This is a genomic window from Mycobacterium sp. E2733 (assembly GCF_001667585.1).
GTDB lineage: Bacteria > Actinomycetota > Actinomycetes > Mycobacteriales > Mycobacteriaceae > Mycobacterium.
The window spans coordinates 54,906-110,374 of the sequence record NZ_LZJZ01000122.1 but is presented as its reverse complement, the minus strand read 5'-3'; the positions used below and the strand labels follow the sequence as shown (position 1 = coordinate 110,374).

General features: G+C 69.1%; 57 protein-coding genes, 1 pseudogene and 1 riboswitch (2 of these 59 cut by a window edge). Of the genes and pseudogenes, 39 read left to right on the top strand and 19 right to left on the bottom strand.

The window, feature by feature from the left end; genetic code table 11:
• On the top strand, positions 1 to 1,933 hold the 3' portion of the coding sequence (locus tag A5678_RS22505; RefSeq protein ID WP_068047026.1) for a carboxyl transferase domain-containing protein. Its footprint begins 1,307 nt before the window's first position; 1,933 of the gene's 3,240 nt are visible here — the last part of the coding sequence; its start codon lies beyond the left edge, outside the window; it ends in the stop codon at positions 1,931 to 1,933.
• Here the strand turns inward: A5678_RS22505 and A5678_RS22500 are convergent, their stop codons facing one another.
• Entirely contained in the window at positions 1,934 to 2,281 is a 348-nt protein-coding gene (locus A5678_RS22500) for a PE-PGRS family protein (protein WP_068047024.1), read from the bottom strand.
• Between the two features lie 88 nt (positions 2,282 to 2,369).
• Between A5678_RS22500 and A5678_RS22495 the strand changes: the two genes are divergently transcribed.
• The 4 genes from A5678_RS22495 (at position 2,370) to A5678_RS22480 (ending at position 6,774) form a co-directional block, all read left to right on the top strand.
• A complete protein-coding gene (locus A5678_RS22495) occupies positions 2,370 to 3,146 on the top strand; it encodes an SDR family oxidoreductase (RefSeq protein ID WP_068047021.1) in 777 nt (258 codons plus the stop codon).
• A gap of 2 nt (positions 3,147 to 3,148) precedes the next feature.
• Entirely contained in the window at positions 3,149 to 4,342 is a 1,194-nt protein-coding gene (locus A5678_RS22490; protein WP_068047011.1) for an acyl-CoA dehydrogenase family protein, read from the top strand.
• Complete coding sequence (locus tag A5678_RS22485; protein ID WP_068047008.1) at positions 4,339 to 5,439, top strand: acyl-CoA dehydrogenase family protein; 1,101 nt, start codon at positions 4,339 to 4,341, stop codon at positions 5,437 to 5,439. The genes A5678_RS22490 and A5678_RS22485 overlap by 4 nt, the downstream gene beginning before the upstream one ends.
• 123 nt (positions 5,440 to 5,562) lie before the next feature.
• The gene (locus tag A5678_RS22480) at positions 5,563 to 6,774 is read left to right on the top strand and encodes a glycosyltransferase (protein WP_068047006.1); all 1,212 of its coding nucleotides are present in this window, start codon (positions 5,563 to 5,565) and stop codon (positions 6,772 to 6,774) included.
• Here A5678_RS22480 and A5678_RS22475 read toward each other — a convergent pair.
• Positions 6,763 to 7,503 (bottom strand): dienelactone hydrolase family protein, encoded by a 741-nt coding sequence (locus tag A5678_RS22475; protein WP_068047004.1) that lies wholly within the window; start codon positions 7,501 to 7,503, stop codon positions 6,763 to 6,765. The two genes, A5678_RS22480 and A5678_RS22475, sit on opposite strands and share 12 nt — an antisense overlap.
• A gap of 154 nt (positions 7,504 to 7,657) precedes the next feature.
• On the opposite strand from A5678_RS22475, the gene A5678_RS22470 reads away from it, so the two are divergent.
• The 9 genes from A5678_RS22470 (at position 7,658) to A5678_RS22430 (ending at position 16,955) form a co-directional block, all read left to right on the top strand.
• The gene (locus tag A5678_RS22470; protein WP_068047002.1) at positions 7,658 to 8,458 is read left to right on the top strand and encodes a thymidylate synthase; all 801 of its coding nucleotides are present in this window, start codon (positions 7,658 to 7,660) and stop codon (positions 8,456 to 8,458) included.
• 52 nt (positions 8,459 to 8,510) lie between these two features.
• Complete coding sequence (locus A5678_RS22465; RefSeq protein ID WP_068047000.1) at positions 8,511 to 9,008, top strand: dihydrofolate reductase; 498 nt, start codon at positions 8,511 to 8,513, stop codon at positions 9,006 to 9,008.
• An 86-nt stretch (positions 9,009 to 9,094) separates the two neighbouring features.
• On the top strand, positions 9,095 to 9,796 hold the full coding sequence (locus tag A5678_RS22460) for a DivIVA domain-containing protein (RefSeq protein ID WP_068046998.1): 702 nt from the start codon (positions 9,095 to 9,097) through the stop codon (positions 9,794 to 9,796).
• Positions 9,797 to 9,814: 18 nt separating this feature from the next.
• The gene (locus A5678_RS22455) at positions 9,815 to 11,059 is read left to right on the top strand and encodes a winged helix-turn-helix domain-containing protein (RefSeq protein WP_197502224.1); all 1,245 of its coding nucleotides are present in this window, start codon (positions 9,815 to 9,817) and stop codon (positions 11,057 to 11,059) included.
• Positions 11,059 to 12,426: a type I restriction-modification system subunit M gene (locus A5678_RS22450; protein ID WP_068046996.1), complete on the top strand. Its 1,368-nt coding sequence runs from the start codon at positions 11,059 to 11,061 to the stop codon at positions 12,424 to 12,426. The genes A5678_RS22455 and A5678_RS22450 overlap by 1 nt, the downstream gene beginning before the upstream one ends.
• Entirely contained in the window at positions 12,423 to 13,481 is a 1,059-nt protein-coding gene (locus tag A5678_RS22445) for a restriction endonuclease subunit S (protein ID WP_068046993.1), read from the top strand. Before A5678_RS22450 ends, A5678_RS22445 begins: the two co-directional genes overlap by 4 nt.
• A gap of 10 nt (positions 13,482 to 13,491) precedes the next feature.
• Positions 13,492 to 14,253 (top strand): FAD-dependent thymidylate synthase, encoded by a 762-nt coding sequence (gene thyX / locus A5678_RS22440; RefSeq protein ID WP_068047134.1) that lies wholly within the window; start codon positions 13,492 to 13,494, stop codon positions 14,251 to 14,253.
• A gap of 103 nt (positions 14,254 to 14,356) precedes the next feature.
• Positions 14,357 to 15,259, top strand: coding sequence for a 4-hydroxy-tetrahydrodipicolinate synthase (gene dapA / locus A5678_RS22435; protein WP_068047131.1), 903 nt, complete (start codon positions 14,357 to 14,359; stop codon positions 15,257 to 15,259).
• 19 nt (positions 15,260 to 15,278) lie between these two features.
• Complete coding sequence (locus A5678_RS22430) at positions 15,279 to 16,955, top strand: ribonuclease J (RefSeq protein WP_068046990.1); 1,677 nt, start codon at positions 15,279 to 15,281, stop codon at positions 16,953 to 16,955.
• Here A5678_RS22430 and A5678_RS22425 read toward each other — a convergent pair.
• From A5678_RS22425 to A5678_RS22415, 3 genes and pseudogenes are all read right to left on the bottom strand, one after another.
• Positions 16,942 to 17,834: pseudogene (locus A5678_RS22425) on the bottom strand (SAM-dependent methyltransferase). The gene A5678_RS22430 and the pseudogene A5678_RS22425 overlap by 14 nt on opposite strands.
• A gap of 6 nt (positions 17,835 to 17,840) precedes the next feature.
• Positions 17,841 to 18,662: a mycofactocin-coupled SDR family oxidoreductase gene (locus A5678_RS22420; RefSeq protein ID WP_068047126.1), complete on the bottom strand. Its 822-nt coding sequence runs from the start codon at positions 18,660 to 18,662 to the stop codon at positions 17,841 to 17,843.
• The gene (locus A5678_RS22415; RefSeq protein ID WP_065440787.1) at positions 18,659 to 18,973 is read right to left on the bottom strand and encodes a putative quinol monooxygenase; all 315 of its coding nucleotides are present in this window, start codon (positions 18,971 to 18,973) and stop codon (positions 18,659 to 18,661) included. The genes A5678_RS22420 and A5678_RS22415 overlap by 4 nt, the downstream gene beginning before the upstream one ends.
• Positions 18,974 to 19,152: 179 nt before the next feature.
• Between A5678_RS22415 and A5678_RS22410 the strand changes: the two genes are divergently transcribed.
• The gene (locus A5678_RS22410) at positions 19,153 to 21,639 is read left to right on the top strand and encodes a DNA translocase FtsK (protein ID WP_082945689.1); all 2,487 of its coding nucleotides are present in this window, start codon (positions 19,153 to 19,155) and stop codon (positions 21,637 to 21,639) included.
• A 62-nt stretch (positions 21,640 to 21,701) separates the two neighbouring features.
• Here the strand turns inward: A5678_RS22410 and A5678_RS22405 are convergent, their stop codons facing one another.
• Positions 21,702 to 22,217, bottom strand: coding sequence for an amino-acid N-acetyltransferase (locus A5678_RS22405; protein WP_197502219.1), 516 nt, complete (start codon positions 22,215 to 22,217; stop codon positions 21,702 to 21,704).
• 56 nt (positions 22,218 to 22,273) lie between these two features.
• On the opposite strand from A5678_RS22405, the gene pgsA reads away from it, so the two are divergent.
• From pgsA to A5678_RS22385, 4 genes are all read left to right on the top strand, one after another.
• The gene (gene pgsA / locus A5678_RS22400) at positions 22,274 to 22,873 is read left to right on the top strand and encodes a CDP-diacylglycerol--glycerol-3-phosphate 3-phosphatidyltransferase (RefSeq protein ID WP_082945688.1); all 600 of its coding nucleotides are present in this window, start codon (positions 22,274 to 22,276) and stop codon (positions 22,871 to 22,873) included.
• A 116-nt stretch (positions 22,874 to 22,989) separates the two neighbouring features.
• Positions 22,990 to 23,328: a transcriptional regulator ClgR gene (clgR, locus tag A5678_RS22395; protein WP_068046978.1), complete on the top strand. Its 339-nt coding sequence runs from the start codon at positions 22,990 to 22,992 to the stop codon at positions 23,326 to 23,328.
• 127 nt (positions 23,329 to 23,455) lie between these two features.
• Entirely contained in the window at positions 23,456 to 24,280 is an 825-nt protein-coding gene (pspA, locus tag A5678_RS22390) for a phage shock protein PspA (protein WP_068046974.1), read from the top strand.
• A 10-nt stretch (positions 24,281 to 24,290) separates the two neighbouring features.
• Positions 24,291 to 25,100 (top strand): hypothetical protein, encoded by an 810-nt coding sequence (locus A5678_RS22385; RefSeq protein ID WP_068046970.1) that lies wholly within the window; start codon positions 24,291 to 24,293, stop codon positions 25,098 to 25,100.
• Between the two features lie 4 nt (positions 25,101 to 25,104).
• Here the strand turns inward: A5678_RS22385 and A5678_RS22380 are convergent, their stop codons facing one another.
• Positions 25,105 to 25,536: a limonene-1,2-epoxide hydrolase family protein gene (locus tag A5678_RS22380; protein WP_068046965.1), complete on the bottom strand. Its 432-nt coding sequence runs from the start codon at positions 25,534 to 25,536 to the stop codon at positions 25,105 to 25,107.
• Positions 25,537 to 25,589: 53 nt separating this feature from the next.
• On the opposite strand from A5678_RS22380, the gene A5678_RS22375 reads away from it, so the two are divergent.
• The 3 genes from A5678_RS22375 to A5678_RS22365 are packed head-to-tail and all read left to right on the top strand — an operon-like array spanning position 25,590 to position 27,290.
• Positions 25,590 to 26,756, top strand: coding sequence for a glycosyltransferase (locus A5678_RS22375; protein WP_068046962.1), 1,167 nt, complete (start codon positions 25,590 to 25,592; stop codon positions 26,754 to 26,756).
• Between the two features lie 32 nt (positions 26,757 to 26,788).
• Positions 26,789 to 27,052 (top strand): hypothetical protein, encoded by a 264-nt coding sequence (locus A5678_RS22370; protein WP_068046959.1) that lies wholly within the window; start codon positions 26,789 to 26,791, stop codon positions 27,050 to 27,052.
• Between the two features lie 43 nt (positions 27,053 to 27,095).
• On the top strand, positions 27,096 to 27,290 hold the full coding sequence (locus A5678_RS22365) for a DUF3046 domain-containing protein (protein WP_067199382.1): 195 nt from the start codon (positions 27,096 to 27,098) through the stop codon (positions 27,288 to 27,290).
• 17 nt (positions 27,291 to 27,307) lie between these two features.
• Here the strand turns inward: A5678_RS22365 and A5678_RS22360 are convergent, their stop codons facing one another.
• Positions 27,308 to 27,934, bottom strand: coding sequence for a flavodoxin family protein (locus A5678_RS22360; protein ID WP_068046956.1), 627 nt, complete (start codon positions 27,932 to 27,934; stop codon positions 27,308 to 27,310).
• Between the two features lie 44 nt (positions 27,935 to 27,978).
• Positions 27,979 to 28,644, bottom strand: a complete 666-nt coding sequence (locus A5678_RS22355) for a (2Fe-2S)-binding protein (protein ID WP_068046953.1) — start codon at positions 28,642 to 28,644, stop codon at positions 27,979 to 27,981.
• A gap of 43 nt (positions 28,645 to 28,687) precedes the next feature.
• Positions 28,688 to 28,822, bottom strand: a riboswitch (cobalamin riboswitch).
• A gap of 169 nt (positions 28,823 to 28,991) precedes the next feature.
• On the opposite strand from A5678_RS22355, the gene recA reads away from it, so the two are divergent.
• From recA to A5678_RS22335, 4 genes are all read left to right on the top strand, one after another.
• Positions 28,992 to 30,032 carry a recombinase RecA gene (gene recA / locus A5678_RS22350; RefSeq protein ID WP_068046950.1) on the top strand — a complete coding sequence of 347 codons (1,041 nt, stop codon included), beginning with the start codon at positions 28,992 to 28,994 and terminating at the stop codon, positions 30,030 to 30,032.
• A complete protein-coding gene (gene recX / locus A5678_RS22345; protein ID WP_068046947.1) occupies positions 29,998 to 30,510 on the top strand; it encodes a recombination regulator RecX in 513 nt (170 codons plus the stop codon). Before recA ends, recX begins: the two co-directional genes overlap by 35 nt.
• A gap of 61 nt (positions 30,511 to 30,571) precedes the next feature.
• Positions 30,572 to 32,065, top strand: a complete 1,494-nt coding sequence (gene miaB / locus A5678_RS22340; protein WP_197502223.1) for a tRNA (N6-isopentenyl adenosine(37)-C2)-methylthiotransferase MiaB — start codon at positions 30,572 to 30,574, stop codon at positions 32,063 to 32,065.
• Complete coding sequence (locus tag A5678_RS22335) at positions 32,062 to 32,682, top strand: hypothetical protein (protein WP_068046944.1); 621 nt, start codon at positions 32,062 to 32,064, stop codon at positions 32,680 to 32,682. Before miaB ends, A5678_RS22335 begins: the two co-directional genes overlap by 4 nt.
• On the opposite strand, the gene A5678_RS22330 is transcribed toward A5678_RS22335, so the two are convergent.
• The gene (locus A5678_RS22330) at positions 32,679 to 34,040 is read right to left on the bottom strand and encodes a DUF349 domain-containing protein (protein WP_068046941.1); all 1,362 of its coding nucleotides are present in this window, start codon (positions 34,038 to 34,040) and stop codon (positions 32,679 to 32,681) included. The two genes, A5678_RS22335 and A5678_RS22330, sit on opposite strands and share 4 nt — an antisense overlap.
• 460 nt (positions 34,041 to 34,500) lie before the next feature.
• Between A5678_RS22330 and A5678_RS22325 the strand changes: the two genes are divergently transcribed.
• From A5678_RS22325 to A5678_RS22295, 7 genes are all read left to right on the top strand, one after another.
• On the top strand, positions 34,501 to 35,469 hold the full coding sequence (locus tag A5678_RS22325; protein WP_068046939.1) for a DMT family transporter: 969 nt from the start codon (positions 34,501 to 34,503) through the stop codon (positions 35,467 to 35,469).
• 28 nt (positions 35,470 to 35,497) lie between these two features.
• Complete coding sequence (locus A5678_RS22320; protein ID WP_068046936.1) at positions 35,498 to 36,187, top strand: hypothetical protein; 690 nt, start codon at positions 35,498 to 35,500, stop codon at positions 36,185 to 36,187.
• A 7-nt stretch (positions 36,188 to 36,194) separates the two neighbouring features.
• The gene (gene miaA, locus A5678_RS22315; RefSeq protein WP_068047120.1) at positions 36,195 to 37,118 is read left to right on the top strand and encodes a tRNA (adenosine(37)-N6)-dimethylallyltransferase MiaA; all 924 of its coding nucleotides are present in this window, start codon (positions 36,195 to 36,197) and stop codon (positions 37,116 to 37,118) included.
• A gap of 22 nt (positions 37,119 to 37,140) precedes the next feature.
• Entirely contained in the window at positions 37,141 to 38,013 is an 873-nt protein-coding gene (dapF, locus tag A5678_RS22310) for a diaminopimelate epimerase (RefSeq protein ID WP_068047116.1), read from the top strand.
• Between the two features lie 46 nt (positions 38,014 to 38,059).
• Positions 38,060 to 39,499 carry a GTPase HflX gene (hflX, locus tag A5678_RS22305; RefSeq protein ID WP_068046933.1) on the top strand — a complete coding sequence of 480 codons (1,440 nt, stop codon included), beginning with the start codon at positions 38,060 to 38,062 and terminating at the stop codon, positions 39,497 to 39,499.
• A gap of 93 nt (positions 39,500 to 39,592) precedes the next feature.
• Positions 39,593 to 40,753: an acyl-CoA dehydrogenase family protein gene (locus tag A5678_RS22300; RefSeq protein WP_068046930.1), complete on the top strand. Its 1,161-nt coding sequence runs from the start codon at positions 39,593 to 39,595 to the stop codon at positions 40,751 to 40,753.
• A 594-nt stretch (positions 40,754 to 41,347) separates the two neighbouring features.
• The gene (locus A5678_RS22295) at positions 41,348 to 43,570 is read left to right on the top strand and encodes an LGFP repeat-containing protein (protein ID WP_068046926.1); all 2,223 of its coding nucleotides are present in this window, start codon (positions 41,348 to 41,350) and stop codon (positions 43,568 to 43,570) included.
• 22 nt (positions 43,571 to 43,592) lie between these two features.
• Here the strand turns inward: A5678_RS22295 and lexA are convergent, their stop codons facing one another.
• Positions 43,593 to 44,291 (bottom strand): transcriptional repressor LexA, encoded by a 699-nt coding sequence (gene lexA / locus A5678_RS22290; protein ID WP_068046923.1) that lies wholly within the window; start codon positions 44,289 to 44,291, stop codon positions 43,593 to 43,595.
• 289 nt (positions 44,292 to 44,580) lie between these two features.
• Between lexA and A5678_RS22285 the strand changes: the two genes are divergently transcribed.
• The 3 genes from A5678_RS22285 (at position 44,581) to A5678_RS22275 (ending at position 46,221) form a co-directional block, all read left to right on the top strand.
• The gene (locus tag A5678_RS22285) at positions 44,581 to 45,075 is read left to right on the top strand and encodes a LysM peptidoglycan-binding domain-containing protein (RefSeq protein WP_068046920.1); all 495 of its coding nucleotides are present in this window, start codon (positions 44,581 to 44,583) and stop codon (positions 45,073 to 45,075) included.
• A 104-nt stretch (positions 45,076 to 45,179) separates the two neighbouring features.
• Entirely contained in the window at positions 45,180 to 45,644 is a 465-nt protein-coding gene (gene nrdR, locus A5678_RS22280; RefSeq protein WP_068046917.1) for a transcriptional regulator NrdR, read from the top strand.
• A gap of 94 nt (positions 45,645 to 45,738) precedes the next feature.
• Positions 45,739 to 46,221 carry a peroxynitrite isomerase gene (locus tag A5678_RS22275; RefSeq protein ID WP_068046914.1) on the top strand — a complete coding sequence of 161 codons (483 nt, stop codon included), beginning with the start codon at positions 45,739 to 45,741 and terminating at the stop codon, positions 46,219 to 46,221.
• A gap of 11 nt (positions 46,222 to 46,232) precedes the next feature.
• Here the strand turns inward: A5678_RS22275 and A5678_RS22270 are convergent, their stop codons facing one another.
• The 3 genes from A5678_RS22270 to A5678_RS22260 are packed head-to-tail and all read right to left on the bottom strand — an operon-like array spanning position 46,233 to position 49,005.
• Positions 46,233 to 46,919 (bottom strand): PhzF family phenazine biosynthesis protein, encoded by a 687-nt coding sequence (locus A5678_RS22270; protein WP_068046911.1) that lies wholly within the window; start codon positions 46,917 to 46,919, stop codon positions 46,233 to 46,235.
• A gap of 36 nt (positions 46,920 to 46,955) precedes the next feature.
• Positions 46,956 to 47,987: an alpha/beta fold hydrolase gene (locus A5678_RS22265; protein ID WP_068046909.1), complete on the bottom strand. Its 1,032-nt coding sequence runs from the start codon at positions 47,985 to 47,987 to the stop codon at positions 46,956 to 46,958.
• A 43-nt stretch (positions 47,988 to 48,030) separates the two neighbouring features.
• Positions 48,031 to 49,005: a proteasome assembly chaperone family protein gene (locus A5678_RS22260; protein ID WP_068046906.1), complete on the bottom strand. Its 975-nt coding sequence runs from the start codon at positions 49,003 to 49,005 to the stop codon at positions 48,031 to 48,033.
• Positions 49,006 to 49,203: 198 nt separating this feature from the next.
• On the opposite strand from A5678_RS22260, the gene A5678_RS22255 reads away from it, so the two are divergent.
• Positions 49,204 to 50,043: a serine protease gene (locus tag A5678_RS22255; protein ID WP_068046902.1), complete on the top strand. Its 840-nt coding sequence runs from the start codon at positions 49,204 to 49,206 to the stop codon at positions 50,041 to 50,043.
• Here A5678_RS22255 and sthA read toward each other — a convergent pair.
• Positions 50,040 to 51,455 carry a Si-specific NAD(P)(+) transhydrogenase gene (gene sthA / locus A5678_RS22250; RefSeq protein WP_068046899.1) on the bottom strand — a complete coding sequence of 472 codons (1,416 nt, stop codon included), beginning with the start codon at positions 51,453 to 51,455 and terminating at the stop codon, positions 50,040 to 50,042. The two genes, A5678_RS22255 and sthA, sit on opposite strands and share 4 nt — an antisense overlap.
• A gap of 111 nt (positions 51,456 to 51,566) precedes the next feature.
• Here sthA and A5678_RS22245 point away from each other — a divergent pair, with 111 nt between their 5' ends.
• Positions 51,567 to 52,625, top strand: a complete 1,059-nt coding sequence (locus tag A5678_RS22245) for a DUF4192 domain-containing protein (RefSeq protein WP_068046896.1) — start codon at positions 51,567 to 51,569, stop codon at positions 52,623 to 52,625.
• An 8-nt stretch (positions 52,626 to 52,633) separates the two neighbouring features.
• Here the strand turns inward: A5678_RS22245 and A5678_RS22240 are convergent, their stop codons facing one another.
• The 3 genes from A5678_RS22240 to A5678_RS22230 form a co-directional block, all read right to left on the bottom strand.
• Positions 52,634 to 53,323 carry a metal-dependent transcriptional regulator gene (locus A5678_RS22240; protein ID WP_068046893.1) on the bottom strand — a complete coding sequence of 230 codons (690 nt, stop codon included), beginning with the start codon at positions 53,321 to 53,323 and terminating at the stop codon, positions 52,634 to 52,636.
• 126 nt (positions 53,324 to 53,449) lie between these two features.
• On the bottom strand, positions 53,450 to 54,442 hold the full coding sequence (sigB, locus tag A5678_RS22235) for a sigma-70 family RNA polymerase sigma factor SigB (RefSeq protein ID WP_255396935.1): 993 nt from the start codon (positions 54,440 to 54,442) through the stop codon (positions 53,450 to 53,452).
• 105 nt (positions 54,443 to 54,547) lie between these two features.
• Complete coding sequence (locus A5678_RS22230; protein ID WP_068046888.1) at positions 54,548 to 54,943, bottom strand: DUF3099 domain-containing protein; 396 nt, start codon at positions 54,941 to 54,943, stop codon at positions 54,548 to 54,550.
• A gap of 63 nt (positions 54,944 to 55,006) precedes the next feature.
• Between A5678_RS22230 and A5678_RS22225 the strand changes: the two genes are divergently transcribed.
• Positions 55,007 to 55,246 (top strand): DUF3039 domain-containing protein, encoded by a 240-nt coding sequence (locus tag A5678_RS22225; RefSeq protein ID WP_068046885.1) that lies wholly within the window; start codon positions 55,007 to 55,009, stop codon positions 55,244 to 55,246.
• Here the strand turns inward: A5678_RS22225 and A5678_RS22220 are convergent.
• On the bottom strand, positions 55,243 to 55,469 hold the 3' end of the coding sequence (locus A5678_RS22220) for a YihY/virulence factor BrkB family protein (RefSeq protein WP_068046882.1). Its footprint extends 769 nt past the window's final position; the window shows 227 of its 996 coding nt (coding positions 770-996); its start codon lies beyond the right edge, outside the window; the stop codon is at positions 55,243 to 55,245. The two genes, A5678_RS22225 and A5678_RS22220, sit on opposite strands and share 4 nt — an antisense overlap.

The window sequence follows — 55,469 nt, the reverse complement described above, 5'->3', positions numbered from 1 at the left end:
CATCGACTTCCTCCGGGAGCTGTTGAGCGATCCCGCCGTTCAATCCGGTTGGGTGAGCGCCGGTTTCCTCGACGAGAAGCTGCCCGAGCTCGTGGCCGCGGCGTCGTCGCACCAGCACGACGTCCGTGCGGCACCGGTGGAGCTCTATCCCGGCGAGGACGTGCTGCGCGCTCAGCTGGCCGGCACGGTGGTCGAGGTGGTGCCCGAGGGGGCCGAATACCCGGCGGACAGCCAGCTCGTCGTCCTCGAAGCGATGAAAATGCAGCATGTGCTCGCCGCGCCGGACGCGCTGCGGACCGTGCGCAATCTGGTGGCGCCCGGGCAGGTCGTCGGGACCGGCGACCCGCTGCTGGTGTTCGCCCGCACCGGCGCCGGCGCAGAGGGCGACTCGTTCACGGCCACAACGGATCTCGACCGCCCACGCGCCGACCTCGACGAGGTGCGCAGGCGACATCTGGTCACCCTCGACGAGGGACGCGAGGCCGCGGTTGCCAAGCGCCACAGGCAAGGTCGTCGCACCGCGCGGGAGAACATCGCCGATCTGATCGACCCTGGCAGCTTCGTCGAATACGGCGCGCTGGCCATCGCGGCGCAGCGCAGCCGGCGCTCGGAAGACGACCTCATCGCCAACACGCCGGCCGACGGCCTGGTCGCCGGCCTGGCCACGATCGGCGCGGACCGTTTCGGGCGAGCTGCGGCCGAGGCCGTCGTGGTCTCCTACGACTACACCGTGCTGGCGGGCACCCAAGGCATGCGCAACCACGCCAAGACCGACCGCGCGTTCGACCTGGCCGGCCGGAGACGGCTGCCGGTGGTGCTGTTCGCCGAGGGTGGCGGCGGCCGGCCCGGTGACACCGACGTCGGCGGCGCCGCCGGTCTGGACGTGCCTACGTTCCGAATGCTGGCCGCGTTGAGCGGGCGGGTGCCGCTGGTATCGATCGTCTCGGGCCGGTGCTTTGCCGGGAACGCCGCGCTGGCCGGCGTGTGCGATGTGATCATCGCGACCCCGGACGCCAACATCGGGATGGGCGGGCCGGCCATGATCGAGGGCGGCGGCCTGGGCGTCTACCCGCCGGAGGCGATCGGGCCGATCGGCGTGCAGCGCCGCAACGGCGTGGTCAGTCTGGTCGCCCGCGACGAGGCGCACGCCGTCTCGCTGGCCAAGCAGTATCTGTCGTATTTTCAAGGGCCCGTGGATGATTGGGCGGCGCCGGATCCGCGGTTGGCCCGGCATGTGGTGCCGCAGAACCGGTTACGCGCCTATGACGTGCACCGGGCGATCGAGGCCGTCGTTGACGCCGGCTCCGTGCTGGAACTGCGCCCCGACTACGGCGTCGGCATCGTCACCGCCCTGGTCCGCGTCGAAGGGGCGGCGTACGGGCTGATCGCCAACAGCACGCACCACCTGGGTGGAGCCATCGATGCGGAGGCGGCCGACAAAGCCGGCGACTTCCTCGCGCTGTGTGAATCGTTTCGGCTGCCGGTGATTTCGCTGTGCGACACCCCGGGCTTCATGGTCGGTCCCGACGCGGAGATCCAGGCGGCGGTCCGGCGGTTCGGACGGATGTTCGTTCTGGGTGCGCGCTTGACGGTGCCCGTCGGAATGATCATCCTGCGCAAGGGATACGGGCTCGGCGCGATGGCGATGGCCGGCGGCTCCTTCCGCGCCCCGCAGTTCACCGTCGCCTGGCCGACCGGCGAGATCGGCGGAATGGGACTCGAGGGCGCCGTGCGCCTCGGGTTCAGCAAAGAGCTCGCGGCCGAGGGCGACCCCGCCAAGCGCCAAGAGTTGTTCGACAAGCTGGTGGCGGCGGCCTACGAGCACGGCAAGGCGCTGCGGGCGGCCACCACCTTCGAACTCGACGACGTCATCGACCCCGCGGACTCCCGGGCCTGGATCGCCAGGCTCCGAGAGCCGCGAGGATCGAACTGATCAGGCGTGGCCGGAACCGCAGCCGACGCCCGGCAGGCAGCCCTGGCCGCCCGGAATTCCGCCGGGTCCGGCGTTTTGCCCGCCGGATCCGCAGCCGACGCCCGGCACGCAGCCCTGGCCGCCGGGACCGCCGCCCGGGCCGCTGTTCTGGCCGCCCGAACCGCAGTTGCCGTTGGCGTCACAGCCGCCGCCGCTGGGGTCGTCCTTGAACACCACATGCGTGGGCGCCGCCGACTGCCCGGGTGCGGTGCTGAGGTAATCGGTTACGGCGATCGGTGCGATCGCGAGTGCTGCGGCCGCAGCCCCGCCCACTACCAGTCTTTTCGTGAGGGTTAATTTCGTGGACATGCGGCTCGCATACCACGCAGACACACGTGTAAACACATCCATATAGCGAACGGTAAACCGTTGGCTTTCGCGACGGAAGGCATTCTCGATGACCTCACTGGACCTGACCGGCCGAACCGCGATCGTCACGGGCGCCTCGCGCGGGATCGGGCTCGCGATCGCCCAACAACTCGCAACCGCCGGGGCCAACGTGGTGCTCACCGCCCGCAAGCAGGAGGCCGCCGACGAGGCCGCGGCACAGGTGGACGGCAACGCCCTGGGTGTCGGGGCGCACGCCGTCGACGAGGAGGCGGCGCGCCGCTGCGTGGATCTCACATGCGAGCGTTTCGGCAGCGTGGACATCCTGATCAACAACGCGGGCACCAACCCGGCGTACGGTCCCCTGATCGACCAGGACCACGCCCGCTTCACCAAGATCTTCGACGTCAACCTCTGGGCCCCGCTGCTGTGGACCTCGCTCGTCGTCAAGTCGTGGATGGGCGAGCACGGCGGCGCGATCGTCAACACCGCCTCCATCGGCGGCCTGCACCAATCGCCGGCCATGGGCATGTACAACGCCACCAAGGCCGCGCTGATCCACGTCACCAAGCAGCTGGCGCTGGAATTGTCGCCCCGCGTCCGCGTCAACGCGATCGCGCCCGGGGTGGTGCGCACCCGGCTGGCCGAGGCGCTGTGGAAGGACAACGAGAATCCACTCGCATCCTCGATCGCGCTGGGGCGCATCGGCGAGCCCATCGACGTGGCCGCCGCCGTGGCCTTCCTGGTCTCCGACGCCGCGAGCTGGATCACCGGCGAGACGATGGTGATCGACGGCGGCCTGCTGCTCGGTGCCGCACAGGGCTTTCAGGCTCGGCCGCAGGGCTAGCCATGAGTGCTGAAGACCTGGCGACGGACCTGAAGGCGCGGGTGCAGGCGCTGCTGGACGAGCATGACCCGGCCACCAGCGACCCGCGCGAATTCCTTGGGGCGCAATACGACGCGGGCCTGGCCTGGGTGCACCTGCCGCACGGCTTCGGCGGCCTGGACCTGCCGCGCAAGGCCCAGGAAATCGTCAACGCCCAGCTGGCGGCCGCGGGCGCGCCGGTGGGCGGCACCGTTAAGAACTTCATCGGGATGGGGATGGCGGCGCCCACCATCGCGGCCTTCGGGACCGACGAGCAGAAACGAAAGTTCCTGCGCCCCTTGTTCACCGGTGAGCAAGTGTATTGCCAGTTGTTCAGCGAACCAGGCGCGGGTTCGGACCTGGCCGGGCTGGCCACCCGCGCGGTCCGCGACGGTGACGACTGGATTGTCAACGGGCAGAAGGTGTGGACGTCGATGGCGCAGCACGCGCAGATGGCCATCCTGGTCGCCCGCACCGACCCCACGGTGCCCAAACACTTCGGCCTGACGTACTTCCTATGCGACATGACGCAGCCCGGCGTCGAGGTGCGCCCGCTGCGCCAGATCACCGGCGAGGCGGAGTTCAACGAGGTGTTCCTCACCGACGTGCGAGTGCCCGACGCGAACCGGCTCGGCCCGGTCGGCGGCGGCTGGCGGGTCGCGACCACCACGCTCAACAACGAGCGCGTCGCCATCGGTACCCGGGCCGGAACGCCGCGGGAGGGCGGGATCATCGGGAAGGTCACCAAGGCATGGCGGGAGGAGCCCGGGCTGCGCAATCCCGCGATGCACGACGAGCTGATGAAGCTCTGGGTGGACGCGGAAGTCCTTCGTCTGGCCGGCGAGCGGCTGCGGCAGCAGGCGCAGGCGGGTCAGCCCGGACCGGAAGGCGCCGGCATGAAGGTAGCCTTCGCCAAACTGGCGCAAGCAATTTCGGGCTTCGACATCGAACTGCACGCCGAGGCGGGACTGCAGTACGACGACTGGACCATGCGCAGGACCGAAGTCGTCGATCTGGTCGGGCGCGAGCCCGGATACCGCTATCTGCGGGCTCGCGGCAACTCGATCGAGGGCGGCACCTCGGAGATTCTGCGCAACACCATTTCCGAGCGCATTCTCGGTCTGCCGGGTGAGCATCGCGTCGACAAGGACGTCGCCTGGAAGGATCTGGACCGGTGAGTGACCTGCTCTACTCGGACACCGAGGAGGCGCTGCGCGACAGCGTCCGGCACCTGTTCGCCGACCGCTGCCCGCCCGAGTCGGTGGCTCGCGCCTATGATCCCGAACCGCAAGGCTTCTCCGGCGTCTGGCGGACGCTGGCCGCCGAGCTCGGGGTGGCGGGCCTGCTGGTCCCGGAGTCCCTTGGCGGCGCTGGCGCGGGTGCCCGCGAGGCCGCGGTCGTCATGGAGGAGATCGGCCGGGCCGTCGCGCCGGTGCCGTTCCTGTCCAGCGCGGTGCTGGCCACCGTTGCGCTGCTGCGTGCCGGCGACACCGAAACGGTGTCCGCGCTGGCCCGGGGCGAGCTGACCGCGGCGCTGGCAGTGCCGCTCTCGACCGCGCCCGACGATCCGGTCGGGGCGGTGACGGGCGGCGCAGACGGGCTGAGCGGAGCGGTCACCAGCGTCGCCGGTGCCGCCCAGGCCGACGTGCTGGTGGTGCCGGTCGCCGGTCCCGACGGGCGCGAGCTGCACGTCGTATCGCGCACCGCGGCGGGTGTGGAGGTGTCGCCACTTCTGGCGCTGGATATGACGAGACCCCTTGCAAATGTGCGCTTTTCATCAGCTGCGTCGTCACCTATCGGGCCGGCCGACGGGCCGGTCACCGAGGCGCTGCGGACGGGCGCGGCCCTGCTCGCGTCCGAACAGCTCGGGATCGCCCAGTGGTGTTTCCAGACCACGCTGGACTATGCCAAGCAGCGCAAGCAGTTCGGCCGCGCGATCGGCTCGTACCAGGCGATCAAACACCGGTTGGCCGATCTGTGGTTCGAGGTCAGCGCCGCGACGGCGGCGGCCCGCTACGCCGCCGACACGTGCGCCCGCGGCGACGAAGACGCGGCCATCGCGGCGGCCATCGCCCAGGCGTATTGCAGCGGCGTCGCCGTGCACGCGGCCGAGGAGTGCGTACAGCTGCACGGCGGCATCGGCATGACGTGGGAGTATCCCGCGCACCTCTACCTCAAGCGATCCAAGAGCGACCAGTTGATCTTCGGCACCGCCTACCGTCACCGCGTGCGGCTGGCCGAATTGATAGACCTGCCCGGGTTGGGCTCGGATTGAATTTTTCCCCGCGGCCCGCCGCGGAGTGCGAACTTTGTTGTTGCGCCACGGTATTCGCGTCATCATGAGAATCTGCCTGCGGATCGACGCGGCGCGGGCCGCCGTTTCATGCGAAGGTGTCGGATGCGCGTGTTGCTGTCCACTCACGATTCGCGCGGGGCGGTCGAACCGCTTGCGGCACTCGGGGTTCAGTTGCGGGCGCTCGGCGCGGAGGTTCGGGTGTGCGCGCCACCGGATCGCGAATTCGCGGAATTGCTGACCGGTATCGGTCTGCCGCTGGTGCCATTCGGCGATTCGTGGCGTGTGATGGCTGCCGGCCCGACGCCGTCCGAAGACGGCCTCCGGCGGCACTTGGACGGGCTGGTGGCCGCGCAATTCGACACGGTCGCGGCCGCGGCCGACGGATGCGATCTGCTGGTGGCGACCGGCTTCCCGCCGGTCGCGGCCGGGGCGCGGTCCGTCGCAGAGCGCCTGGGCATTCCCTACGCCTACGTGAGCTACCAACCGACCATCCTGCCGTCAGCGCACCATCTGCCCCCGACGTATGCCGGCCGGCTTCCGCCGGGCGTGATCGACAACCGGGTGCTGTGGCGGATGGACGCCCAGCACATGAACACACTGTTCGGCGCGGCGCTCAACAATCACCGTGCGCCGCTGGGTCTGCCGCCGGTGGACGACGTCCGCCGTTACGCCCTTACCGAGCGCCCGTGGCTGGCGGCGGAAACCATGGGCCCGTGGCCGGAGCGAAACGGGCTCGACGTGGTCCAGACCGGTGCGTGGCTGCTGCCCGACGAACGTCCCCTCCCGGCCGACGTGGCGGAGTTCCTCGACGCCCGCCCGGCACCGGTGTACGTGGGCTTCGGCAGCATGCCCATGCGGGCCGCGACCGGCCTGTCCCGGGCGGTCGCCGAGGCCGTCCGCGCCCACGGCCGCCGGGCGATTCTCTACCGGGGCTGGTCCGGCCTGGCCCCGATAGACGACCGCGACGACTGCCTCGCCGTCGGTGAGCTCAACCACCAGGCGCTCTTCGCCCACGTCGCCGCCGTCATACACCACGGCGGCGCGGGCACCACGACCACCGCCGCGCGCGCCGGTGTGCCGCAGGTGGTGGTGCCGCAGGGGGCCGACCAGCCATATTGGGCCGGCCGGGTGGCGGACCTGGGCATCGGTGTCGCGCACGACGGCCCGGCGCCCACCGCCGAGTCCCTATCGGCCGCGCTCAAGACTGCCCTGTCCCCGGATATCCGTGCGACGGCGAGTGGGGCGGCCGCAACGATCCGCGCCGACGGCGCGACGGTGGCGGCAAGGTTGCTGCTGGACGGCCTAGCGCGGTAACGCGGAACCGAAGACCTCGGTCATGGCCTGCCAGTGCCGCTCGGCCGCGGCGGGGTCGTACGGCGCATTGTCCGGAACCGCGAACCCGTGGCCCGCCGGATACCACTCGATGGTGTGCTGCACACCGGCTGCGGTCAGCGCCTTGTCGAGTTGCTCGGCGTTGTCGCGCGTGAAGGAAGCGTCGTCCTTGGCGCCACCCACATACACCGTCGCGCTCATCCGGTCGGCCAGCAGATGCGGGCTGTCCGCCGTGTCGGTCACCAGACCGCCGCCGTGGAATGACGCCGCAGCGGCGACGCGCTCGGGCACCCGGCCGGCGACCACCAGCGACGTGCGCCCGCCCATGCAATAGCCACACACGCCGAAGCGCTCCCCGGACACCTCGGGGCGGCCCGACAGGTACTCGAACAAGGCGACCGCATCCCTGGCCATCTTGTCCGGGGTGACGCTGCCGATCATGCCGAACAGCCGCCTGCGTTCCCGGTCGTCGCCGAAAACGGTGGCCATGTCGAATGGGGCCCACTCGCCGCTGCGGTAGTACACGTCGGGAAGCAGCACCGCGTAACCGAATCCGGCCAGCTTGGCGGCCATCTGGTCGAACGTGTCGCGCACCCCGCCGGCGTCGCAGTACATCACGACACCGGGCCAGGGACCGGACCCTTCGGGGGTGAACAGGCCGACGGGGCAGGAGCCGTCGGGAGTGGTGACGCTGTCGGTGATTTTCGGCATGGCCTCCGTTTTACTCCCAGCGATCGCGGCGCGAAATATGGCGTCGACCCGCCGCGCCCGGCTTCGCCGCGCTTGCGATCGCCGCTGGGTAAAACTGGCGTCGACCCGCCGCGCCCGGCTTCGCCGCGCTTGCGATCGCCGCTAAGCTGGCCGCGTGCCGATACCCACCCCCTACGAGGACCTGCTGCGCCTGGTGCTCGAGCGGGGCACGGCCAAAGCCGACCGCACCGGCACCGGGACCCGCAGCCTGTTCGGCCAGCAGCTGCGCTATGACCTGTCGGCCGGCTTCCCGCTGCTCACCACCAAGAAGGTGCACCTGAAGTCGGTCGTCTACGAGTTGCTGTGGTTCCTGCGCGGAGACTCGAACGTAGCCTGGCTGCACGAGCACGGCGTCACTATCTGGGATGAATGGGCAAGCGACACAGGCGATCTGGGGCCGATATACGGCGTGCAGTGGCGATCCTGGCCGACGCCGACGGGTGAGCACGTCGACCAGATCACCGCGGCGCTGGACTTGCTGCGCACCGACCCGAACTCGCGGCGCATCATCGTGTCGGCATGGAACGTCGGGGAGATCCCGCAAATGGCGCTGCCGCCGTGCCACGCGTTCTTCCAGTTCTACGTGGCCGACGGTCGGCTCAGCTGCCAGCTGTATCAGCGCAGCGCCGACCTGTTTCTCGGTGTGCCGTTCAACATAGCCAGCTACGCGCTGCTCACCCACATGATGGCCGCCCAGGCCGGTCTGTCGGTGGGTGAGTTCGTCTGGACGGGCGGCGACTGCCACATTTACGACAACCACGTCGAGCAGGTGCGGACCCAGCTCGGTCGCGAGCCCCGGCCGTATCCCGAACTTGTATTGGCACAACGGGATTCGATCTTCGACTACACCTACGACGACGTCGTCGTGAAGAACTACGACCCGCACCCCGCGATCAAAGCCCCCGTCGCCGTATGACGCGCGCCGACGACGATGACGCCGGCATAGCCGGGGTCAGGGAGTGGCGCATATGACCGACGTCGGCCTGGTGTGGGCTCAGTCGACGTCGGGTGTCATCGGCCGCGGTGGCGACATCCCGTGGCGGGTGCCCGAAGACCTGGCCCGCTTCAAAGAGCTGACCATCGGCCACACCGTGGTCATGGGCCGGCGCACGTGGGAGTCGCTGCCGACGAAGGTCCGGCCGCTGCCCGGTCGCAGGAATGTCGTACTGTCGCGCCGGAAGGACTTCGTGGCCGACGGGGCGCGGGTCGTCGGGTCGCTCGAGGCGGCTCTTGCTGGTTCCGAGACCGAGCCCGAGACGTGGGTGATCGGTGGCGAGCAGGTCTATCTGCTCGCGCTGCCCCACGCCACCCGGTGCGAGGTCACCGAGGTCGAAGTCGACCTGCGTCGCGACGACGACGACGCGCTGGCGCCGGTGCTCGACGACGCCTGGCTCGGTGAGACGGGGGAGTGGCAGGTCAGCCGCACGGGGTTGCGGTACCGGCTGCACAGCTACCGTCGGGGATAGGCGTTGGTCTCCGCGTCCGTGACATACTCGGACACGGGGGTCGGTCTCTCTACGTCACCACACGTTGCCAGGAGGGGGTATTGGCAGTGATAACCGAACCCACGAAAGCGTTCACTCGCATGTTCAGGGGCTACGACCCTGCTGCGGTCGACGCCCACATCGAGATGTTGACCACCAAGCAGCAGCTGTTGATCGACGACGTCGAGAGCCTGAGATCCCGGCTGAAGGAAGCCGGCGACCAAACGGCCGCGCTGCGCAAGGAGGTCGCCGTCCTCACCGACACCTCACCCTCACCCCACGCGGTGCAGCGCCGGATGGCGAAGATGCTGCAACGCGCGGTCGAGGAGGTCTCCGAGATGCAGGCCGAGGCGCGGAGTGAAGCGGACGCGCTGATCGCAGCGACCGAGGCTGAGGTCGAGGCCGCGCAGCGAAAGCACGAAGAGGAGTTGGCGGAGATGGCCGAGCAGCGAAAAGCCATGGAAACCGATTACGAGGAAGCCAAGAAACAGCTCGAGGCCGAACTGGCCGAGATGCGCGCCGAGACGGAAACGGCGATCGACAAGGCGTGGCGCGACGCCCAGCGCGAGGCCGACCACTATCGCGAACAGGCCCGGCGCGCGGCGGACGAGGCGATCAAGCAACGGATCAATGTCCTCGAGCAGCTGATGGGCGTGTACCGGGACCTGGAAGCGGTTCCGGCCGCTCTCGAGTCGGCCTACCAAGAACAGAAGAATGCACCGGAGCCGAGCGTCGTGGTGCCGCTGGACGGGAAAGTCAGCACGGGCTAGCCGCGTCGCCGCCGGGCGCTGTCGCACCCGGGCGGTATTCTCGGCGCCGTGTCGATCCGGACCCAAAGGCTGTCGACCGCGCAAGCCCGGCGGATCGCCGTTGCGGCCCAAGGCTTTAGCGAGCCACGGCCCGCGGGCCCGATCACCCGCGCCCACCTGAAGCGGCTGATATCGAGAATCCAAGTGCTGCAGTTGGATTCGGTATCGGTCGCGGTGCGCGCCCACTACGCGCCGGTGTTCAGCCGGCTCGGGCCCTACGACCGCGACGTGCTGGACCGCGCCGCCTGGGGCCCCCGTTCGTCGCGGCTGCTGGCCGAGTACTGGGCGCACGAGGCGGCCCTGATGGCCGTCGACGACTGGCCGCTGCTGCGCTGGCGGATGCGCCAGTACCGCCACGGCCGTTGGGGCGTCCACATCGTCAAGGCCAATCCCCAGCTCGCCGAGGACATCGTCGCGGCCCTCGCCGAACTCGGCCCCAGCACCGCGGGGCAGATCGAAGCGCACCTGGCCGCCGAACCCCGGCGGAAGAAGGGCACCTGGTGGAACCGCAGCGACACCAAGTGGGTCGCCGAGGCGCTCTTTGCGGCCGGGGTGCTCACGACGGCCACCCGGGTGGGCTTCGCCCGGCACTACGACCTGGTGGAACGGGTGCTGCCGGCGAAGGTGCTGGCGCGCGAGGTCGACGACGAGCAGGCCGTCAGGGAACTCACGCTGCGGGCGGCGACAGCGCTCGGCGTGGGCACCGAAGCCGACATTCGCGACTACTTCCGGCTGTCGGCCCAGCAGGTCAAGCCGGCGGTCGCCGACTTGGTGGCCGCGGGTGAGATCGAGCGGGTCGACGTCGACGGCTGGCCCGCGCCGGCTTATCTGCGCACCGGCCGCGCGGTTCCGCGCGCCGACCGGGGCACCGCGCTGTTGTGCCCGTTCGACCCGCTGATCTTCTTTCGTCCCCGGGTTGAGCGGCTGTTCGGTTTCCACTACCGCATCGAGATCTACACCCCGGCCCACAAGCGCCGGTACGGCTACTACGTGTGGCCGCTGCTGATGGACGGGCAGTTGGTCGCGCGGGTCGACCTCAAGGCCGACCGCGCCGCCGACACGCTGCGCGTCATGGGCGCGTTCGGTGAACCCGGCGCACCTCGGCCGCGCGTGGTGGAGGCGCTGGCCGGCGAACTGCATTCCATGGCGTCGTGGCTGGGACTCGGCGGGTTCAGCGTCGCCACCCGGGGCGACCTGGCCGCCGGCCTGCGGGCGGCCAGCTGATGCGGGCAACGGACAAAGAACTCAAAGACACGCTCTGGAAGGCGGCCAACAAGCTGCGTGGCTCCCTTTCGGCCGGCCAGTACAAGGACGTGATCCTCGGATTGGTGTTCCTCAAGCACGCCTTCGATGCGCAATGGAAGTGCCTGGCGCACAACGCCGAATCGCCGGACATCGGTCGGCTCGTCGACGACGCGATGGAGGCCGCGACGCTCCCGCGGCTATACGAGAAGCTCGACCATCGCCGCCTCGGGGAGCTGCTGCGCCTGCTCGACGGCGCACGATTCGGTGGGGGTGGCCACGCCCGGGACGTGATGGGCGAGGTCTACGAATACTTCCTGGGCAAGTTCGCCCGCGCGGAAGGGCGCCGCGGGGGCGAATTCTTCACGCCGCCCAGCGTGGTCCGGGTGATCGTCGAGGTGCTCGAGCCGTCGAGCGGGCGGGTGTATGACCCATGCTGCGGCTCGGGAGGGATGTTCGTGCAGACCGAGCGGTTCATCGCCGAACATGACGGCAACCCCGCGGAGGTCACGATTTACGGGCAGGAAAGCGTCGAGCATACCTGGCAGATGGCGAAGATGAACCTCGCGGTGCACGGCATCGACAGCAGCGGCCTCGGCGCGCGGTGGGCCGACACGTTCGTCGACGACCAGCATGCCGGCGTGCAGATGGATTACGTGATGGCCAATCCGCCCTTCAACATCAGGGATTGGGCCCGCGACGAGCGCGACCCGCGCTGGCGCTTCGGTGTCCCGCCCGCCGGCAACGCCAACTACGCATGGATTCAGCACATCCTGTCCAAACTGGCCCCGGGCGGCAAGGCCGGTGTGGTCATGGCCAACGGCTCGATGTCGTCAAATGCGGTCGGGGAAGGTGAGATTCGTGCGCGGATCGTCGATGCCGACCTGGTGTCGTGCATGGTCGCTCTGCCGGCGCAGCTGTTTCGCAGCACGTCGATTCCGGTGTGCCTGTGGTTCTTTGAGCAGGACAAGGGCACCCGGTCCGGGCAGGTGCTGTTCATCGACGCCCGCGGGCTCGGCTGCCTGGTGGATCGCGCCGAGCGGGCGCTGACGCACGAGGAGGTCGTCCGGATCGGCGACGCCTATCACGCGTGGCGCGCGTCGACCCCCGCGAAAGGCATTTCCTACCATGATGTTCCAGGGTTCTGCGGGTCCGCATCGCTGGATGACATTGCCGCGGCCGGCTACACCCTTGCGCCGGGACGCTACGTCGGTGCGCCCGCCGTCACCGAGGGCGGCGAGCCGGCCGACCAAAAGATCGCCCGGCTGACCGGTGACCTGCTGGCCGCCCTCGACGAATCCGCGCGATTGGAAGATGTTGTGCGCCAACAACTCGAGCGGCTCCGGTGATCACCACGCTGGGTGACCACCTGGTCTTCAGCACCGGCAGCGCGCCGCGGCGGTCGCCGGGCGGGCGCTTTCGCGTCTACGGCGCCAACGGGCCCATCGGTGACGCCGCGCAACCGAACGCCGCCGGTCCGCTGATCGTCGTCGGGCGCGTGGGGGCGCAGTGCGGCAGCCTGCGGTACTGCGACTCCGACGTCTGGGTCACCGAGAACGCACTGGTCTGCCGGGCCAAAAACCCACGCGAGACGCGGTATTGGTACTACGCGTTACAAACCTGCCGGCTGGGTGATCACCGCTGCGGATCTGGGCAGCCGCTGCTCAGCCAGCGGATCCTGCGAGACGTTGCGGTGCGCAGCGTGGGTGCGCCACAGCGCCAGGCGATCGCCGGACTGCTCGGCTCCCTCGACGACAAGGTGTCCGCCAACGAACGGGTGATCGAGACCGCCGAGAACGTGATGGTCGCCATCGCGGAGTCGGCCCGCGAACGCGCGCCGCTGTCCAGCCTGGCGGACCGGTCGACGGCGTTCCGCAGCGTGGCCGAGTTCGACGAGGTGGTCGCCCACTTCAGCCTTCCGGCGTTCGACGACGGGGCGAAGCCTCGGGTGGTGAGCGCCGAGTCCATCCGGAGCGGCAAGTTCCTCCTGTCGGAGCCGTGCGTCTTGTTCGCGAAGCTGAATCCCCGAATTCCGCGGATCTGGAATGTGCTGAGCCTGCCGCCGGAGATGGCCCTGGCCAGTAGCGAGTTCGTCGTGCTGAGGCCGATCGGCGTCGACACCTCGGCCCTGTGGTCGGCCGTGCGGCAACCGGACGTCTCCGAACGGCTGCAACGCCGGGTCGCCGGGACTTCGGGGAGCCATCAGCGGATCCAGCCACGCGATCTGTTGGACGTCACGGTCCCGGACGTCCGGTGCCTGCCCGCCGCGGCGTTGCGAACGATCACCGACCTGGGGGCGCTGTGCCACACGCGTCGCACCGAGAGCGCCGGGCTGACCGCCTTCCGCGACGCGCTGCTGCCCCTGCTGATGTCGGGTGAGCTCCGGCTACGGCCGCCACGTTAAGGTGAGCGCCGTGGCCGAGACCGCGCCGCTGAGCGTGCAACTGATCGCCAAGACGGAGTTCCTGGCGCCGCCGGACGTGCCGTGGACTACCGACGGCCCCGATGTCAGCGGCGGTTCCGCGCTGGTCGAGTTCGCCGGCCGGGCCTGCTACCAGAGCTGGTCCAAGCCCAACCCCAAGACGGCGACCAACGCCGGTTACATCAAGCACATCATCGACGTCGGGCACTTTTCGGTGCTCGAGCACGCCAGCGTGTCGTTCTACATCACCGGCATCTCGCGATCCTGCACGCACGAGCTGATCCGGCACCGGCATTTCTCCTACTCGCAGCTGTCGCAGCGCTACGTGCCGGAGGGCGACTCGCGCGTCGTCCTGCCCCCGGGCATGGAGGACGACCCCGAACTGCGGCAGATCCTGATCGAGGCCGCCGACGCCAGCCGGGCCACCTACGCCGAGCTGCTGAGCAAGCTCGAAGCGAGATTCGCCGATCAACCCAATGCGATCCTGCGGCGCAAACAGGCGCGGCAGGCCGCGCGGGCGGTGCTGCCGAACGCGACCGAGACCCGCATCGTCGTGACGGGCAACTACCGGGCGTGGCGGCACTTCATCGCCATGCGCGCCAGCGAGCACGCCGACGTGGAAATCCGGCGGCTGGCCATCGAGTGCCTGCGCCAGCTCGCCGGCGCCGCGCCCGCGGTGTTCGCCGACTTCGAGATCTCGACGCTGGCCGACGGGACCGAGGTAGCCACCAGCCCGCTGGCGACCGAAGCCTGAGATCCAGCCATGGTCGTGCGGCGGGCGTTGTCGCTCGGCCGCCCCGCAACGCACGTACGCGCCGTTGCCAAATACCTTGCCGCCGCCAGGTAACCTAATGACCGTGAGCACCGTCGGATTCGACGCCCCGGCCCGGTTGGGAACCGTGCTGACCGCGATGGTGACACCGTTTGCTCCGGACGGCTCGCTCGACACCGCCGCCGCGGCACAATTGGCGAACCACCTGGTGGACGCCGGGTGTGACGGCCTGGTGGTCTCCGGCACCACTGGCGAGTCGCCGACCACCACCGACGACGAGAAGCGGGAACTGCTCCGCGTCGTGCTGGAGGCCGTGGGCGACCGCGCCCGGGTCATCGCCGGCGCGGGCACCTATGACACCGCTCACAGCGTCCGGCTGGCCAAGGCCTGCGCGGCCGAGGGCGCGCACGGATTGCTGGTGGTCACGCCCTACTACTCGAAGCCACCGCAGAGCGGGCTCATCGCGCACTTTACCGCCGTCGCCGACGCCACCGATCTGCCGGTGCTGCTCTACGACATCCCGCCGCGCTCGGTGATACCGATCGAGACCGAGACCATTCACGCGCTGGCCGCCCATCCCAACATCGTGGGAATCAAGGACGCCAAAGCCGACCTGCACAGCGGTGGCCAGATCATCGCCGAGACGGGACTGGCCTACTATTCCGGCGACGACGCGCTGAACCTGCCTTGGCTGGCCATGGGCGCCACCGGCTTCATCAGCGTGATATCTCATGTGGCCGCGGGTCAGCTCCGAGAGATGTTGTCAGCCTTCGCTTCCGGCGACATCGCCACCGCGCGCAAGATCAACGTCTCCGTCGCCCCGTTGTGCAACGCGATGAGCCGGTTGGGCGGCGTGACGATGTCGAAGGCGGGTCTGCGCCTGCAGGGCATCGAGGTTGGCGATCCCCGCCTGCCGCAAATGCCGGCGACGCCCGAGCAGATCGATGCGCTGGCCGCCGATATGCGCGCGGCGTCGGTGCTCCGGTGAGCCTGAGGGTGGCCCGTAAGTGGATGTAGACCTCGCCCCTCCTGGTCCCTTGGCCACTGGTGGGTTGCGGGTCACCGCGCTGGGCGGCATCAGCGAGATCGGCCGCAACATGACGGTTTTCGAGCACCTCGGCCGGCTGCTGATCATTGACTGCGGGGTGATGTTCCCCACCCATGACGAGCCTGGGGTGGACCTGATCCTCCCGGATCTGCGCCATATCTCCGACCGGCTCGACGACATCGAGGCGCTGGTGCTGACCCACGCGCACGAGGACCACATCGGCGGTATCCCGTTCCTGCTCAAGCTGCGCCCGGACATCCCCGTCGTCGGGTCGAGGTTCACCCTGGCGCTGGTCGCCGCGAAATGTCGTGAACACCGGCTCAAGCCGGTGTTCGTCGAGGTCAGCGAACGACAGCGGAGCACCCACGGCGTCTTCGAGTGTGAATACTTCGCCGTCAACCACTCGATCCCGGACGCGCTGGCGATCGCCGTGCACACCGGCGCGGGAACCGTCCTGCACACCGGCGATATCAAGCTCGACCAGCTTCCCCTCGACGGTCGACCCACCGATCTGCCCGGGATGTCCCGGCTCGGCGACGCCGGGGTGGACCTGTTCCTGTGTGACTCGACCAACTCCGAGATCCCCGGGGTGGGGCCGTCGGAAAGCGAAGTGGGGCCGACGCTGCACCGCCTGATCCGGGGTGCCGAGGGCCGCGTGATCGTGGCCTGCTTCGCCTCCAACGTCGACCGGGTGCAGCAGATCATCGATGCGGCGGTCGCTTTGGGCCGGCGGGTGTCGTTCGTCGGGCGGTCCATGGTGCGCAACATGGGCATCGCCCGGGAGTTGGGGTTTCTGCGGGTGGCCGACTCCGACGTGATCGACATCGGCGCCGCTGAGATGATGCCGCCCGAACAGGTGGTGCTGATCACCACGGGCACTCAGGGCGAGCCGATGTCGGCGTTGTCGCGGATGTCGCGCGGTGAGCATCGCAGCATCACGCTCACCGCCGGTGACCTGATCGTGCTGGCGTCGTCGCTGATTCCGGGCAACGAGGAGGCGGTCTACGGCGTAATCGACGCGCTCGCCAAGATCGGGGCCCGCGTCGTCACCAATGCCCAAGCCCGCGTTCATGTTTCGGGCCACGCATACGCCGGCGAACTGTTGTTCCTGTACAACGGCGTGCGGCCGCGCAACGTCATGCCGGTGCACGGCACCTGGCGCATGCTGCGCGCCAACGCCAAGCTGGCCGCCAGCACCGGAGTGCCGGAGGAGTCGATCCTGTTGGCCGAGAACGGCGTCAGCGTCGACCTGGTCGCCGGCACGGCGTCGATCGCCGGCGCGGTGCCGGTCGGCAAGATGTTCGTCGACGGGCTCATCAGCGGCGATGTCGGCGACATCACGCTGGGGGAGCGGCTCATCCTGTCTTCGGGTTTCGTCGCGGTGACCGTCGTCGTCCAGCGCGGCACCGGGCGCCCCGTCGCGGCCCCGCACCTGCATTCGCGCGGATTCTCCGAAGATCCCAAGGCACTGGAGCCCGCCGTGCGCCGGGTCGAGGCGGAGCTGGAACTCCTTGGCGCCGACAACATCACCGATCCGGGCCGCATCGCCCAGGCCGTGCGCCGCACCGTCGGTAAATGGGTGGGCGAAACGTACCGCCGGCAGCCGATGATCGTGCCGACCGTCATCGAGGTCTGACCGGCTCTACGTCTTCTCCGCGTACGCCGACCATTCCAGTTGCGAAGCCTTGAGCTTGCGACCGGTGGGCCGCACATAACGGTCGAGGAGTTCATCGGGACCGGCCTGCTCCAGCAACCCCCAACCGTATTCCCCGATGAACTCGCCGACCTCCTCGGACTGTAAGCCGAAGCGCCACAACTGCCTCCGCTGGCGGACGCTGCGATAGAGCGTGCGGGTGCCGTACCGATTGGTGCCGTCGATGAAATCCCGCCGGACATAGGTGAATACCAGCCGGCTGCCGGGCGCGGCCGCGCGCAGCCCCTCCAGCGTCCGGCGAACGGTGGCTTCGGTCAGATACTGGGTGACGCCCTCGCAGATGAAGAAGGCCCGGTAATCGGTGCGATAGCCGTGCTCGGCCAGGGCGGTGAGCAGATCGTCGCGCTCCAAGTTCAACGCCACCTGCCGCACCGACATCGGCGGTCCGCCGAGCACCCGCCGGACCGTCTTCACCTTCCTGGCGACGTTGACCGGCAGGTCGACCTCGAAGACGGGGATGCGGACTTGGCGCGTCAGCAGGTAAGCGCGGGTGTCCAATCCGGCGCCCAGGATGACGACCGCGTCGATGCCCTCGAGCGACTCGGCCAGCTTGTCGGCGATGAAGCGCTTGCGGCAGGCCAGGCTCGCCCACAGCCCGCGGCCGGACCACTCCGATCCGCGGATCATTAAGCGGCGCACCGCCGTCACGCGGGTCGCCGCGACGAGCCAGCGCAGCGGCGTGGGCAGAAACAGTTCCGCGAGGTCGTCGTCGACCAAGCGGCGGCCCGCCGGCTCGTTTTGTTCGACGGCCGCCAACACCATCGGGCCGAAGGCGGTCTGCGCGGCGGGATTTCGTGCCATGTGCGGCTACTTGTTCAGGAAACCCGCGTCGACCGGCAACGTCACGCCGGTGATATACCGGGCCTGGTCGGACACCAACCACGCCACCGCGTTGGCGATGTCCTCCACGTCCAGCACCTCAACCGGCATGGCATTGCCCATGGCGCCCGGTGTGTCGGTCGCGGCCGCCATCTTGGCCAGCCATTCCCGGGTGAACTCGTTGTTGATCATCGGGGTCTCGACACCGGACGGATGGATCGAGTTGACCCGGATATATTGTGTCGCAAGGAGATTGGCGTACACCCGCATCAGCCCCACCACTCCGTGCTTGGCGGCGGCATAGCCGACCGAACCGGCGTCCGGGCTGCCGACGCCGGCCAGTCCGGCGCTCGAACTGATCAGCACGATCGAGCCCCCGGTGCCCTGCTTGACCATGGTCGGGATGGACACCTTGATGGTGTTGTAGACGCCGGTGAGGTTGACGTCGATGACGTCGTGCCAGCCGTCGTCGCCGGACTGCATCGGTGCGATACCGGCATTGGCCACGACGATGTCCAGCCGGCCGAACTCGTCGAGGCCCGCCTGCAGGGCGGCCGACAGCGAGGCCCGGTCGCGGACGTCGCCGCGGGCGGCCACGATGCGAGCGCCGGTGTCCTCGACGAGCTTGACGGTTTGCGCCAGGTCGTCCTCGGTGGCCAGGGGATAGGGCACGCTGGCGATCTGGTCGCACAGGTCGACCGCGATGATGCTCGCGCCGTCGGCGGCGAGCCGCACCGCGTGCGCGCGTCCCTGGCCGCGCGCCGCGCCGGTGATGAAGGCGATCTTGCCTTCGAGGGGCCGGGTCATCAGGACCGGAGCTGACCCTTGTCCGGGTCGCCGGCGGGAACCGGCTGCAGCATCTTGATGTCCGGCGCGCCGGCGAGGTGGTCGCCGGCCGCGGTGAACATCTTGGTGACCGCGGGGGCGGTGCTGTGGGCCTTCAGCGCCTCTGGGTCGGCCCACTGCTCGACGAAGACGAAGGTCTCGCCCGATTGGTGCAGTGAATACAACTGGCAGCCGGGTTCGTTGTGCACTTCCTCCACCGCCTGCGTGAGGATGTCGCGGACCGTGTCGACCGATTCGGGTTTGACGGTCATGGTGGCAACGACGACGACGGGCATGCTCGGGCCTCCTGCGGCTTAAGGGTGGGTGACGCGCATGACTTCTGTTATCTGAATCACCCCAGTTGTCACCCTACCCACGCCACGCCACCACCAACCCGCCAGATGGCTCAGTAGCCCGAACCGTTACCAGTGTGGCGGGTGGTGCAGATGATGGCGATGCGACTACGCTTGCCGACATGGCTAACAAGACCGCCACCCGCTCCAAAGCCAGAACGAGCAGGTCAAAGGCCCCTTCGCGGAGTGGGTCGGGTCGTAGGCGGCCGGCGGCGCCCCGGAAGCGGCCGAGCAGGCCCACCAGGCGGCGTAACCGTTCGCTGCTGGTGGCCGCCGGGCTGACCGGCGGCCGGGCGCTGCGCGCCACCTGGCTGCTGGCGGCACGCAGCACCGGCGGCGCGGCCCGGTCCATCGGACGGGCCCGCGACATCGACCCGGGGCATCGCCGGGACGGGATCGCGCTGATGCTGCTCGGCCTCTCCGTCGTGGTCGCCGCGAGCTCGTGGTTCAACGCCGCCCGGCCGGTCGGCGCGTGGGTCGACACGCTGTTGCGCACCTTCATCGGGGCGGGGGTCCTGGCGCTCCCGGTCGTCACCGCCGCGGTGGCGGTCGCGCTGATGCGGACCCAGCCCAATCCCGATGCGCGACCTAGGCTAATCCTGGGCGCCACCCTGATCGCCCTTTCCGCGCTCGGCCTGCGCCACCTGTGGTCGGGCTCGCCGGAAGACCCGGAAGCGCGCCGCCGCGCCGCGGGATTCATCGGCTTCGCGATCGGCGGCCCACTGTCCGACGGGCTGACGGCCTTCATCGCCGCGCCGTTGTTGTTCATCGGTTTCATGTTCGGCCTGCTGTTGCTGACCGGGACCACCATCCGGGAGGTGCCCGACGCGGTCCGCGCCATGTTCGGCGCCCGGTTGCTCGGCGATGACGAGTCCGACTACGAGTACGACGACGATGCGGATTTCGTTGCGGCCGAAGAGTATTCCGACGACTACTACGATGAGAGTTCGCTGGATGTCGACGGGGGGCCGCCGGCCTGGCCGACGGCGGGCCCGGCCCCGGCCCTGCGGGACAACGAGGACGACATCCCCACCACGCCGGAGCCGGCCATCGGGAAGAGCCGCCGTCGCGACAAGAAGAAGACCGAGGTGCTCGACCGCGTCGTCGAGGGTCCCTACACGCTGCCGTCGCTGAGCCTGCTGGTCGCCGGGGACCCGCCCAAGAAGCGCAGCGCCGCCAACACCGTCATGGCCGACGCCATCAGCGAGGTGCTCACCCAGTTCAAGGTCGACGCGGCCGTCACCGGCTGCACCCGCGGGCCCACCGTCACGCGCTACGAGGTGGAGCTGGGCCCGGGCGTCAAGGTCGAGAAGATCACCGCGCTGCAAAAGAACATCGCCTACGCGGTGGCCACCGAGAGCGTGCGCATGCTGGCCCCGATCCCCGGCAAGTCCGCCGTCGGCATCGAGGTGCCCAACACCGACCGGGAAATGGTGCGGCTGGCCGACGTGCTGACCGCGCCGTCGACCCGCCGCGACCACCACCCGCTGGTGATCGGCCTCGGCAAGGACATCGAAGGCGACTTCATCTCCGCCAACCTGGCCAAGATGCCGCACCTGCTGGTCGCGGGCTCCACTGGATCGGGCAAGTCCAGCTTCGTCAACTCGATGCTGGTGTCGCTGCTGACCCGCGCCACTCCCGAAGAGGTCAGGATGATCCTGATCGATCCCAAGATGGTGGAGCTCACCCCGTACGAGGGCATCCCACACCTGATCACCCCGATCATCACCCAGCCCAAGAAGGCCGCCGCCGCGCTGGCCTGGCTGGTGGAGGAGATGGAGCAGCGCTACCAGGACATGCAGGCGTCGCGGGTGCGCCACATCGACGACTTCAACGAGAAAGTGCGGTCGGGGGCCATCACCGCGCCGCTGGGCAGCCAGCGCGAATACCGGCCGTACCCGTACGTCGTGGCGATCGTCGACGAGCTGGCCGACCTGATGATGACCGCGCCCCGCGACGTCGAGGATGCGATCGTGCGGATCACCCAGAAGGCCCGCGCCGCCGGCATCCACCTGGTGCTGGCCACCCAGCGCCCGTCGGTCGACGTGGTCACCGGGCTCATCAAGACCAACGTGCCGTCGCGGCTGGCGTTCGCCACGTCGTCGCTCACCGACAGCCGGGTGATCCTCGACCAGGCCGGCGCGGAGAAGCTGATCGGCATGGGCGACGGCCTGTTCCTGCCGATGGGCGCGAGCAAGCCCCTGCGGCTGCAGGGCGCCTACATCACCGACGAGGAGATCCACGCCGTCGTCAACGCCTGCAAGGACCAGGCCGAGCCCGAATACACCGAGGGCGTCACCACGGCCAAGCCGACGGGCGAACGCACCGACGTCGACCCAGACATCGGCGACGACATGGACGTGTTCCTGCAGGCCGTCGAGCTCGTGGTGTCCAGCCAGTTCGGCTCGACCTCGATGCTGCAGCGCAAGCTGCGCGTCGGCTTCGCCAAGGCCGGCCGGCTGATGGACCTGATGGAGACCCGCGGCATCGTCGGGCCCAGCGAGGGATCCAAGGCGCGTGAGGTGCTGGTCAAGCCCGACGAGCTGGCCGGAACGCTGGCGTTGATCCGTGGCGGCAGCGACGCCGACGGCGGTGACCCCGACGAGTAGCGGCGTGGACTAGTGGCGATCGCGAGGGCAGCGTAGCCGGCGAAGCGGGTCGCCACCTCGGGCTAAAGCACCAGCAGCATCCGGGAGTTGCCCAGGATGTTGGGCTTGACGTAGCTCAGGTCCAGGAACTCGGCGACACCGATGTCGTAGGAGCGGCACATCTCGTCGAACACCTCGGCGGTCACCGGCGTGCCCTCGATCTCGGTGAACCCGTGCTTGCCGAAGAACTCGGTCTCGAACGTCAGCACGAACAACCGCTTCAGCTGCAGCTCACGCGCGACCTCCAGCAGCCGGTCGACGATCGCGTGGCCGATGCCGCGGCCCGTCATCGCGGGGTCGACCGCGACGGTGCGGATCTCGCCCAGGTCGGACCACATCACGTGCAGCGCGCCGCAACCGACCACGTCGTCGCCGCATTCGGCCACCCAGAACTCCTGGACGGCCTCGTACAGGGTCACCAGGTTCTTCTCGAGCAGGATCTTTCCCGCGTAGGTGTCGACGAGTCGTTTGATCGCGGGGACATCGGACGTTCGCGCGCGTCGCACCACCGGGAGGCGGTCCTGCGAACTTTCGGTCACGGCTAACAGTATCGGCATCGAGCACGGGTGCGCTGGTCAACAGTTATTCTGTTGCGGTGTCGGGGCAGCCGCAAACGGGACCGTTGATGGGACCGCCGGGCCGCGTCCATATCGCAAATCTCGCCAACACACTAACGCTGCTGCGGCTGGTGTTGGTCCCGATCTTCCTGCTCGCGCTGTTCGCCAAGGACGGCCACGAAATCGCCTTCCGGATCGTGGCTTTCGTGATTTTCGCGCTGGCGTGCATCACCGATCGGCTGGACGGCCTGCTGGCCCGCAACTATGGCATGGCGACCGAATTCGGTGCGTTCGTCGATCCGATCGCGGACAAGACGCTGGTCGGGTCGGCCCTGATCGGGCTGTCGATGCTCGGTGACCTGCCCTGGTGGGTCACGGTGGTGATCCTGGCGCGCGAATTCGGGGTCACCGTGCTGCGGCTGGCCGTGATCCGCCGCGGCGTCATCCCGGCCAGTTGGGGCGGCAAGGTCAAGACCGTGATCCAGGTGGTGGCGATCGGCTTGTTCATTCTGCCGCTGGCCGGGCCGTTCCGGGTGGCGGCGGCGGTGGTGATGGCTGCGGCCATCGTGCTGACGATCGTCACCGGCATCGACTATGTGGTGTCGACCGTTCGGGAAGTGCGCCGGACGACCGACTGAATTTCCGGTCGCCGAACGGGAACCAAGACCCCACCGCCGGCGTTTCACGTAGTGAGCATCTGCCGGACGCGGTCGATTCGCGCCGAGCGGGGCCGACTGGACGAAGGAGGGCGGGGATGCCGTCATTAGTGCGCGAGGTCATCGGCGACGTGCTGCGCGAGGCCCGGACGACACAGGGCCGGACGCTGCGCGAGGTGTCCGATTCGGCGCGGGTGAGCCTCGGTTACCTGTCCGAGGTGGAACGCGGGCGCAAGGAGCCCTCCAGCGAGTTGCTCAACGCGATCTGCGAGGCCTTACAGGTACCGCTGTCGTCGGTGCTCACCGACGCCGGCGAGCGGCTGGCCGGCCAGGAACGGGCGGCGCTCGGTGCGCAGGCCGACGGGGTGCGCGGTCCCAGCATCGACGCCGGCACGAAGGTCGTCATCCCGCCGGTGGCGTCCCTCGCGATCGCCTGAGCGCCGCCCGGCGCGGCGATCCAGCGCCAGGGGTAGGGCGATCGGCCCCGACCCACTAAATTGAGCGACAAGCGACGGCCCATCCAGGGACCATCCGGCCTACAAGAAGCGAAGGTGGAGCTCACTCATGGCCAATCCGTTCGTCAAAGCGTGGAAGTACCTGATGGCGCTGTTCAACGCGAAGATCGACGAGCACGCCGACCCCAAGGTGCAGATCCAGCAGGCCATCGAGGAAGCGCAACGCACGCACCAGGCGCTGACGCAGCAGGCGGCGCAGGTGATCGGCAACCAGCGCCAGCTGGAGATGCGGCTCAACCGGCAGCTCGCCGACATCGAAAAATTGCAGGTCAACGTGCGTCAGGCCCTGACCCTCGCCGACCAGGCCACCGCCGCCGGTGACGCCGCCAAGGCCGCCGAGTACAACAACGCCGCCGAGGCGTTCGCGGCCCAACTGGTGACCGCCGAGCAGAGCGTCGAGGACCTCAAGACGCTGCACGATCAGGCGCTCAGCGCGGCCGCCCAGGCCAAGAAGGCGGTCGAGCAGAACGCGATGGTGCTGCAGCAGAAGATCGCCGAGCGCACCAAGCTGCTCAGCCAGCTCGAGCAGGCCAAGATGCAGGAACAGGTGAGTGCCTCGCTGCGGTCGATGAGCGAGATCGCCGCGCCGGGCAACGTGCCCAGCCTCGACGAGGTGCGCGACAAGATCGAACGCCGCTACGCCAACGCGATCGGTTCCGCCGAGCTCGCGCAGGGCTCGGTGCAGGGCCGCATGCTCGAGGTCGAGCAGGCCGGGGTGCAGATGGCCGGTCACTCCCGGCTCGAGCAGATCCGCGCGTCGATGCGCGGCGAGGCGTTGCCGACCGGTGGGACGCCCGCCGCCGGGGCCACTCCCGAGGCGAGCCCCGCGTCCGCCGAGCCTGGCGCGGTCACCGAGAAGCCCTTTGGCCAGTAACCCGGGTGTCGTGGCGGTGAGCGAGACGCGGCGCGGGCTCTGGCGCACGATGCTGGGGCGCGGGTTGGCCACCGCCGCCGACCTTTCCGACCTCATGGCCCAAAAGATCAGCGCCGCCACGGATCCGCGTGCGCGGCTGCTGCGGCGGCAACGCCGCGCGCTGCGGTGGGGCCTGATCTTCGCCGCCGGCTGCGTGTTCTGGGCGGCGGTGACGATGCTGCTGGCCGCCTGGGGATGGTTCGCGCTCCTGCTGGAGATCACCGGCGCCGTGGCGGTCGCACAGGCCTTCTTGGGGACGCTGTTGTTGGCTCGCTACTTCAGTCTGCGTTCCGAGCCGCTGCCCACGCCCCGCCCGGCGAACGTGCGTCGGCTGCCGCCGCCCGGGTCGGCGGCGCGGCCCGCCATGTACGCGCTGGGCGCCTCCGAACGCGGATTCCTCTCGCTGTTGAACGTGATCGAGCGGGGCTCGATGTTGCCGACCGCCGAAATTCGCGAACTGACCGCGGCGGCCAACAAATCTTCCGCCGCCATGACGGCCACCGCCGCGGAAGTGGTCTCGATGGAGCGGGCGGCGCAGTCCAGCGAATCATCGCGGCCGTATCTGGTGCCCACCATCAACGCGTTCACCGCGCAGCTGAGCGCCGGCGTCCGCCAATACAACGAGATGGTCACTGCCGCAGCTCAATTGGTGTCCACGGCCAACGGCGATCAACTGGCCGCCTCACAGCGCTACCGCTCCGAGCTGGCCGGAGCAACCGACCGGCTGGTCGGCTGGGCGCAGGCGTTCGACGAACTCGGCGGATTGCGCGGCGCCAGCTAGCGGGCTAGAACGTCGCCTTCAGCGACGGCAGTACCACGGCGGCCAGGCCGCGAAGGGTCGCCTTGAACATGTCGAAGAAGTCGAAGTAGTCGCGCCACAACGTGATTCGCCCGTCGTGGACCTCGAACACGCCGCACACCCAGAACTGAAGCCGCAGCGGGCCGAAGATCAGGGCGTCGGTGCGCTCGGTGAGCACCGCCCCGCCGTCGGCGGCGATGCGGTGCATCTTCACCTCGAAGGCAGCGCGGCCGTCCATCTGGCGAAACAACTTCATCGCCCTGGCGCGGCCGTGAATCGTCGGCAGCCCGACATTTTCGTAGACGAGGTTGTCGTCCAATGCCGCGGCGGCGGCGTCGTAATCCGCGTCCTGCAGGGCGTTCAGAAAGCCCTCGACCGTGCGGGTGTTCGCAACGGTGGTCCCAGTCAGCTCGGTCATGACTGCCAGCGTAGGCGAGCGTTTCGGTGGCGTGCTGTGGCAGGGTAAGGCCGATGCGTGTCGCCGTGGTCGCCGGGCCGGATCCCGGGCACTCGTTCCCCGCGATTGCGCTGTGCCAACGGTTCGCCGACGCGGGCGACGAACCCACGCTGTTCACCGGCGCCGAGTGGCTCGACACCGCCCGCGCCGCGGGCATCGACGCTGTCGAGCTGGACGGGCTCGCGGCCATAGACGACGACGTCGACGCCGGGGCCAGGATCCACCGGCGTGCCGCGCAGATGGCGGTGCTCAACGTGCCGGCGCTCCGCGAGCTGGCGCCCGACCTGGTGGTGTCCGACGTCATCACCGCATGCGGTGGCTTGGCCGCCGAGCTGCTGGGCATCCCGTGGATCGAGCTCAACCCGCATCCGCTTTACCTGCCGTCGAAGGGACTGCCGCCGATAGGCAGCGGACTCGCGCCGGGCACCGGCGTCCGCGGCCGACTCCGCGACGCCACGATGCGGGCGCTGACCGCGCGGTCCTGGCGCGCGGGCCTGCGGCAGCGCGCGGCCGTGCGGGTCGAGATCGGGCTGCCGGCCCGCGACCCCGGGCCGCTGCGGCGGCTGATCGCCACCCTGCCCGCCCTCGAGGTGCCGCGGCCGGACTGGCCGGCGGAGGCCGTGCTGGTGGGCCCGCTGCACTTCGAACCGACCGATCGGGTGCTGGAAATCCCGATCGGCTCCGGGCCCGTGGTGGTGGTCGCGCCGTCGACCGCCCTGACCGGGACCGAGGGCCTGGCCGAGATCGCGCTGGCCCACCTGCGGCCGGGGGAGACGCTGCCGGCCGGATCGCGGCTGGTGGTCTCGCGGTTGGGGGGAACGGATCTGCGTGTGCCGCCGTGGGCGGTGGTCGGGCTCGGCAGCCAGGCCGAGTTGTTGCGCCACACCGACCTGGTGATCTGCGGCGGCGGGCACGGCATGGTGGCCAAGACGCTGCTGGCGGGGGTGCCGCTGGTGGCGGTGCCCGGCGGTGGGGATCAGTGGGAAATGGCGAATCGGGTTGTCCGGCAGGGCAGCGGGCGGCTGATCCGCCCGTTCACCGCCGAGGCACTGGTGGCCGCGGTGAACGAGGTGTTGTCGTCGCCCCGTTATCGGGAGGCCGCCCAAGCCGCCGCCGCTAGCATCGTCGGCGTGGCCGATCCGGTCCGGGTGTGCCACGAAGCGCTCGCTCTGACGGCATGATCGGTCGGGTTCGCGAAAGGAGGGCGTCGGCCATGAGGACGATCGCCGCGGGTGGCCTGCTTCTCGCCCTGATGTTCGGCTCGGGCGTCGCGCACGCCGATAGCGGCGACGAGCAGCAGGCATGCCAGTTGATGGACGACCCGGCCGCGGCTGAGCAGGGCTATGCGCCGGCCGAATACGCCTTCATGCAGCTGCGCACCCGAATGTCGGCGCAGCGGGCACGGACCACCATGTCCGTGGCCGTCCAGGACTACTGCCCCAATCACCTGATCGACCTGCCCGCCAGTTGGCGATGACGCGGCCGGTGTCCGATCGCCGCCCGGTGGGTATCTTGCTGGCGTGCGGCTAACGGAATTCAACGAGCGGGTCGTGCTGCGATTCGGTGCGGCGTACGGCTCTTCGGTGCTGGCGGACCATGTGCTGAGCGGTTTCGACGGCCGCACCGCCGCCCAGGCGATCGAGGACGGCGCCGAGCCCCGCGATGTGTGGCGGGCCCTGTGCGTCGACTTCGACGTGCCGCGCGACCAGTGGTGACTTGCGGAGCGGGCCCCTTATTCGTAGGGCGGGTATTCGTTCTGCCGCAGTAGAGCCGCGAGGTGGACGGCGTTGCGGGCCGCCGTTTCGGTGGTGGCGGCCACCGCTTCCGGCACGTCGTCCAGGTCGTTGAAATTCGTCCCCTGCATGGCCTCGCCATTCCAGTACGTGCACCCCTGAGCGGGAATCGAGAATCCGATGTCGTTCAGCGCCTGGAAAAGGTCGGCGACGATCTTGTGCGCGCCGTCTTCGTTTCCCACGACGGCGGCCAGCGCCACTTTGCCCACCATCCGCGGCCGTCCGGCGTCGTCCTTGTCGGAGATCGCAGCGTCGAGGCGCTCCAGCACGCGCTGCGCGACGCTGGACATGTGGCCGACCCAGGTGGGTGTGGACAGCACGACGATGTCCGCCGCGGTGATCTTCTCCAGCAGCGCCGGCCATTCGTCGCCCGCACCCATGTCGGCTTCCACACCGGGCAGCAGCGCCAGGTCCACGCAGCGGACCGTCCCGCCTTCGACGCCCGCGCTGCGCAGTTGAGCGATCAGCTGATCGGCGATCAGCTCGCTGCTCGACGGCTCCGGGCTTTTCTTCAGCGAGCAGGTCAACGCGAGTGCGCGCAGGGATTGCGGTGCGGCTGTGGACATGGTGGTCAAATACCCCTGCGGGACAAGGGCAAACGACGTGACGCCTAAGTCCGGATCGGCGGTGGCGTGTCGAACACGCAATCGCCGCAGACCGACCGACCGGACAGGCGGTAGAAGAGGCAGCAACTTAGACGTCTGAAGCCCAGGCCAGGGCCGGTGACGCCCGATCCGGCCAGCGCGCCGGTGCCCAGCAGCGCATGAGTCATCCCGGCGATCCGCGGCCCGAGGTCGGGCCGCGCCGAAAGCAACGCCCGCGACGCACCGACGAGCGCGGAGGCGACGTTGCCCGCCAGCAGGGCGGGCGCCAGCCCGACCCGCAGGCCGGCGGCGAGCGGCTCCATGTGCTCTTGCACCACCACCCGGTACAGCACGTCCGGCGAATCGGCAGGGATCCCGACGGGCGCGGGCAACCGCAGTTGCGCCCCGTCGTCGGCGCGTTGCAAGTCGTGGAGGTCGGGGACTACGCCGTGCGCCAGCGCGCACGCGAGCACCGGTGACCACAAGCGGGTGGCGTGGCCGAGATGAACCAACGAGGCGGCGATCCGCAGGTCCGTCGCGTGATAGCGCCTGGCGGTGGCGTCGACCAGGTCGGCGCAGCCGTCGGCGTAGGACCGCCCGACCGGATGCCATCCCGCAGCATCGCCGCCCACGCTCAATGCGAAAAACCCGTTGTAGCAAGATATTTCGGCCAGCTCAGCGGAGATGTCCATAGGTGCGCAACCAAGCCTCTTAAGGGGAGATCCGCCCCGGTTGTAGTGAGGAAGCGCCGACGGCGAGTGTCTGGCTCCCGGGAGGGGCACCCCGGTCACAGTGGCGGGACCGCGCCGGATTCGCACCGGTTTCCTCAGGCTCTCGGATTTCCGGAAGCCCGTCAGCGCCTTTCGGTAGCAGATGTTGCCGTACGCGGTGGCGGGTCCGGCGTGTCCACTTGAATCGAACAGGTGTTCGGCTACTGTGGGGAACGTTCGGTGAGTCAACTTGTCGGTGGCCTTCTCTAGTGTCACGGCCAACCGACCGACACCGGTCATCGAACACACCGAACCATAGGAGAGGCACCATGACGCAAGCCCCCGACCGCGAGAAGGCTCTCGAACTGGCGATGGCCCAGATCGAAAAGAGCTATGGCAAAGGGTCGGTGATGCGTCTCGGCGACGAGATGCGTCAGCCGATCTCGGTCATTCCGACCGGATCCATCGCACTGGACGTGGCCCTGGGCATCGGCGGCCTGCCCCGCGGCCGGGTTGTGGAGATCTACGGCCCGGAGTCCTCGGGTAAGACCACCGTCGCCCTGCACGCGGTCGCCAACGCCCAGGCCGCCGGCGGGGTCGCGGCGTTCATCGACGCCGAGCACGCGCTGGACCCGGACTACGCCAAGAAGCTGGGCGTGGACACCGATTCCCTGCTGGTCAGCCAGCCCGACACCGGGGAGCAGGCCCTCGAGATCGCCGACATGCTGATCCGCTCCGGCGCGCTGGACATCCTGGTCATCGACTCGGTGGCGGCGCTGGTGCCGCGTGCGGAGCTCGAGGGCGAGATGGGGGACAGCCACGTCGGTCTGCAGGCCCGGCTGATGAGCCAGGCGCTGCGGAAAATGACTGGTGCGCTGAACAATTCGGGAACCACGGCGATCTTCATCAACCAGCTGCGGGAAAAGATCGGCGTGATGTTCGGCAGCCCGGAAACCACCACGGGTGGCAAGGCTTTGAAGTTCTACGCGTCGGTGCGCATGGACGTGCGCCGGATCGAGACGCTCAAGGACGGCACCAACGCGGTCGGTAACCGCACCCGGGTCAAGGTCGTCAAGAACAAGGTGTCGCCACCGTTCAAGCAGGCGGAATTCGACATCCTTTACGGCAGGGGGATCAGCCGCGAGGGTTCGCTGATCGATATGGGCGTGGAGCAGGGCTTCATCCGCAAGTCCGGTTCCTGGTTCACCTACGAGGGTGAGCAGCTCGGTCAGGGCAAGGAGAATGCCCGCACCTTCCTGATGGAAAACGGCGAGGTGGCCAACGAGATCGAGAAGAAGATCAAGGAGAAGCTTGGCATTGGCGCGGTCGTGACCGATGACGACGTCCTGCCCGCCCCCGTCGATTTCTGAGCCCTCTCGCGAGGAGCAGGCGCGGACGCTGTGCCTGCGCCTGCTCGCCGCGAGGGCGCGCACCCGGGCCGAGCTGCACGGCCAGCTGGCGAAACGCGGTTACCCCGAGGATGTCAGCGCTGCCGTGCTCGACCGGCTCGCCGCCGTCGGCCTGGTCGATGACAGCGACTTCGCCGAGCAGTGGGTGCAGTCCCGCCGGGCGAAGAGCAGGCGCGCCCTGGCCGCAGAACTGCACACCAAGGGTGTCGACAGGGACGTGATCGCCACGGCGCTGTCCGGGATCGATGCCGGTGCCGAGCGGGGCCGGGCGGAGCAGTTGGTGCGGACCAAGCTGCGTCGGGAAACGCTGGACGGCGATGACGCGCGAGTGACCCGCCGGCTGGTCGGAATGTTGGCGCGCCGTGGCTACAGCCAGAACCTGGCGTGCGAGGTCGTCCTCGCCGAGTTGGCCGCCGAACGGGAGCGCCGCCGGGTCTAGCCCGCTGACGTGCGGTTTCTCGCCTGCCGACCGGTCGCCGTACCATGGCCCCGTGACTTCGATGGTGGCCCGAGATGTTTCGGGGGCGCGTACCTACCAGGTGCGCACCTATGGCTGCCAGATGAACGTCCACGATTCCGAGCGGTTGGCGGGTCTGCTGGAAGCGGCCGGCTACGAGCGCGCGGTCGAGGGCGCCGAAGCCGACGTGGTCGTCTTCAACACCTGCGCGGTCCGCGAGAACGCCGACAACAAGCTGTACGGCAACCTCAGCCACCTGGCGCCGCGCAAGCGCGGCAATCCCGAGATGCAGATCGCGGTCGGGGGTTGCCTGGCCCAAAAGGACCGGGACGCGTTGCTGCGCAAGGCGCCCTGGGTCGACGTCGTCTTCGGCACGCACAACCTTGGATCGCTGCCCACGCTGCTCGAACGGGCCCGGCACAACAAGGTCGCCCAGGTGGAGATCGTCGAGTCGCTGCAGGAGTTTCCGTCGTCGCTGCCGAGCGCACGCGAATCGGCATACGCCGCTTGGGTTTCCGTCTCGGTCGGGTGCAACAACAGCTGCACCTTTTGCATCGTGCCCTCGCTGCGGGGCAAGGAGGTCGACCGCAGCCCGGCCGACATCCTGGCCGAGGTGAGGGCGCTGGTGGACGACGGCGTGCTCGAAGTCACGCTGCTGGGCCAGAACGTCAACGCCTACGGGGTGTCGTTCGCCGACCCGGCGCTGCCCCGCGATCGCGGCGCCTTTGCACGCCTCCTGCGGGCCTGCGGGGACATCGACGGTCTGGAACGGGTGCGGTTCACCTCGCCGCATCCGGCCGAATTCACCGACGATGTCATCGAGGCCATGGCGCAGACGCCGAATGTCTGCCCCGCCCTGCACATGCCGCTGCAGTCGGGCTCCGACCGGGTGCTGCGGGCGATGCGGCGCTCATACCGCGCCGAGCGGTACCTCGGCATCATCGACCGCGTGCGCGCCGCCATGCCGCACGCCGCCATCACCACCGACCTCATCGTCGGGTTCCCCGGTGAGACCGAAGAGGACTTCGCGGCCACGCTCGATGTGGTGCGGCAGGCCCGCTTCGCCGCCGCGTTCACCTTCCAGTACTCCAAGCGGCCCGGCACCCCGGCCGCCGAGCTCGACGGGCAGCTGCCGAAAGCCGTTGTGCAGGAACGCTATGAGCGGCTGGTCGAGCTGCAGGAGCAGATCTCGCTGGAGGGCAATCGCGCGCTGGTCGGGCAGACCGTGGAATTGCTGGTCGCCGCCGGCGAGGGACGCAAGGACGCGCGCACGGCCCGGATGACCGGCCGCGCCCGCGACGGCCGCCTGGTGCACTTCAGCGCCGACGACCGGGTGCGACCGGGGGACCTCGTCACCGCGGTGGTCACCCAGGCCGCGCCGCACCACCTGATCGCCGACGCCGGCATCCTCAGCCATCGCCGCACCCGCGCCGGAGACGCGCACGCCGCCGGGCAGCGCCCGGATGGCATCGGGCTCGGCATGCCCGCCGTCGGACCGCCCGCCGGCCCAATCGAACCCCTTGGATGTGCCAGATGAACGAAGAACACCCCCACCTCGACGCCCTGCGCACCGAAATCGAGGCCGCCGAGCGCCGGGTGGCGCGCGGATTCGACCCGGGCCCAAGGGGTTTCGTCGTGGCCATCCTGGTCTTCGTGCTGCTGGGATCGTTCATCCTGCCGCACACCGGCGCGGTCCGCGGCTGGGACGTACTGTTCAGCAGCCACGGGGCCGGCGCGGCCGCGGTGGCGCTGCCATCGCGGGTGTTCGCCTGGCTGACGCTGGTGTTCGGCGTCGGCTTCTCGATGCTGGCGTTGGTCACGCGGCGCTGGGCGCTGGCCTGGATCGCGCTGGCGGGTTCGGCGCTCGCCGGGGCGGCGGGGTTGTTGGCCATCTGGTCGCGCCAGACGGTGGCCGCGGGGCATCCGGGCCCGGGCTTGGGCCTGATCGTGGCCTGGATCATCGTCCTCACGCTGACCTACCAGTGGGCGCGGGTGGTGTGGTCGCGCACCATCGTTCAGCTCGCGGCCGAGGAGCAGCGGCGCCGCATCGCGGCGCAGCAGCAGTCGATGACGCTCCTCGACAGCCTGGACAACGGGCCCGAATCCAGCCCGGTACGGCCGAACGATGCGGCGCCCAGGGATCCCGAAGCCTAGGGCTTGCGGGTCAGCGCGTCGGCGGCCGCCTGCGCCCACTGCCGCCACTGCTCGGCATTGGCCTTGGCCTCTTCGGCCTCTTTGGTGCGGCCCGCCGCCGCGGCCTTCTGGGCCTGCTGCTCGTACTGTTCGGCGCGCGTGCGGAACTGCTCGGCGCGGGCCTGCGCCTGCGGGTCCGACCAATCGGCCTCGCCCGCGTCGCGCACCTTCTTCTCGACCGCGCGCAGCCGACGCTCCAGTTCGGCGGACCGCTCGCGCGGCACCTTGCCGATCGCGTCCCACTTCTCGGCGATCGACCGCAGCGCCGCCCTGGCCGCGTCGTGGTTGCTCGTGTCGATCTTCTCCGCCTCGGCCAGCAGTGCCTCCTTGGCGGTGGCGTTGGCCCGCAGCTCCGCGTCCTTCTCCGCCGTCGCCGCGTTGCGGGCCGCGAAGAAGACGTCCTGGGCCGCCTTGAACCGCCGCCACAGGGCATCGTCGACGTCCCGGGCCGCACGGCCCGCCGCCTTCCACTCCGTGAGCAGCTTGCGGAATTCAGCGCTCGTGGCGGTCCAGTCCGTCGAATCGGACAACTCCTCAGCCCGTTCGCACAGCCGTTCCTTCGCCTGCCGAACTCCCACCCGTTCCCGGTCCAGCTCGGCGAAATGCGATCCCCGCCGCCGGTTGAAGGCCTCCCGGGCCGCCGAATAGCGCTTCCACAGCGCGTCGTCGACCTTCCGGTCCAGGCCGTTGATGGTCTTCCACTCGTCGAGGATGGCCCGCAGCCGGTCGCCGGCCGCCTTCCACTGCGTCGACTTCGCACCCAGCTCCTCGGCCTCGGCGGCCAGCGCCTCCTTGCGCGCGGTCTGGGTGGCCCGATGCTCGTCGCGGCGGGAGCGCTCCTCGGCGACGGCGGCCTCGACCTGGTCGATGAGGCTGGTCAACCGGCGTGCGAGCGCGTCCACGTCACCCAGCACGGACGCCGTCGGCAATGTTTCGGCCAGCTCGGACGCATGGGCTTTGATCTTGCGGGCGTCACCGGTTCCCGCCGCCAGCCGCTCCTCCATGAGGGTGATCTCGGTGCTCAGGTCGTCGAAGCGGCGGCCGAAGTGGGCGAAGGCGGCCTCGGTGTCGCCGGCCTGCCAGGAGCCGACGATGCGCTCGCCGGCGGCAGTGATCAGCCAGACCGTCCCGTCGTCGTCGACCCGCCCGAACTGATGCGGATCGCTGCGCGGGGGCGCCGGTATCGGATGGGCGGCGGGCCGCGGCCCCGGACCGAGCGGCCGGGGCCCGGGGCGTGGTCCCGGGCGTGGCACCGGGCGCGAAATCGGTTGAGCCACCTGGGGCGCCGGATCTCCGCCGTGCGGTTCGTCAGCCGTCATGCGCTCGTCACCTACCCTTCGCGCGGTCGGTATTCCGCGCACCTGCCGCGCGTAGCGGCACCGTCTGCTGCAGCCATGGGCTGGCCGTCTCGGCTCTCCCAACAGCTGCTTAACAGTATTCAAGCAGCTTGGCGGCCCATGCGCCGCCACCGGTGATCTTTCGTTCGGGATGCATCCGCCCAGACCACTGGATATGACGCCGGCCCGTAACCGACTCGGACGGAGAAACGATGGCCAAGGCGGACCTTGCGCGCGCCGCGCATCCGGCGTAACCGGATCGCAGCGTTTCCCACAGGACACCCTTAAGTTGATGCCGTATCAACTTAGGGGTGAACCGGTCAGCGAGCCGCAGCGTGGCCCACGTCATACAGTCGTTGTTGAACTGATCGCGAATTTTGGGTGTATTTCCCCGCACCCCAGGGAAAGCTGGTCGGGGCAGTTGTGAGGTGAGGGGTCGCTCATGTCGAAGGTTGATGTCGCGGCGCTGATAGCGCTGTGCGCGGCGTTGGCGTCCGCGGTTGGCGATGTGATCCGTCAGCGCTCGGCGCAGGAGATCACGGACAAAAAGGTCGGTCATCTCGAGCTCTTCCGCATGTCGTTGCGGGATACCCGGTGGTGGTTGGGCGGCTTGGCGGCGATCGTCAATTACAGCCTGCAGGCCGGGGCTTTGGCCTGGGGCTCGGTGGTGTTGGTGACCGCGCTGCAGGTGACCGCGTTGCTGTTCGCCCTGCCGATCTATGCCCGGCTGACCAAGCGCCGGGTGACCCGCTGGGAGTGGGTCTGGGCGGTCATCCTGGCCGGCGCCCTGGCGGTGGTCATCATCGTCGGCGACCCCGCGTCCGGCCATCAGCGTGCATCGGTCGGGACGTGGGCCGTGGTGGCCGCGGTGATGGTGCCGCTGCTGGTGGCGTGCGTCGTGGCCGCGCGGATCTGGTCGGGCAGCCCCTTTGCCGCCGCGCTGCTCGCGGTGGTGGCGGGTTCGGCCCTGGCGTTGTTCGCGGTGCTCACGAAGGGCATCGTCGAGGTGGCCGAGGGTGGCCCGTTGGCCGTGCTGGGCGCCCCCGAGTTCGTCCCCTGGCTGCTGCTGGCGCTGACCGGAATGATCTTCCAGCAGTCGGCGTTCCGTGCCGGCGCGCTGACGGCCTCGATGCCGACGATGACCGTCGCCAAGCCCGTGGTGGCGGGGTTGCTCGGCATTTTCGTGCTCGGCGAGACGCTGAACGCCGACGGGCCCAAGGCCTTCATCCTGGTCGCGGCGGTGGCGGTGGTGATCGTGGCCACGGTCGCGCTCGCCCGCGGCGAGGCCGCCACCATGGTCGCGGAGGTCGGCCGGGACGACCCAAGCATCACGCCGGACGCCTGGTTGTCCGGGGAGGCCGAGGCCGACCCTTTTAGCACCGGCCCCGTAGTCGCGGCGGCCGAGGCCTGACACACACGGCAACCGTTAGTTTGGTGGCGTGCTCAGCGGCATTGCGATCGTTCCGTCTCCGCCGCTGCTGGTGCCCGAGCTCGCCGGAGCGGCCACCGCGGAGGTGACCGACCTGACGGCCGCGGTGCTGGCGGCGGCCGCCCTGCTGCCCGCGCGCTGGACCGTCATCGGGGTCGCTGATCGCGACGACGTCTTCGGCCCCGACGCGGCCGGCTCTTTCGCGGGTTTCGGCGCCGACGTGCGTGTCGGGCTTTCCCCGCACGCCGTCTCCAAGCCGCCCGCCGACCTGCCCGTGTGCGCGTTGCTGGCCGGCTGGATTCGGGGCCGGGCCCGGCCCGACGCGACCGCGCGGGCCCACGTCTTCTCCGCCGACCACGACGCCGAGACCGCGCTGGCCCACGGGCGACGCCTGCGCGCCGACATCGACCGGTCACCGGAAGCGGTCGGCGTGCTGGTCGTGGCCGACGGCGCGAACACCCTGACGCCGGCCGCTCCCGGCGGATACGACCCGGGCAACGCGGACGCTCAGCTGGCCCTCGACGACGCGCTGGCAACCGGCGACGTCCCCGCCCTGATGCGGCTGCCGCGGCAGATCCTGGGCCGGGTCGCCTTCCAGGTGCTGGCCGGCCTGGCCGAACCGGGGCCGCGATCGGCCAAGGAGCTATACCGGGGTGCGCCCTACGGCGTGGGCTACTTCGCCGGCGCCTGGCAGCTCTGAGGTGGCCGTGCGACCACTGGCGATCATCGGGCCCACCGGAACCGGCAAGTCGCAGCTGGCGCTCGACTTTGCAGAACGGGTTGAGGGCGCCGCCGAAATCGTGAACGCCGATGCGATGCAGCTCTATCGCGGGATGGACATCGGCACGGCCAAGCTGCCCGTCGACCAACGGCGCGGCATACCGCATCACCAGCTCGACGTCCTGGACGTCACCGAGACCGCGACCGTCGCCCGTTACCAGCGCGCCGCCGCAGCGGACGTCGAGGCGATCGCCGCTCGCGGCGCCGTGCCCATCATCGTGGGCGGCTCGATGCTCTACATCCAGTCCCTGCTCGACGACTGGTCGTTTCCCGCGACCGATCCCGCCGTGCGGGCGCGCTGGGAACAGCGTCTGGCCGAGGTCGGCGTCGGCGGGCTGCACGCCGAGCTGGCCCGTCGGGACCCCGCCGCCGCGGCGGCCATCCTGCCCACCGACGCCCGGCGCACCGTGCGGGCGCTCGAGGTGGTCGAGCTGACCGGCCAGCCGTTTGCCGCGTCCGCACCGCGAATCGGCTCCCCGAAGTGGGACACCGCCATCGTCGGACTGGATTGCGAGACAACGATTCTGGACGAGCGGCTGGCCCGGCGCACCGACGCCATGTTCGACCAGGGCCTGGTCGACGAGGTGAGCGGGTTGCTCGGCGAGGGCCTGCGCGACGGGGTCACCGCCTCGCGCGCCCTGGGTTACGCCCAGGTGATCGAGGCGCTCGACGCCGGGGGCGGCGCCGATCGACTGCGCGACGCGCGGGAACAGACCTACGTGGGCACCCGACGCTATGTGCGACGGCAGCGGTCGTGGTTCCGCCGCGACCACCGGGTCCACTGGTTGGGCGCCGCCGATAGGGCGCGGCTCGTCGACGAAACCCTGCGCGCCTGGCGCCACGTATCCTGAGCAGGTGAATCGCGCGGCGCACGTGATCTTCGCCAAGGGCCACGGCACGGAGAACGACTTCGTGGTGCTGCCCGACGTCGACGCGGCCCTCACACTCAGCGCGGCCCGGGCGGCCGCCTTGTGCGACCGCCGGCGCGGGCTGGGCGCCGACGGGGTGCTGCGGGTCACCACCGCCGGTGCCGCCCTCTCGGCCGGCGTGCTCGACCGGCTGCCCGACGGCGTGGACGCGGCCGACTGGTACATGGACTACCGCAACGCCGACGGTTCCGTCGCCCAGATGTGCGGCAACGGCGTCCGGGTGTTCGCGCACTACCTGCGCGCGAGCGGTCTGGAGTCCCGGGACGAGTTCGTGGTGGGTTCGCCGGCCGGGCCCCGCCCGGTGACCGTGCACCGCGTCGATGCCACGTATGCCGACGTCACCGTCGACATGGGCAAGGCCAACAGGCTGGGCCCGGGACAGGCGACGGTCGGCGGGCGCCGGTTTTCCGGCCTCGCGGTCGACGTGGGCAATCCCCACCTGGCGTGCGTGGATCCCGACCTGACCGCGGAGGAGCTGTCGAGGCTGGACGTGGCGGCGCCAGTCAGCTTCGACCACGCCCAGTTCCCGGAGGGGGTGAACATCGAAGTTCTGACGGCACCGACCGACGGCGCGGTGCGGATGCGGGTGCACGAGCGAGGCGTGGGTGAGACCCGCTCGTGCGGCACCGGCACGGTCGCGGCCACGGTGGCCGCTCTGGCCGCCGCCGGGGCGGACACCGGAACCCTCACGGTTCGGGTGCCGGGCGGCGACGTCGTCGTCACCATCAACGACGCCACCAGCTACTTGAGAGGGCCCTCGGTACTGGTGGCACAAGGCGAGGTGAGCGGGGAATGGTGGGACGCGCAGGAGCGTTAATTCGAGTGCACGACGCCGATCCGCCGTGCATCATCTTGTATTGCCTATGACATATCCAGAATCTCCCAATTACGCTCCCGCAGTTGAGGAGCCAAGCACCGGCGAACTCGCCCTGGAAGAACGGTCGGCGCTGCGCCGCGTCGCCGGTCTATCCACCGAACTCGCGGACGTATCCGAAGTCGAGTACCGCCAGCTCCGGCTGGAACGCGTGGTGCTGGTCGGCGTGTGGACCGACGGGACCGCCGCCGACAGCGAGGCCAGCATGGCCGAGTTGGCCGCCCTGGCCGAGACCGCAGGCTCCCAGGTGCTCGAAGGGCTCATCCAGCGCCGCGACAAGCCCGACCCGTCGACCTACATCGGCTCGGGCAAGGCTCAGGAGCTACGCGAAGTGGTGCTGGCCACGGGCGCCGACACCGTGATCTGCGACGGTGAACTGTCCCCGGCGCAGCTGACCGCGCTGGAAAAGGCGGTGAAGGTGAAGGTCATCGACCGCACCGCGCTGATCCTGGACATCTTCGCCCAGCACGCCACCAGCCGGGAGGGCAAGGCGCAGGTATCGCTGGCCCAGATGGAATACATGCTGCCCCGGCTGCGCGGCTGGGGTGAGTCGATGTCCCGCCAGGCCGGTGGCCGCGCCGGCGGCAGCGGGGGAGGCGTGGGCCTGCGCGGTCCCGGTGAAACCAAGATCGAGACCGACCGCCGCCGCATCCGCGAACGAATGGCCAAGTTGCGCCGCGAGATCAAGGACATGAAGCAGGTCCGCGATACCCAGCGCAGCCGCCGCCTGCACAGCGACATGCCGTCGATCGCCATCGTCGGCTACACCAACGCCGGCAAGTCCAGCCTGCTCAACGCGCTCACCGGCGCGGGGGTACTGGTGCAGGACGCGCTGTTCGCCACGCTGGAGCCCACCACCCGCCGCGCCGAGTTCTGCCCCGATTCCAAGAGGGCCGGCGTTTACACGATCACCGACACCGTCGGGTTCGTCCGGCACCTGCCGACCCAACTGGTCGAGGCGTTCCGCTCCACGCTGGAGGAGGTCGTCGACGCCGACCTGTTGCTGCATGTGGTCGACGGCTCGGATGCCAACCCGCTGGCCCAGATCAATGCGGTGCGCGCGGTGATCTCCGAAGTCATCGCCGATCACAACGGCGATCCACCACCCGAGCTTTTGGTGGTCAACAAGGTCGACGCCGCTAGCGACCTGACGCTGGCCAAGCTTCGGCACGCGCTGCCCGGCGCGGTGTTCGTCTCGGCGAGGACCGGCGAGGGCATCGAGGCCCTCCGACGCCGGATGGGCGAGCTGGCTGTTCCCGCCGACACCGCCGTGGACGTGGTGATTCCCTACCACCGCGGCGACCTGGTGGCCCGGCTGCACGCCGACGGCCGGGTGCAGCAGGAGGAGCACAACCCCGACGGCACCCGGATCAAGGCCCGCGTGCCGGTGGCGCTGGCCGGGCGCCTGCAGGAGTTCTCGACACGCTGATCTCCCGGGCGACCGGACCCCGCCGGCCGCCGACCAACCGTCTGGTTGGTATATGTTGGGCGACAGAGTTTCCAGTCGCCGGAGGTCATCCACATGGGCAGTGCCGTCAAGTACCAGCGCACTCTTTTCGAGGCGGAGCACGACCTGTTCCGTGAGTCCTACCGGGCGTTCCTCGATCGCCACGTCGCGCCCCATCACGACGAATGGGAGAAGGCGAAGATCGTCGACCGCGGAGTGTGGCTCGAGGCCGGCAAGCAGGGCTTCCTCGGCATGGCGGTGCCCGAGGAATACGGCGGCGGGGGTAACCCCGACTTCCGGTACAACACGATCATCACCGAGGAGACCACCGCCGGTCGCTATAGCGGGATCGGTTTCGGCCTGCACAACGACATCGTGGCGCCGTACCTGCTGGCCCTGGCCACCGAAGAGCAGAAGCAGCGCTGGCTGCCGAAGTTCTGCACCGGCGAGCTCATCACCGCCATCGCGATGACCGAGCCGGGAACCGGCAGCGACTTGCAGGGCATCAAGACCCGCGCGGTCAAGCAGGGCGACCACTACGTGCTCAACGGCGCAAAGACGTTCATCACCAACGGAATCAACTCCGACTTGGTGATCGTGGTCGCGCAGACCGATCCCGATAAAGGGGCGCAGGGCTTTTCGTTGCTCGTCGTCGAACGCGGCATGGAGGGTTTCGAACGCGGCCGGCACCTGAACAAGATCGGGCTCGACGCGCAGGACACCGCCGAGTTGTCGTTCACCGATGTCAAGGTTCCCGCCGAAAACCTGCTGGGGCAGGAGGGCATGGGGTTCATCTATCTGATGCAGAACCTGCCGCAGGAGCGGATTTCGATCGCCATCATGGCGGCCGCGGCAATGGAGCAGGTACTCGAAGAAACCCTGCAATACACCAAGGAGCGCAAGGCATTTAACAAGCCGATCGGCAGCTTCCAGAACAGCCGCTTCGTGCTCGCCGAGCTGGCGACCGAGGCGACGGTGGTGCGCATGATGGTCGACGAGTTCATCCGCTTGCACCTGGACAAGAAGCTGACGGCGGAGCAAGCGGCGATGGCCAAATGGTATTCGACCGAAAAGCAGGTGCACCTGATCGACCGTTGCCTGCAACTGCACGGCGGTTACGGCTACATGCGCGAATACCCCGTTGCCCGTGCCTATCTGGACGCGCGGGTGCAGACCATCTACGGCGGAACGACCGAGATCATGAAAGAGATCATCGGCCGCAGCCTGGGGGTCTAGCGCTAACACGTTGGTCGACAACGCCATCGGGCCGGCCGATTCGCACGCTGACGGCAAACCTCGTCGATGCGCGGCACGCGGGGCGATTTTTCGGGTAGATCGTTGAAGAGTTAATAGCTTCACGTACCGTCGGCACATGTGTTCGGGGTACGTCGCCCGCGTAATCGCGCATCGCCAAGCCGAAAAGCACGCGGCCGCTGACGACCCGGGCAAGGCTGGCAGCACCTGCGGGTGCGGGACCCCGACGCGCGACGCCAGCCGTGCGCCGATGCGCAGGCGGGCGTCGGGTTCGGGGTTGGCCACGAAGCCCCATGCGTCGCGAGACCGATGCTGCGGGCGGTCGCGATTTGAGCGTGGCTCTGCATCATTTCGACACCGGCGTGGTATCCGTTTTTGTAATATTCGTGATTTGACTTCGCATTTTTCGTTCGCGGGAGCAAAGTTATGCGCGCCCGACGATAATGCGGATCGGAACGGGGTTGTTTCCCCGCGGTCGGACTACGGCCCGCTTGCCGCATGTGCAGGTACGGGCCTAGCCGCTGACAGGGGCATAGCCGTCGGCTGGGAGGCTTGGTGAACGGGCAGAGAGGGCACATGCGCAGGCTGGTCGGGAGCGCGCTGGTCACCTTGACCGCCACGGCAATAGCCGCCGCGTTGCTGGCGCCTCCGGCCTCGGCGTCTCCTATCGGCGACGCCGAGGCGGCCATGATGGCGGCGTGGGAGAAGGCCGGCGGCGACGGTTCACCGCTGGGCGCCCGCAAGGGCGATGTGTACCCCGCCGGCGATGGTTTCGCGCTGGATTTCGACGGCGGAAAGATGTTCTTCACCCCGGCGACCGGCGCCAAATTCGTCTACGGGCCGATCCTGGACAAATACGAGATGCTGGGCGGGCCCGCCGGCAGCGATCTGGGCTTTCCCGCCATCAACGAAGTCCCCGGCCTCGCCGGACCCGACAGCCGGGTGAGCACCTTCTCGGCCAGCGACAAACCCGTCATCTTCTGGACGCCCGAGCACGGCGCGTTCGTGGTGCGCGGCGCGATCAACGCCGCCTGGGACAAGCTGGGCAGTTCGGGCGGAGTTCTCGGCGTCCCGATCGGCGACGAGACGTACAACGGCGAGGTGTCCGCCCAGAAGTTCAGCGGCGGTCAGGTCTCGTGGAACCGGCAGACGAAGCAGTTCTCCACCGAGCCGCCGGCCCTGGCCGACCAGTTGAAGGGCCTGCAGGTGGCGATCGATCCGACCGCGGCCATCAACATGGCATGGCGTGCGGCCGGCGGGCCCAATGGGCCGTTGGGGGTCAAGAAGGGCGCGCAGTATCCGATCGGCGGCGACGGAATCGCCCAAGACTTCGCCAACGGCAAGGTCTATTTCAGCCCGGCCACCGGTGCGAACGCCGTCGAGAGCAACATCCTGGCCAAGTACGAGTCGCTCGGCGGACCCGCCGGCAGCGACCTGGGATTCCCCACCGCCAACGAATCCGACGGCGGGATCCCGTCCAGCCGCGTCGTCACCTTCTCCGGTGCCGACAAACCCGTGATCTTCTGGACTTCCGAGCGCGGCGCCTTCGTGGTGCGCGGCGCCATGAAGGCGGCGTGGGACAAACTCCGCGGACCGACCGGCAAGCTGGGCCCGCCCGTCGGCGACCAGGCCGTGAATGGTGACGTCGTCTCCCAGCAGTTCACCGGCGGCAAGATCTCGTGGAACCGGGCGAAGAACACGTTCAGCACGGATCCGGCCAACCTCGCGCCACTGCTGTCCGGCCTGCAGGTGTCGGGCCAGAACCAGCCCAGCAACTCGGCGATGCCGGCCCATGCCAAGAAGTTCACGTGGCAGTGGTGGTGGCTGCTGGCCGCCATCCCGGTGCTGGCGCTGATCTTCGTGGTGGGGTTGCTTGCACTCGGTTGGCGTCGGCGCCGCGCCTTACGTGCGGACACCGGCTACGAGCCTCCCCGCGACCTCGATGCCGGTCACGACGCCGGTGCCGACGCGCATTGGGGACGCGACGACGTCACCACCGAGCATCTCGAGCGTCAGCAGGAAGCGCCTGAGGCCGCCGGTCGGGTCAGCTGGCGGCGGGGACGCGCGGACGAGGATTCATTCGAGCAGGACCCCGACGCGGTGGACACCGACTCCTTCTCCGCGGTCTCACCCGCGGCCCTGTCGGAGGCCGGCTACCCGGAGGCCGAGTACGCCGAAACCGAGTACGCCGAAAGCGAGTACGCCGAATCCGAGTACGCCGAATCCAAGTACGCCGAATCCGAGTACGCCGACGAGGATTACGCCGAGGTCGAGTACGCCGACGAAGAGCGCGCGTCCGCCTACCCGGCTGCCGACCGCCCGGACGATGACTATGTGGAGGCCGAATACCTCGACGTCGCCGTGGCGGGTACGCCCCCGGACGCGGAGTTCGCCGCAGGTGCCCCCGATGTCGCCGGTCCCGAGGCCGACTATCCGGATGTTGCGGTGACACCCGTCCCGGCGGACGTCGCCGACGCCCCCACTCCGGAAGCCGCCGCCCCGGAAGCCGTCGCGCCAGAGGCGGCCGCGGCCGCCCTTGCATCCGAGCAGCGCGGCGGGCGGCACGCGGCCACGGACGACGAGGACACCGTCGGGGGAGCCGCCCCGGCCGGGCGCCCGACCATCCACCTACCGCTCGATGACCCCTATCAGGTGCCCGACGGATACCCGATCAAGGCGAGCGCCCGCTTCGGGCTGTATTACACGCCGGGCAGCGAGCTCTACCACGACACGCTCGCCGAAATCTGGCTGTCCAGCGAGGAAGTGGCGCGGGCCAACGGCTTCGTGAAGGCGGACTGAGCCGCCGGGACTCCGCGGCGGGCTAGACCTTGCGGATCACCGTGACGACCTTGCCGAGCACGGTGGCGTCGTTGCCGGGAATGGGGTCGAACGCCGGGTTGTGCGGCATCAGCCACACCTGACCGCCCGCCCGCTTGAACGTCTTGACCGTGGCCTCCCCGTCGAGCATGGCCGCGACGATGTCGCCGTTGTCGGCGACGTTCTGCTGGCGCACCACCACCCAGTCGCCGTCGCAGATCGCCGCCTCGACCATGGAGTCGCCGACGACCTTGAGCAGGAAGAGCGTGCCCTCGCCGACCAGCTCGCGCGGCAGCGGGAAGACGTCCTCGACGGCCTCCTCGGCGAGGATGGGTCCACCGGCCGCGATGCGGCCGAGGACCGGCACGAACGTCGGCTCCGGCAGGGCGTCCGAGCCGGCGACGTCGGTGGTGCGCGCCGCCACCTCGTCGTCGGCGCCGCGGACGTCGACCGCCCGCGGGCGGTTCGGGTCGCGGCGCAGGTATCCCTTGCGCTCCAGCGTGCGGAGCTGATGAGCCACCGAGGAGGTCGACGTCAGACCGACGGCGTCGCCGATCTCCCGGATGCTCGGCGGGTAACCGCGACTGGTGACCGACGCGCGAATGACGTTCAGAATCGTGCGCTGCCGTTCGGTCAGCGATGAATCCACGGCGTGCAGCCGACCGTCCGCGTCGGCCGATGAGGTGTCGTTGCTGTCGCTCATGGCACTGAATGTAACCCCACAGCGCCCGAGAATCAAACATGTGTTCGACTAGCGTGTCGCGTTGCTCGCGGCCGCTGGACCGACCCGCCGGCGTCGTTAATCACAAAGGTGTAACTCTTCGGCAGATCGGGTATTTCAGCCGCATGTCAGCTCTGGCGACCCCGGACTTGTCGGTGGGGTGGTCTAGCGTTCGACTCGTGCGACATGCTTCGCTCACATGTTCGGGTTTCGAACACACGAGCGATATAGTCGAACAGCTGAGCGAATCAAGTTGACCGGAGGAACGCAGATGACCACTATCCACACGCTGGCGCCACGCATCAGCTGCCCTCGGCGTCCGGTCAACGGACCGGTTGTGGGGCTTCGTTACGGCCGGGGCGGGCTGGCCCGTTCCCGCCGGCCCGGTCCGGCGAGGCCGGCGGGCGCGCCCACGCGCTACTACGGCACCGGCGTCGCGATGTCCGTCGCGCCCCATCGCAAGCGTCCCGTCACGCTGGCCACCACCGTTTGGCTGGCGCTGGCCGCCGGTGCGATCACCCTGTGGCTGGGCCTCGTCGGGAACGTCGGTCAGGTGCTCAACGGCGACGCCGGGAGTTCGGCCGCTCACGTACCCGACCGGTTGGCCGTGGTTCGTGTCGAGGCGGGGGAGTCGCTGCAAGACGTCGCTCACCGGGTGGCGCCCGACGCGCCGGCACGCCAGGTCGCCGACCGCATCCGCGACCTCAACGACATGAAGTCGCCGAACCTGATGGCGGGCCAGACCCTGATCGCTCCGGTCGGCTGACGGCCGCTTTCGCGGGGGCCGGCAACATTCGCCGCGCAGGTGAGCGCACGGGTACGCTCGTGCTGCGGTACCTGGTTGTTTGTCGGCGCGGCGAAGGAGCGGCCATGCATTGCCCGTTCTGCCGTCATCCCGATTCCCGGGTGATCGACTCGAGGGAAACCGATGAAGGGCAGGCCATCCGGCGCCGCCGATCGTGTCCCGAGTGCGGGCGGCGTTTCACCACCGTGGAGACCGCGGTGCTGGCCGTGGTCAAGCGCAGCGGGGTCACCGAACCCTTCAGCAGGGAGAAGGTCATCAGCGGTGTCCGCCGGGCCTGCCAGGGCCGTCAGGTGGATGACGATGCGCTGAACCTGCTGGCCCAACAGGTCGAGGACACCGTGCGTGCCGCGGGTTCCCCGGAGGTCGCGAGTCACGAGGTCGGGCTGGCCATCCTCGGCCCGCTGCGCGACCTCGACGAAGTGGCTTACCTGCGGTTTGCGTCGGTGTACCGCTCTTTTGAGTCCGCGGACGATTTCGAGCGCGAGATCAAGGCGCTGCGCGAACACCGCCAGGTGACAACACCCAGCTGACGGCCGGGCTTAAGCCGTCTGCGCCTGTCCGGATTGCCCGGGCTCACAGCAGGCCGTCGCGGCCCGCATCGTCGCCGGGCCTAGGCTCGGTTTCATGCCCACCGACTTACATCCCGATCTCGAGGCACTGGCACCACTTCTGGGAACTTGGGCCGGCCGAGGTGCGGGCGAGTACCCCACGATCCAGCCCTTCGACTACCTCGAAGAGGTGGTCTTCTCTCACGTCGGGAAACCGTTCCTGGCCTACGCGCAAAAGACCAAGGCGCCCGACGGCAAGCCGTTGCACGCCGAGACCGGGTACCTTCGCGTGCCGCAGCCCGGTCACGTCGAACTGGTGCTGGCGCACCCGAGCGGCATCACCGAAATCGAGGTCGGCACGTATTCGGCCACCGACGGCCTGATCGAAATCGAGCTGTCCACCACGGACGTCGGACTGACCCCGACCGCCAAAGAGGTGAACGCGCTTGGCCGTTCCTTCCGCATCGACGGCGACGAACTTTCGTATTCGGTGCAGATGGGCGCGGTCGGGCAGCCCTTGCAGCACCACCTCGCCGCGGTGCTGCGCCGGCGGCGCTGAGCCGCCCAGGGTCAGTTCAGGTGCGTCACACCGTCATTGACTACGCGTCCGGCCACCCCCACCCAGCCCTCGGCATTCCACGTCGTCTCGATCATCGATCCCTTGCCCTGGGTGACGTGTAGGTCGCGGCTGAGGTAGTCGGTGATTCGCATCGCTGCGGAGCCGGTCGCCTCGTCTTCCGGCACACCGAGGTTGGCGGCGAACATGCGGGCGCGTACCGATCCTGCGGCCCGGTCGGTCCACGACCACAGGTAGTGCGCCGTGTCGTCGGAAAAATCCCCCGGGTCGGCGGCCAGAAGCGTTTCGGCCGAATCGAATTCGTGGAGAGCGACCTCGGGCGCCCACTCCGAGCGTGCGCTGATGCCGGTGAGGTCGGCGACGTAGCTCACCTGCACGAGGCCGGCCGACACCTGCAGCGTGTTGATCGGCCTACCGTTCTCCCGCAGCCACCACGAGGCCCCGACGGTGGGGTGCCCGGCGAACGCAATCTGGATCAGTGGGGTGTAGATGGTGGCGTGCGCGGTGGTCGACCCGGCGGCGGGGATATCGACGAAAACCGTTTCGCTGTAGCCCAATTGAGTTGCCAGCCGTTGCCGGTCGGCGGGCTCGACCTGGGCGGCGTCCACGACGCCGAGCGGATTGCCGAAATTCCCCGCCGAATCGGTGAACACCCGCAGCACGGTGACGTCGATACCCATGGCCCGACTTTACGGCCCCGGACGCGGCCGCGGGGTTCAGGTAGCGCTGCGTTCGTCGGACCCCATGGCGTTCAGCACGGCGACGCGGGTGGGGGCGGGGCCGGTGACGGCCTTCTCGCCGCCGCCGCTGCGGAGCAACTCGCGCAGGGCGGCCTGGTCGTGTTCGGCGGGCGCGGTGGTGTCGACGAAGCGTTCGACCACGTCGATGAAGCGGGCCGGGTCGTCGTGGAAGGGGAAGTGGCCGGAGCCCTGGAAGATTTCCAGGCGGGAGCCGGGCATCGCGGCGTGCGCCATCCATGCATGACGAACGGGCACGACCACATCCTTGGTGCCCCAGACGATCTGCACCGGGATGGCTTCGGTCAAATAGCACCGGTCGAGCATGGTGACGATCTGCCCGCGCCAGTCCACCACCGCCCGCAGGGTGCGGCTGAATGCCGCCGACGCCGTCGGCTCCGGCAGGTCGTCGAGGATCCGCAGCACGTTGGGCAGGTCGCGGCCCAGGCCGGTCGATCCGATCGCCAGGCCCGCGATCCGTCCGGCCAGCTGCACCGCCGGCAGCACCAGGGGCAGCCGCAGCAACGCCAGGGCCTCGCTGCCCATCGGCAAGGATGCCAGCCGGAAGGCGACGTTGACGTCCTTGGTGACGCCCCCGGCCGCGACCAGGATCAGCCGGTCGACCAAATGCGGGAACTGGTAGGCGAATTGCATGGCCACCCCGCCGCCCAGCGAATGACCGACCACCGTCACCCGCTCGATGTCGAGCACGCTGAGCAGGTCGCGCATCCCGTTGGCGTAGGCGGCGACCGAGTAGTCGGCGCGCGGCTTGTCGGATCGCCCGTGGCCCAACAGGTCCGGGGCGATGACCGTGAACCGCTGAGCGAGCTTGGCCTGCACGGTATTCCACGTGGTGGAGTTGTCACCGATGCCGTGGACCAGCAGGATAGCCGGCCCGTCACCGGCGATCCGATACGCCCGCTGGTAGCCGTGGATGGTGCGGAATTCCAGCCGAGGGGCGCTGACCTCGCGCACCGGGCGGAGGCTGCTCTTGCGCTTCCGCTCGGTCATGTCGCCACCTTGGTGTCGGGCCGGGCGAGGCCGGGCGGAAAGGTCAGGCCTGGTCGTCGTCGCCGCGCTTCTTCTCCGCCTCCTGGGCGAGGAACCGCTCAAACTCTGCGCCAAGCTCGTCGCCGCTAGGCAGGTCCTCGTCGCGAGTTAGTAACGACCTGTTCTCCTGAGCGTCGATGAAGGCATCGTACTGGCGCTCAAGCGCGGTCACCACTTGAGCAACCTCCGCGCTCGCCTCGACCTGCTCGTCGATCTTGGTTCGGATCACCGCCGCGGCTTCGGTCAATGCCGTCAGCGGCAGCTCGAGCGACGCGATCTTGGCCACTTGCTCGAGCAACGCCTCGGCGGCCGCCGGGTAGTCGGTCTGCGTCAGGTAGTGCGGCACGTGCACGGTGTAGCCGACGACCTCGTGGCCGTGCTGGGCCATCCGGTATTCCAGCAGATTGGACGCGCTGCCGGGGACCTGGATTTCCGCGATCCAAGGCGTGAACTCGGCGATCAACTCGGGGTTGTTGGAGTGCGCGGTCATCGTGATCGGGCGCGTGTGCGGAACCGCCATCGGCACGGTGCCCAGGCCGATGGTCTGGCGCACGTTGAGGCGCTCGGCCAGCAGCCGGACCGCGGTGATGAAGCGCTCCCACTTCAGGTCCGGTTCCATTCCGGCGAGCAGCAGGAACGGGGTGCCGATGGTGTCGCGCAAGGCGTACAGGCTCAGTTCCGGGTCGTCGTAGTTCGTGAAGTGGTCGGTCTTGAAGGTCATCAGGGGCCGCCGCGACCGGTAATCCAGCAATTCGTCGATCGCGAAGGACGCGACCAGCTCGGAGTCCAAAGCCGACTTCAGATGCGACGAGGCCAGCCGGATCGCGTGACCGGCATCCGAGAAACCCTCCAACGCGTGCACCAGCACCGGGCCGCGGCCGTCCGACGTCGACAACTGCGGCGCGGGCAGCTCGAGCTCGTACATGCCGGCCTGTCCCGGCTGGTAGTGCTGCTCCTGCGGGTCCTCATCGTGAGCCATCGGAATCGCCTCCTCTCGGGGGGTTTCTCCAGGGTGCCCTACCAGTGTCCCCCGAATCGGTGGGCACCAATATCAAACAGCGACGTGAAGTTCGGGTTTAATCCGGAAGCGAACATGTCGGGGGTGGCTCGTGGGTTTTGGCCGGAGGCGGGGACGCGTACGACGCGTCGGAATCTGCTCGCTGCGCAGGTGTCGGGCATGATGAAACCGATGCGCGTACCGACCCTGATGCTGTGCCTGGTGGTCGCCGTGGCGACGTCACTGACGTCGTGCAAGCGGCCGCCGGGTGATCGTGCGTCGGCCCCTCCGGCGGCCCCGCCGCGGAGCAGCGCGCCGGTGCAGCGGCTCGGCCAGCCCCAGCAAAAGGCGGTGGCGGGCCCGGTGGACCCGGACAAGCGCGTCGGCGCCATCTTCATCGACGGCGGTCCGCTGCACGTATGCACGGGCTCGGTGGTGCATTCCGCGGGCGGCAACCTGATGATGACCGCGGCGCACTGCCTGGCCGGCGCCTCCAAGATCACCTTCGTGCCGGGTTTCGTCGGCGACGCGCCCCCCGCGCCGGCCGATGTGTGGAAGGCGGACGCCGTCTACCTCGACCCCCGCTGGACCGCCAGCAAGGATCCCAACGCCGACTACGCGGTCGCACGGCTGAGCAACGACGCCGGGGTTTCGGTCGAGTCGCACGCCGGCCTGGCGCTGACGCTGGGCACGACGCCGCCGCCGGGAAGTCACGTCACCGTGATGGGCTACCCGGCCGGCGTCGGTGGCGCGCCGATCGGGTGTCAGGCCAGCACGTCGTTGACCGAGGCCGGCTTTCCCTCGTTCCCGTGCGAGGGGCTGGTGGACGGCACCAGCGGCGCGCCCTGGGTCAGCGGCACCACGCTGACCGGGGTGATCGGTGGTTTCGAGCGCGGCGGGTGCGCCGCGAACGTGTCCTACTCGGCACCGTTCGACGCGCATACCGCGCAGCTGCTGGCCCGCGCGGACGCCGGCGGCCCCGGCGACCCGGTTCCCGGGGAGCTCGACGACAGCTGTTAGCGGCGGAACTGGTTGAGCGCGCGCACTTTGTTCATCACGTCGAGCGCGGCGACCTTGTAGGCCTCGGAAAAAGTCGGGTAGTTGAACACGGCGTCCACCAGGTATTCGACGGTTCCGCCGCAGCCCATGACGGCCTGCCCGATATGCACCATCTCGGTGGCGCTGGTGCCGAAGATGTGCACGCCCAGCAGCTTGAGATCGTCGGTGGACACCAGCAGCTTGAGCATGCCGTAGGAGTCGCCGGCTATCTGGCCGCGCGCCAGTTCCCGGTACCTGGCCACACCGACCTCGTAGGGGATCGCGTTCTTCGTCAGCTCGACCTCGGTGGCGCCCACGTAGGAGACCTCGGGGATGGAGTAGATGCCGATCGGCTGCAGTTCGGTGATGCCGTCGGTCGGCTCCCCGAAGGCGTGGTAGGCCGCCAGCCGGCCCTGTTCCATGGAGGTCGCCGCCAGCGCGGGGAAGCCGATCACGTCGCCGACGGCGTAGATGTGCGGCACCTTGGTCTGGAAGAAGTCGTCGACGAAGATGCGGCCGCGGTTGTCGGCCTCCAGCTCGGCGTTGTGCAGGTCGAGGTGGTCGGTCTGGCCCTGCCGCCCGGCGGAATACATCACCGTCTCGGCGGGGATCTGCTTGCCGCTGGCCAAGGTGGTGACGGTGCCCGCCGAGCCGACGTCGACCGCGGTCACTTCCTCTCCGAACCGGAACGTCACCGCCAGGTCGCGCAGGTGGAACTTCAGCGCCTCCACGACCTCGGGGTCGCAGAAGTCCAGCATGTCGCTCCGCTTCTCCACGACGGTGACCTTGGTGCCCAGGGCGGCGAACATCGAGGCGTATTCGATGCCGATGACGCCGGCGCCGACCACCACCATCGAGGCGGGCAGCGATTTGAGGTCGAGGATCCCGTCGGAGTCGAGCACCCGCTCCTCGTCGAACTCGACGCCGGACGGCCGCGCGGGCCGGGTGCCGGTGGCGATGACGATGTATTTGCCGGAGATGGTTACCTTTTCGCGGCGGGACGGGTCTTCGACCTCGATGGTGTGCGCGTCGACGAAACGGCCGTGGCCCAGCAACAGGTCGATGCGGTTGCGCATCAGCTGGTTGCGCACCACGTCGACTTCCTTGCCGATCACGTGTTGGGTGCGGGCCAGCAGGTCGGCCGGGGTGATCTTCTCTTTGACGCGATAGCTCGCGCCGTAGAGTTCGCGTTGGCTCATCCCGGTGAGGTAAAGGACGGCCTCGCGCAACGTCTTTGACGGGATGGTGCCAGTCTGCACGCACACCCCACCGAGCATCTGGCCGCGTTCGACGACCGCAACCGACTTGCCGAGCTTGGCCGAGGCGATGGCGGCCTTCTGGCCGCCGGGCCCCGAACCGATGACCACCATGTCGTACTCTTGCGCCGAACTCATGGGCTAACAGTAGATCAGCAGAACTCACAGTGCCCGGTTCATTCACAGGCGCGGGATTCCATCCGTTGTCCCGAGCACCGACCGACGGTGGGGCCCGTCAGCGTGGTGCCCATGACGACGCATCGACCTGACTTCAAGCTGAACCGACCCGGCGCCCTCATCGCCGCGCTGCCGGCCGTCCTCGGCTTCGTTCCCGAAAATTCATTGGTTTTGGTGTCTTTGGATGGTGGCGACCTGGGAGCGGTGATGCGGGTCGACCTTTCCGACGAGCTCGCCGCGCGGGTCGGACGCCTCGCGGAGGTCGCCGCCGCGGCCCGGCCCGACGCCGCAATCGCGGTGATCGTCGACGCGGAGGGGGCGCACTGCCCGTCCTGCAACGAGGATCACCGGCTGGTGTGCGACGCGCTCGCAAAGTCGTTGTCCGGGCACGGTATCGAGCTGTGGGCGGCGCACGTGGTGGACCGGGTCGCCCTCGGCGGGCGCTGGCAGTGCGTGGACGGTTGCGGTTCGAGCGGCCTCGTCGACGATCCGTCGGCGTCGCCGCTGGCGGCCGCGGCGGTGCTCGACGGCAGGCGGCTGTACGCGCGCCGCGCCGACCTGCAGGCCGTCGTCGCTGTCGAGGACACTGCGCGCAGCGCCGAGTTGACCGCCGTGATCGACCGGCAGGAGACCAGGCGCGGCGCCTCCCACCGCGCCGATCCGGCTCGCTGCGCCCGCGCCGACGTGAAGCACGCGCTGGCGACCGCATCCCGTGTGGCCGCCGGCCATACACTGACCGCGGCCCAGCTGGCGAAGCTGGGCTGTGCCCTCAGCGACGCGCAGGTGCGCGACATCCTCTACGCCCTAGCGGTCGGCGAGAAGAGCGACGAGGCCGAGTCGTTGTGGGCGCTGCTGGCTCGCACCCTGCCCCCGCCCTGGCGGGTGGAGGCGCTGGTGTTGCTTGCGTTCAGCGCCTACGTCCGGGGCGACGGGCCCCTGGCCGGGGTATCGCTGGAGGCCGCGCTGCGCTGCGAGCCCGGGCATCGGATGGCGGGCATGCTGGACACGGCCTTGCAGTCGGGGCTACGGCCCGAGGACATCCGAGAACTGGCGCTTACCGGCTACCGGCTGGCCAAAGAGCTGGGTGTGCGGTTACCGCCGCGACGGCCCTCGGGGCGCCGGGCGTGCTAGCCCGAGGGTCAGACCTTCTCGACCTTGACGGCGTGCGCCATCTCGTGCGGCAGGGTGACGTTCTCGTGGCCTGGGATGACGATGGTGACACCGGCGGGCCCCGTCTCGACCGTCACCCGGGCGTTGGGCACGACGCCGGCGTCCTTCAGGCGGGTGATCAGGTCGATGTCACCTTGCACGTGCTCGGTCAGTTGGCGGACGACCACCGCCACCGGCGAGCCGGGCGGCAACTCGGTCAGCCGGACGAGGTTGGCGTCGTCGGCGCCGGAGTCGGGGCCGACGCCCAGGTCCAACAGCCCCGGGATCGGGTTGCCAAAGGGGGAGGTGGTCGGGTGGTTGAGCACCTTCACCAGCCGCCGCTCGACGTCCTCGCTCATCACGTGCTCCCACCGGCATGCCTCGGCGTGCACTTCCTCCCAGGGCACCCCGATGACGTCGACGAGCAATCGCTCGGCGAGACGGTGCTTGCGCATGACGGAGATGGCGAGCGCCCGGCCCTTGTCGGTGAGCTCGAGGTGGCGGTCGCCGGCGACGTGGAGCAGCCCGTCACGCTCCATACGGGATACGGTTTGGCTGACGGTCGGCCCGCTCTGGTCGAGGCGCTCGGCGATGCGCGCACGCAGCGGGGTCACGCCCTCTTCTTCCAGGTCGTAGATGGTCCGCAAGTACATCTCGGTGGTGTCAACCAGGTCGTTCATTCAGCACCTTCCATCGACGCCGAGTCTACTTGGCCAGCTGCGCGAATGGGTGCAACGTTGGCCCGACAAGCAGTATGCCCGCCGCGTGCGCGGCGGGCATACCGTCTGCTACCTAGCTGGGGGTCCTTAGCTTGCGTACGACCGTAGCCGGTCGGCGCGCTCGCCGTGGCGGAGTTTGGACATTACGTCCCGCTCGATCTGCCGGACCCGCTCGCGCGAGAGGCCGAACAGCTTGCCGATCTGATCGAGGGTGCGTGGCTGGCCGTCGTCCAGGCCGAAGCGCAGCCGGATCACCTGGTGCTCGCGCTCGTCGAGAGTGGCGAGCACGCTGCGGATGTCGGTGTGCAGCAGCTCGGCGATCACCGCGTTCTCGGCGGACATCGCCTCGGCGTCCTCGATGAAATCGCCCAGCGGGGCCTCTTCTTCGGAGCCGACCGGCATGTCCAGGCTTACCGGGTCGCGGCTGTGCTCGAGCAGGTCGTTGATCTTCTCGACCGGGATGCCGGACTCGGCCGCGAGTTCCTCGTCGGTGGCCTCGCGGCCCAGGTTCTGGTGCATCTCCCGCTTGATCCGCGCCAGCTTGTTGACCTGCTCGACCAGGTGCACCGGCAGGCGGATGGTGCGGCTCTGGTCGGCCATGCCACGGGTGATGGCCTGGCGGATCCACCACGTCGCATAGGTGGAGAACTTGAATCCCTTTGTGTAGTCGAACTTCTCCATCGCGCGGATCAAGCCCAGGTTGCCCTCCTGGATCAGGTCCAGCAGCGGCATCCCGCGACCCGTGTAGCGCTTGGCCAGCGAGACCACCAGGCGCAGGTTGGCTTCCAGCAGGTGACGCCGCGCGGCCTGTCCATCACGCGCGACGGCCTCGAGGTCGCGTCGGCGGCTCTCGCCGAGGCGCTTACGAGTTTCGAGCAGATGCTCGGCATAGAGCCCAGCCTCGATGCGCTTGGCCAGTTCAACCTCGCCCGCCGCGTTCAGCAGCGCCGTCTTACCGATGCCATTGAGATATACGCGCACGAGGTCCGCGGCGGGGCTTTGAGCATCCAGATCGCCATCAAATCTGCTCGTGCTGGCGTTCGCCATAGCGACCTCCCGTTCGGCTTGTACTGTCGTCAAGTTCAACGACGCATCAGCCCTGAGAGTTCCCAGCCCTTTGTCACCTCACACGTCTTGACGTGCAGAAATGTGGCGTCGACCTGAGAATGTCCTGAGAAGTGCGGACTATTCCCAGCCCTGCGGGCCGGTGGGCCAGCTCGAGTGCGGTTGGCGGGGCGGTTCGATCGCTGGCCGCTCGGCACTCGGGAACAGCGGCGTTCGCCGCCGGGCATCGTCGAACCGCCGCGGTTCGTCGGAGCGGCGTGGTGGCCGGTCGTTGGCGATCAGGACCGCCATCCACGGCAGTGGGATCGACACGGCCACGATCGCGAGTGAGATCAGACCGTTGTGCCAGGCGCCGTACGCCAGCGCGGCCAGGATCAGCGCCGGGATCCGGAACCCCATCAGCGTCAAGTATTTCCGGACCCGCGCGCGGTGCTGCTCTTCGTAGGAGGGTGCTGCGGCGGTGATGAGCACCGGCCGGCCCTCATCGTCGAACCCCAGATCGGATTCGCGCTTCATTTCTCCACTCTCCCACACCCGACCGATTCCGGCAGGAGCGAGTTACGGGGCACAATGTCACGTATGGAGACCCAGACGATCGAGCGCACCGAGACCGACGAACGCGTCGACGACGGGACGGGCAGCGATACGCCGAAGTACTTCCACTACGTCAAGAAGGACAAGATCGCCGAGAGCGCGGTCATGGGCAACCACGTGGTGGCGTTGTGCGGGGAGGTCTTTCCCGTCACCAAGGCGGCCAAGCCGGGCTCGCCGGTCTGCCCGGATTGCAAGCAGATCTACGACCGGATGAAGAAGGACTAGGTCAGCCGCGACGGCTCAGCCGTCAGCGTCGCGTTATCGGCGGGCGCCGGCTCCGGTGCCGAACCCGTCGGACCCCTCAGCACCGGCACGCGGGATTCCAGCCACTTGCGCAGCCGGTGGGCGTGCGTCTTCGGGGCCGGGAACTCCTCCTGGATCGAGGCGTTGAGTTCGGCGCCGAGCATGACCGCGAAGCCGCCGAAGAACGCAAACAGCAGGAACGCGA

Bases quoted from the DNA above. Each gene is read 5' to 3' on its own strand.
- A5678_RS22415 (WP_065440787.1), bottom strand. From the start codon at position 18,973: ATGCCCGTCGTCGTCGTTGCCACCATGACCGTCAAACCCGAATCGGTC.
- A5678_RS22355 (WP_068046953.1), bottom strand. From the start codon at position 28,644: ATGGACATCTCCGCTGAGCTGGCCGAAATATCTTGCTACAACGGGTTT.
- A5678_RS22270 (WP_068046911.1), bottom strand. From the start codon at position 46,919: ATGGGTATCGACGTCACCGTGCTGCGGGTGTTCACCGATTCGGCGGGG.
- A5678_RS22495 (WP_068047021.1), top strand. From the start codon at position 2,370: ATGACCTCACTGGACCTGACCGGCCGAACCGCGATCGTCACGGGCGCC.
- A5678_RS22375 (WP_068046962.1), top strand. From the start codon at position 25,590: ATGCGTGTCGCCGTGGTCGCCGGGCCGGATCCCGGGCACTCGTTCCCC.
- hflX (WP_068046933.1), top strand. From the start codon at position 38,060: ATGACATATCCAGAATCTCCCAATTACGCTCCCGCAGTTGAGGAGCCA.
- A5678_RS22300 (WP_068046930.1), top strand. From the start codon at position 39,593: ATGGGCAGTGCCGTCAAGTACCAGCGCACTCTTTTCGAGGCGGAGCAC.
- lexA (WP_068046923.1), bottom strand. From the start codon at position 44,291: ATGAGCGACAGCAACGACACCTCATCGGCCGACGCGGACGGTCGGCTG.
- A5678_RS22370 (WP_068046959.1), top strand. From the start codon at position 26,789: ATGAGGACGATCGCCGCGGGTGGCCTGCTTCTCGCCCTGATGTTCGGC.
- A5678_RS22230 (WP_068046888.1), bottom strand. From the start codon at position 54,943: ATGAAGCGCGAATCCGATCTGGGGTTCGACGATGAGGGCCGGCCGGTG.
- A5678_RS22325 (WP_068046939.1), top strand. From the start codon at position 34,501: ATGTCGAAGGTTGATGTCGCGGCGCTGATAGCGCTGTGCGCGGCGTTG.
- A5678_RS22335 (WP_068046944.1), top strand. From the start codon at position 32,062: ATGAACGAAGAACACCCCCACCTCGACGCCCTGCGCACCGAAATCGAG.
- sthA (WP_068046899.1), bottom strand. From the start codon at position 51,455: ATGAGTTCGGCGCAAGAGTACGACATGGTGGTCATCGGTTCGGGGCCC.
- A5678_RS22500 (WP_068047024.1), bottom strand. From the start codon at position 2,281: ATGTCCACGAAATTAACCCTCACGAAAAGACTGGTAGTGGGCGGGGCT.
- A5678_RS22260 (WP_068046906.1), bottom strand. From the start codon at position 49,005: ATGGCTCACGATGAGGACCCGCAGGAGCAGCACTACCAGCCGGGACAG.
- A5678_RS22330 (WP_068046941.1), bottom strand. From the start codon at position 34,040: ATGACGGCTGACGAACCGCACGGCGGAGATCCGGCGCCCCAGGTGGCT.
- clgR (WP_068046978.1), top strand. From the start codon at position 22,990: ATGCCGTCATTAGTGCGCGAGGTCATCGGCGACGTGCTGCGCGAGGCC.
- nrdR (WP_068046917.1), top strand. From the start codon at position 45,180: ATGCATTGCCCGTTCTGCCGTCATCCCGATTCCCGGGTGATCGACTCG.
- A5678_RS22410 (WP_082945689.1), top strand. From the start codon at position 19,153: ATGGCTAACAAGACCGCCACCCGCTCCAAAGCCAGAACGAGCAGGTCA.
- A5678_RS22265 (WP_068046909.1), bottom strand. From the start codon at position 47,987: ATGACCGAGCGGAAGCGCAAGAGCAGCCTCCGCCCGGTGCGCGAGGTC.
- A5678_RS22380 (WP_068046965.1), bottom strand. From the start codon at position 25,536: ATGACCGAGCTGACTGGGACCACCGTTGCGAACACCCGCACGGTCGAG.
- A5678_RS22295 (WP_068046926.1), top strand. From the start codon at position 41,348: ATGCGCAGGCTGGTCGGGAGCGCGCTGGTCACCTTGACCGCCACGGCA.
- A5678_RS22275 (WP_068046914.1), top strand. From the start codon at position 45,739: ATGCCCACCGACTTACATCCCGATCTCGAGGCACTGGCACCACTTCTG.
- A5678_RS22240 (WP_068046893.1), bottom strand. From the start codon at position 53,323: ATGAACGACCTGGTTGACACCACCGAGATGTACTTGCGGACCATCTAC.
- recA (WP_068046950.1), top strand. From the start codon at position 28,992: ATGACGCAAGCCCCCGACCGCGAGAAGGCTCTCGAACTGGCGATGGCC.
- A5678_RS22490 (WP_068047011.1), top strand. From the start codon at position 3,149: ATGAGTGCTGAAGACCTGGCGACGGACCTGAAGGCGCGGGTGCAGGCG.
- A5678_RS22450 (WP_068046996.1), top strand. From the start codon at position 11,059: ATGCGGGCAACGGACAAAGAACTCAAAGACACGCTCTGGAAGGCGGCC.
- A5678_RS22465 (WP_068047000.1), top strand. From the start codon at position 8,511: ATGACCGACGTCGGCCTGGTGTGGGCTCAGTCGACGTCGGGTGTCATC.
- pspA (WP_068046974.1), top strand. From the start codon at position 23,456: ATGGCCAATCCGTTCGTCAAAGCGTGGAAGTACCTGATGGCGCTGTTC.
- A5678_RS22255 (WP_068046902.1), top strand. From the start codon at position 49,204: ATGATGAAACCGATGCGCGTACCGACCCTGATGCTGTGCCTGGTGGTC.
- A5678_RS22475 (WP_068047004.1), bottom strand. From the start codon at position 7,503: ATGCCGAAAATCACCGACAGCGTCACCACTCCCGACGGCTCCTGCCCC.
- A5678_RS22245 (WP_068046896.1), top strand. From the start codon at position 51,567: ATGACGACGCATCGACCTGACTTCAAGCTGAACCGACCCGGCGCCCTC.
- recX (WP_068046947.1), top strand. From the start codon at position 29,998: ATGACGACGTCCTGCCCGCCCCCGTCGATTTCTGAGCCCTCTCGCGAG.
- A5678_RS22480 (WP_068047006.1), top strand. From the start codon at position 5,563: ATGCGCGTGTTGCTGTCCACTCACGATTCGCGCGGGGCGGTCGAACCG.
- A5678_RS22225 (WP_068046885.1), top strand. From the start codon at position 55,007: ATGGAGACCCAGACGATCGAGCGCACCGAGACCGACGAACGCGTCGAC.
- A5678_RS22285 (WP_068046920.1), top strand. From the start codon at position 44,581: ATGACCACTATCCACACGCTGGCGCCACGCATCAGCTGCCCTCGGCGT.
- miaB (WP_197502223.1), top strand. From the start codon at position 30,572: ATGGTGGCCCGAGATGTTTCGGGGGCGCGTACCTACCAGGTGCGCACC.
- A5678_RS22360 (WP_068046956.1), bottom strand. From the start codon at position 27,934: ATGTCCACAGCCGCACCGCAATCCCTGCGCGCACTCGCGTTGACCTGC.